This window comes from Bacillus sp. cl95 (genome assembly GCF_900115925.1).
Classification (GTDB): domain Bacteria; phylum Bacillota; class Bacilli; order Bacillales; family Cytobacillaceae; genus Neobacillus_A.
In genome coordinates, this window is sequence record NZ_FOYF01000005.1 from 173,015 (window position 1) to 230,685 (window position 57,671).

At 41.9% G+C, this 57,671-nt stretch carries 61 protein-coding genes (2 of these 61 running past the window's edge); 27 read left to right on the forward strand and 34 right to left on the reverse strand.

Annotated features, from left to right (window positions below):
• The 3 genes from BMZ31_RS14805 to BMZ31_RS14815 all read right to left on the reverse strand — a co-directional run.
• A protein-coding gene (locus BMZ31_RS14805; RefSeq protein WP_090832702.1) for a YwgA family protein crosses the window boundary here: on the reverse strand, positions 1 to 230 show its start. The gene continues 280 nt to the left of window position 1, outside the view; the window shows 230 of its 510 coding nt (coding positions 1-230); the start codon lies at positions 228 to 230; its stop codon lies beyond the left edge, outside the window.
• A 22-nt stretch (positions 231 to 252) separates the two neighbouring features.
• Complete coding sequence (locus tag BMZ31_RS14810) at positions 253 to 1,566, reverse strand: HD domain-containing protein (RefSeq protein WP_090832703.1); 1,314 nt, start codon at positions 1,564 to 1,566, stop codon at positions 253 to 255.
• Between the two features lie 145 nt (positions 1,567 to 1,711).
• Positions 1,712 to 1,936, reverse strand: coding sequence for a YuzB family protein (locus BMZ31_RS14815; RefSeq protein ID WP_090832704.1), 225 nt, complete (start codon positions 1,934 to 1,936; stop codon positions 1,712 to 1,714).
• A 340-nt stretch (positions 1,937 to 2,276) separates the two neighbouring features.
• Between BMZ31_RS14815 and BMZ31_RS14820 the strand changes: the two genes are divergently transcribed.
• A complete protein-coding gene (locus tag BMZ31_RS14820; protein WP_090832705.1) occupies positions 2,277 to 3,041 on the forward strand; it encodes an RsfA family transcriptional regulator in 765 nt (254 codons plus the stop codon).
• A 152-nt stretch (positions 3,042 to 3,193) separates the two neighbouring features.
• On the opposite strand, the gene BMZ31_RS14825 is transcribed toward BMZ31_RS14820, so the two are convergent.
• Entirely contained in the window at positions 3,194 to 4,030 is an 837-nt protein-coding gene (locus BMZ31_RS14825; protein WP_090832706.1) for an octanoyl-[GcvH]:protein N-octanoyltransferase, read from the reverse strand.
• An 86-nt stretch (positions 4,031 to 4,116) separates the two neighbouring features.
• Positions 4,117 to 5,094 carry a phosphate acetyltransferase gene (gene pta / locus BMZ31_RS14830; protein WP_090832707.1) on the reverse strand — a complete coding sequence of 326 codons (978 nt, stop codon included), beginning with the start codon at positions 5,092 to 5,094 and terminating at the stop codon, positions 4,117 to 4,119.
• Positions 5,095 to 5,378: 284 nt separating this feature from the next.
• On the opposite strand from pta, the gene hemQ reads away from it, so the two are divergent.
• Together hemQ and gerQ are read left to right on the forward strand one after the other, a co-directional pair.
• Positions 5,379 to 6,122 (forward strand): hydrogen peroxide-dependent heme synthase, encoded by a 744-nt coding sequence (hemQ, locus tag BMZ31_RS14835; RefSeq protein ID WP_090832708.1) that lies wholly within the window; start codon positions 5,379 to 5,381, stop codon positions 6,120 to 6,122.
• Between the two features lie 361 nt (positions 6,123 to 6,483).
• Positions 6,484 to 7,017 carry a spore coat protein GerQ gene (gene gerQ / locus BMZ31_RS14845; RefSeq protein WP_254778838.1) on the forward strand — a complete coding sequence of 178 codons (534 nt, stop codon included), beginning with the start codon at positions 6,484 to 6,486 and terminating at the stop codon, positions 7,015 to 7,017.
• A 43-nt stretch (positions 7,018 to 7,060) separates the two neighbouring features.
• Here the strand turns inward: gerQ and BMZ31_RS14850 are convergent, their stop codons facing one another.
• The 3 genes from BMZ31_RS14850 to BMZ31_RS14860 all read right to left on the reverse strand — a co-directional run bounded on the left by BMZ31_RS14850 (position 7,061) and on the right by BMZ31_RS14860 (position 8,581).
• Entirely contained in the window at positions 7,061 to 7,432 is a 372-nt protein-coding gene (locus tag BMZ31_RS14850; protein ID WP_090832710.1) for a DUF423 domain-containing protein, read from the reverse strand.
• A gap of 13 nt (positions 7,433 to 7,445) precedes the next feature.
• Positions 7,446 to 7,736: a YwdI family protein gene (locus BMZ31_RS14855; RefSeq protein ID WP_254778840.1), complete on the reverse strand. Its 291-nt coding sequence runs from the start codon at positions 7,734 to 7,736 to the stop codon at positions 7,446 to 7,448.
• 170 nt (positions 7,737 to 7,906) lie between these two features.
• A complete protein-coding gene (locus tag BMZ31_RS14860; protein WP_090832862.1) occupies positions 7,907 to 8,581 on the reverse strand; it encodes a uracil-DNA glycosylase in 675 nt (224 codons plus the stop codon).
• Between the two features lie 228 nt (positions 8,582 to 8,809).
• Between BMZ31_RS14860 and BMZ31_RS14865 the strand changes: the two genes are divergently transcribed.
• A complete protein-coding gene (locus BMZ31_RS14865; protein ID WP_090832712.1) occupies positions 8,810 to 9,133 on the forward strand; it encodes a YflT domain-containing protein in 324 nt (107 codons plus the stop codon).
• A gap of 213 nt (positions 9,134 to 9,346) precedes the next feature.
• Here the strand turns inward: BMZ31_RS14865 and BMZ31_RS14870 are convergent, their stop codons facing one another.
• The 5 genes from BMZ31_RS14870 to BMZ31_RS14885 are packed head-to-tail and all read right to left on the reverse strand — an operon-like array spanning position 9,347 to position 11,835.
• Positions 9,347 to 10,366: a MoeB/ThiF family adenylyltransferase gene (locus BMZ31_RS14870; protein WP_090832713.1), complete on the reverse strand. Its 1,020-nt coding sequence runs from the start codon at positions 10,364 to 10,366 to the stop codon at positions 9,347 to 9,349.
• 33 nt (positions 10,367 to 10,399) lie between these two features.
• Positions 10,400 to 10,633: a molybdopterin converting factor subunit 1 gene (gene moaD, locus BMZ31_RS14875; protein WP_090832714.1), complete on the reverse strand. Its 234-nt coding sequence runs from the start codon at positions 10,631 to 10,633 to the stop codon at positions 10,400 to 10,402.
• Positions 10,626 to 11,090 (reverse strand): molybdenum cofactor biosynthesis protein MoaE, encoded by a 465-nt coding sequence (locus BMZ31_RS14880; RefSeq protein WP_090832715.1) that lies wholly within the window; start codon positions 11,088 to 11,090, stop codon positions 10,626 to 10,628. Before BMZ31_RS14880 ends, moaD begins: the two co-directional genes overlap by 8 nt.
• The gene (locus tag BMZ31_RS20960) at positions 11,087 to 11,218 is read right to left on the reverse strand and encodes a hypothetical protein (protein WP_302846855.1); all 132 of its coding nucleotides are present in this window, start codon (positions 11,216 to 11,218) and stop codon (positions 11,087 to 11,089) included. The genes BMZ31_RS14880 and BMZ31_RS20960 overlap by 4 nt, the downstream gene beginning before the upstream one ends.
• Complete coding sequence (locus BMZ31_RS14885; RefSeq protein WP_254778842.1) at positions 11,215 to 11,835, reverse strand: molybdenum cofactor guanylyltransferase; 621 nt, start codon at positions 11,833 to 11,835, stop codon at positions 11,215 to 11,217. The genes BMZ31_RS20960 and BMZ31_RS14885 overlap by 4 nt, the downstream gene beginning before the upstream one ends.
• Before the next feature lie 194 nt (positions 11,836 to 12,029).
• On the opposite strand from BMZ31_RS14885, the gene pdxK reads away from it, so the two are divergent.
• The 3 genes from pdxK to bshB2 are packed head-to-tail and all read left to right on the forward strand — an operon-like array spanning position 12,030 to position 13,914.
• Positions 12,030 to 12,845: a pyridoxine/pyridoxal/pyridoxamine kinase gene (gene pdxK / locus BMZ31_RS14890; protein WP_090832716.1), complete on the forward strand. Its 816-nt coding sequence runs from the start codon at positions 12,030 to 12,032 to the stop codon at positions 12,843 to 12,845.
• Positions 12,846 to 12,884: 39 nt separating this feature from the next.
• On the forward strand, positions 12,885 to 13,232 hold the full coding sequence (locus BMZ31_RS14895) for a YojF family protein (protein WP_090832864.1): 348 nt from the start codon (positions 12,885 to 12,887) through the stop codon (positions 13,230 to 13,232).
• Between the two features lie 16 nt (positions 13,233 to 13,248).
• A complete protein-coding gene (bshB2, locus tag BMZ31_RS14900) occupies positions 13,249 to 13,914 on the forward strand; it encodes a bacillithiol biosynthesis deacetylase BshB2 (RefSeq protein ID WP_090832717.1) in 666 nt (221 codons plus the stop codon).
• Positions 13,915 to 14,114: 200 nt separating this feature from the next.
• On the opposite strand, the gene BMZ31_RS14905 is transcribed toward bshB2, so the two are convergent.
• Positions 14,115 to 14,555, reverse strand: a complete 441-nt coding sequence (locus BMZ31_RS14905; protein ID WP_090832718.1) for an SRPBCC family protein — start codon at positions 14,553 to 14,555, stop codon at positions 14,115 to 14,117.
• A 180-nt stretch (positions 14,556 to 14,735) separates the two neighbouring features.
• Here BMZ31_RS14905 and BMZ31_RS14910 point away from each other — a divergent pair, with 180 nt between their 5' ends.
• From BMZ31_RS14910 to BMZ31_RS14925, 4 genes are all read left to right on the forward strand, one after another.
• Complete coding sequence (locus BMZ31_RS14910) at positions 14,736 to 15,461, forward strand: ABC transporter ATP-binding protein (protein WP_090832719.1); 726 nt, start codon at positions 14,736 to 14,738, stop codon at positions 15,459 to 15,461.
• A complete protein-coding gene (locus tag BMZ31_RS14915; RefSeq protein WP_090832720.1) occupies positions 15,458 to 16,486 on the forward strand; it encodes an ABC transporter permease in 1,029 nt (342 codons plus the stop codon). The genes BMZ31_RS14910 and BMZ31_RS14915 overlap by 4 nt, the downstream gene beginning before the upstream one ends.
• A gap of 51 nt (positions 16,487 to 16,537) precedes the next feature.
• Positions 16,538 to 17,191 (forward strand): TetR/AcrR family transcriptional regulator, encoded by a 654-nt coding sequence (locus tag BMZ31_RS14920; RefSeq protein WP_090832721.1) that lies wholly within the window; start codon positions 16,538 to 16,540, stop codon positions 17,189 to 17,191.
• Positions 17,192 to 17,337: 146 nt separating this feature from the next.
• The gene (locus tag BMZ31_RS14925; protein WP_254778844.1) at positions 17,338 to 18,147 is read left to right on the forward strand and encodes an alpha/beta fold hydrolase; all 810 of its coding nucleotides are present in this window, start codon (positions 17,338 to 17,340) and stop codon (positions 18,145 to 18,147) included.
• 52 nt (positions 18,148 to 18,199) lie between these two features.
• On the opposite strand, the gene BMZ31_RS14930 is transcribed toward BMZ31_RS14925, so the two are convergent.
• From BMZ31_RS14930 to BMZ31_RS15000, 14 genes are all read right to left on the reverse strand, one after another.
• Positions 18,200 to 19,276: a PQQ-dependent sugar dehydrogenase gene (locus BMZ31_RS14930; protein ID WP_090832722.1), complete on the reverse strand. Its 1,077-nt coding sequence runs from the start codon at positions 19,274 to 19,276 to the stop codon at positions 18,200 to 18,202.
• A 175-nt stretch (positions 19,277 to 19,451) separates the two neighbouring features.
• Positions 19,452 to 20,321, reverse strand: a complete 870-nt coding sequence (locus BMZ31_RS14935) for an HAD family hydrolase (protein WP_090832723.1) — start codon at positions 20,319 to 20,321, stop codon at positions 19,452 to 19,454.
• 205 nt (positions 20,322 to 20,526) lie between these two features.
• Positions 20,527 to 21,195 carry a DNA alkylation repair protein gene (locus tag BMZ31_RS14940; RefSeq protein ID WP_090832866.1) on the reverse strand — a complete coding sequence of 223 codons (669 nt, stop codon included), beginning with the start codon at positions 21,193 to 21,195 and terminating at the stop codon, positions 20,527 to 20,529.
• Between the two features lie 242 nt (positions 21,196 to 21,437).
• Positions 21,438 to 21,884, reverse strand: a complete 447-nt coding sequence (locus tag BMZ31_RS14945; protein ID WP_254778874.1) for a transporter — start codon at positions 21,882 to 21,884, stop codon at positions 21,438 to 21,440.
• Between the two features lie 111 nt (positions 21,885 to 21,995).
• Positions 21,996 to 23,111: a PRK06851 family protein gene (locus BMZ31_RS14950; RefSeq protein ID WP_090832724.1), complete on the reverse strand. Its 1,116-nt coding sequence runs from the start codon at positions 23,109 to 23,111 to the stop codon at positions 21,996 to 21,998.
• A 475-nt stretch (positions 23,112 to 23,586) separates the two neighbouring features.
• Positions 23,587 to 24,066: a Cys-tRNA(Pro) deacylase gene (ybaK, locus tag BMZ31_RS14955; RefSeq protein ID WP_090832725.1), complete on the reverse strand. Its 480-nt coding sequence runs from the start codon at positions 24,064 to 24,066 to the stop codon at positions 23,587 to 23,589.
• Between the two features lie 173 nt (positions 24,067 to 24,239).
• The gene (locus BMZ31_RS14960) at positions 24,240 to 25,901 is read right to left on the reverse strand and encodes a glycoside hydrolase family 13 protein (RefSeq protein ID WP_090832868.1); all 1,662 of its coding nucleotides are present in this window, start codon (positions 25,899 to 25,901) and stop codon (positions 24,240 to 24,242) included.
• A 137-nt stretch (positions 25,902 to 26,038) separates the two neighbouring features.
• Complete coding sequence (locus tag BMZ31_RS14965) at positions 26,039 to 26,497, reverse strand: hypothetical protein (RefSeq protein WP_090832726.1); 459 nt, start codon at positions 26,495 to 26,497, stop codon at positions 26,039 to 26,041.
• 471 nt (positions 26,498 to 26,968) lie between these two features.
• Positions 26,969 to 27,676 (reverse strand): ABC transporter ATP-binding protein, encoded by a 708-nt coding sequence (locus BMZ31_RS14975; RefSeq protein WP_090832728.1) that lies wholly within the window; start codon positions 27,674 to 27,676, stop codon positions 26,969 to 26,971.
• Positions 27,676 to 28,455: an ABC transporter ATP-binding protein gene (locus BMZ31_RS14980; RefSeq protein ID WP_090832729.1), complete on the reverse strand. Its 780-nt coding sequence runs from the start codon at positions 28,453 to 28,455 to the stop codon at positions 27,676 to 27,678. Before BMZ31_RS14980 ends, BMZ31_RS14975 begins: the two co-directional genes overlap by 1 nt.
• On the reverse strand, positions 28,430 to 29,401 hold the full coding sequence (locus BMZ31_RS14985) for a branched-chain amino acid ABC transporter permease (RefSeq protein ID WP_090832730.1): 972 nt from the start codon (positions 29,399 to 29,401) through the stop codon (positions 28,430 to 28,432). Before BMZ31_RS14985 ends, BMZ31_RS14980 begins: the two co-directional genes overlap by 26 nt.
• 14 nt (positions 29,402 to 29,415) lie before the next feature.
• A complete protein-coding gene (locus tag BMZ31_RS14990; RefSeq protein WP_090832731.1) occupies positions 29,416 to 30,294 on the reverse strand; it encodes a branched-chain amino acid ABC transporter permease in 879 nt (292 codons plus the stop codon).
• Positions 30,295 to 30,413: 119 nt separating this feature from the next.
• A complete protein-coding gene (locus BMZ31_RS14995; protein ID WP_090832732.1) occupies positions 30,414 to 31,580 on the reverse strand; it encodes an ABC transporter substrate-binding protein in 1,167 nt (388 codons plus the stop codon).
• 374 nt (positions 31,581 to 31,954) lie between these two features.
• The gene (locus BMZ31_RS15000) at positions 31,955 to 33,160 is read right to left on the reverse strand and encodes an MFS transporter (protein WP_090832733.1); all 1,206 of its coding nucleotides are present in this window, start codon (positions 33,158 to 33,160) and stop codon (positions 31,955 to 31,957) included.
• Positions 33,161 to 33,506: 346 nt separating this feature from the next.
• On the opposite strand from BMZ31_RS15000, the gene ilvE reads away from it, so the two are divergent.
• The 10 genes from ilvE (at position 33,507) to ilvA (ending at position 45,983) form a co-directional block, all read left to right on the forward strand.
• Positions 33,507 to 34,415, forward strand: a complete 909-nt coding sequence (gene ilvE / locus BMZ31_RS15005; protein WP_090832734.1) for a branched-chain-amino-acid transaminase — start codon at positions 33,507 to 33,509, stop codon at positions 34,413 to 34,415.
• Positions 34,416 to 34,424: 9 nt separating this feature from the next.
• Positions 34,425 to 36,092 (forward strand): dihydroxy-acid dehydratase, encoded by a 1,668-nt coding sequence (gene ilvD / locus BMZ31_RS15010; protein WP_090832735.1) that lies wholly within the window; start codon positions 34,425 to 34,427, stop codon positions 36,090 to 36,092.
• Positions 36,093 to 36,766: 674 nt separating this feature from the next.
• A complete protein-coding gene (gene ilvB, locus BMZ31_RS15015) occupies positions 36,767 to 38,491 on the forward strand; it encodes an acetolactate synthase large subunit (RefSeq protein WP_090832736.1) in 1,725 nt (574 codons plus the stop codon).
• Positions 38,488 to 39,009, forward strand: a complete 522-nt coding sequence (gene ilvN, locus BMZ31_RS15020) for an acetolactate synthase small subunit (RefSeq protein WP_090832737.1) — start codon at positions 38,488 to 38,490, stop codon at positions 39,007 to 39,009. The genes ilvB and ilvN overlap by 4 nt, the downstream gene beginning before the upstream one ends.
• A gap of 26 nt (positions 39,010 to 39,035) precedes the next feature.
• Positions 39,036 to 40,067, forward strand: a complete 1,032-nt coding sequence (gene ilvC / locus BMZ31_RS15025) for a ketol-acid reductoisomerase (protein ID WP_090832738.1) — start codon at positions 39,036 to 39,038, stop codon at positions 40,065 to 40,067.
• Positions 40,054 to 41,598 (forward strand): 2-isopropylmalate synthase, encoded by a 1,545-nt coding sequence (locus BMZ31_RS15030; RefSeq protein WP_090832739.1) that lies wholly within the window; start codon positions 40,054 to 40,056, stop codon positions 41,596 to 41,598. The genes ilvC and BMZ31_RS15030 overlap by 14 nt, the downstream gene beginning before the upstream one ends.
• Positions 41,599 to 41,803: 205 nt before the next feature.
• Positions 41,804 to 42,910 carry a 3-isopropylmalate dehydrogenase gene (leuB, locus tag BMZ31_RS15035; protein ID WP_090832740.1) on the forward strand — a complete coding sequence of 369 codons (1,107 nt, stop codon included), beginning with the start codon at positions 41,804 to 41,806 and terminating at the stop codon, positions 42,908 to 42,910.
• Between the two features lie 42 nt (positions 42,911 to 42,952).
• Positions 42,953 to 44,377, forward strand: coding sequence for a 3-isopropylmalate dehydratase large subunit (gene leuC / locus BMZ31_RS15040; RefSeq protein ID WP_090832741.1), 1,425 nt, complete (start codon positions 42,953 to 42,955; stop codon positions 44,375 to 44,377).
• A 15-nt stretch (positions 44,378 to 44,392) separates the two neighbouring features.
• Complete coding sequence (leuD, locus tag BMZ31_RS15045) at positions 44,393 to 44,986, forward strand: 3-isopropylmalate dehydratase small subunit (protein ID WP_090832742.1); 594 nt, start codon at positions 44,393 to 44,395, stop codon at positions 44,984 to 44,986.
• 43 nt (positions 44,987 to 45,029) lie between these two features.
• A complete protein-coding gene (gene ilvA / locus BMZ31_RS15050) occupies positions 45,030 to 45,983 on the forward strand; it encodes a threonine ammonia-lyase (RefSeq protein ID WP_090832743.1) in 954 nt (317 codons plus the stop codon).
• A gap of 51 nt (positions 45,984 to 46,034) precedes the next feature.
• Here ilvA and BMZ31_RS15055 read toward each other — a convergent pair whose 3' ends face one another.
• Genes BMZ31_RS15055 through BMZ31_RS15065 form a run of 3 tightly spaced genes read right to left on the reverse strand, consistent with a single transcriptional unit; the run spans position 46,035 to position 48,013 of the window.
• Positions 46,035 to 46,442 (reverse strand): DUF1761 domain-containing protein, encoded by a 408-nt coding sequence (locus BMZ31_RS15055; protein ID WP_090832744.1) that lies wholly within the window; start codon positions 46,440 to 46,442, stop codon positions 46,035 to 46,037.
• 24 nt (positions 46,443 to 46,466) lie between these two features.
• Complete coding sequence (locus BMZ31_RS15060; protein WP_254778846.1) at positions 46,467 to 47,402, reverse strand: AraC family transcriptional regulator; 936 nt, start codon at positions 47,400 to 47,402, stop codon at positions 46,467 to 46,469.
• Between the two features lie 47 nt (positions 47,403 to 47,449).
• The gene (locus BMZ31_RS15065) at positions 47,450 to 48,013 is read right to left on the reverse strand and encodes a DUF1836 domain-containing protein (RefSeq protein ID WP_090832746.1); all 564 of its coding nucleotides are present in this window, start codon (positions 48,011 to 48,013) and stop codon (positions 47,450 to 47,452) included.
• Between the two features lie 138 nt (positions 48,014 to 48,151).
• On the opposite strand from BMZ31_RS15065, the gene BMZ31_RS15070 reads away from it, so the two are divergent.
• On the forward strand, positions 48,152 to 48,799 hold the full coding sequence (locus tag BMZ31_RS15070; RefSeq protein ID WP_090832747.1) for a PAQR family membrane homeostasis protein TrhA: 648 nt from the start codon (positions 48,152 to 48,154) through the stop codon (positions 48,797 to 48,799).
• A gap of 57 nt (positions 48,800 to 48,856) precedes the next feature.
• Here the strand turns inward: BMZ31_RS15070 and BMZ31_RS15075 are convergent, their stop codons facing one another.
• A complete protein-coding gene (locus BMZ31_RS15075; RefSeq protein WP_090832748.1) occupies positions 48,857 to 49,942 on the reverse strand; it encodes an MBL fold metallo-hydrolase in 1,086 nt (361 codons plus the stop codon).
• A gap of 147 nt (positions 49,943 to 50,089) precedes the next feature.
• On the opposite strand from BMZ31_RS15075, the gene BMZ31_RS15080 reads away from it, so the two are divergent.
• Entirely contained in the window at positions 50,090 to 50,842 is a 753-nt protein-coding gene (locus BMZ31_RS15080) for a YqcI/YcgG family protein (protein WP_254778848.1), read from the forward strand.
• 48 nt (positions 50,843 to 50,890) lie between these two features.
• Here BMZ31_RS15080 and BMZ31_RS15085 read toward each other — a convergent pair whose 3' ends face one another.
• Entirely contained in the window at positions 50,891 to 51,526 is a 636-nt protein-coding gene (locus tag BMZ31_RS15085) for a spore coat protein (protein WP_090832870.1), read from the reverse strand.
• Positions 51,527 to 51,725: 199 nt separating this feature from the next.
• On the opposite strand from BMZ31_RS15085, the gene BMZ31_RS15090 reads away from it, so the two are divergent.
• The 3 genes from BMZ31_RS15090 (at position 51,726) to BMZ31_RS15100 (ending at position 56,431) form a co-directional block, all read left to right on the forward strand.
• Positions 51,726 to 52,313 (forward strand): DUF1989 domain-containing protein, encoded by a 588-nt coding sequence (locus tag BMZ31_RS15090; protein WP_090832871.1) that lies wholly within the window; start codon positions 51,726 to 51,728, stop codon positions 52,311 to 52,313.
• A 641-nt stretch (positions 52,314 to 52,954) separates the two neighbouring features.
• Positions 52,955 to 54,592 carry a M4 family metallopeptidase gene (locus BMZ31_RS15095; protein WP_090832749.1) on the forward strand — a complete coding sequence of 546 codons (1,638 nt, stop codon included), beginning with the start codon at positions 52,955 to 52,957 and terminating at the stop codon, positions 54,590 to 54,592.
• 345 nt (positions 54,593 to 54,937) lie between these two features.
• Positions 54,938 to 56,431, forward strand: coding sequence for a peptide MFS transporter (locus tag BMZ31_RS15100; RefSeq protein WP_090832750.1), 1,494 nt, complete (start codon positions 54,938 to 54,940; stop codon positions 56,429 to 56,431).
• Between the two features lie 52 nt (positions 56,432 to 56,483).
• On the opposite strand, the gene BMZ31_RS15105 is transcribed toward BMZ31_RS15100, so the two are convergent.
• Complete coding sequence (locus BMZ31_RS15105; protein WP_175478134.1) at positions 56,484 to 56,936, reverse strand: VOC family protein; 453 nt, start codon at positions 56,934 to 56,936, stop codon at positions 56,484 to 56,486.
• Between the two features lie 419 nt (positions 56,937 to 57,355).
• Here BMZ31_RS15105 and BMZ31_RS15110 point away from each other — a divergent pair, with 419 nt between their 5' ends.
• A protein-coding gene (locus tag BMZ31_RS15110) for a YebC/PmpR family DNA-binding transcriptional regulator (RefSeq protein ID WP_090832751.1) crosses the window boundary here: on the forward strand, positions 57,356 to 57,671 show its beginning. Its footprint extends 404 nt past the window's final position; only the first 316 of its 720 coding nucleotides appear in the window; it begins with the start codon at positions 57,356 to 57,358; its stop codon lies beyond the right edge, outside the window.

The following is a 57,671-nucleotide window of genomic DNA, read 5'->3' on the forward strand; positions in this document are numbered from 1 at the left end:
TATCCGCCCTTATTTTCTTTCACTTCATTTAAGAACCCCATATTGCAAAGTTCTTCCACTCGTAATGTCAATTCCTCGGAATAAGGTCCGTAAAAGTGGAACTGAAATCGCTCTTGAAATGGGAAGGCAATTTTTTTAGCGATGTAAATCATCTTTTGCAGTTTCTTCCGCCCAGTGATTTCTCCAGAAACCATGACAGCCTGCATCAATTTAGCATGATCTTTTAACAAAACTCGTCATCTCCTGCTCCGTTTAAACTTCGTTCACTTGAAATTCCAAAAGGGTACGAATCTGCTTCTTCACCGTCTTCTTTGAACTTTCATCCAGAAGGAGGTCTGCCGGGAAGTACAGTTTATGGTCCGTTCTTCTTTTACCAGAAATAGCTTCGACTATTTGCGATTCCCTCGATAGTTCACGAAGGTCGCCATTTTTCATCATCAAATGAATAGGCAAACGCTCTTCTTCTTCTCCTGGACGGTAAAAATCGTACGGGAGGTCGGAGGATGAATCGACCACTAAGTAGTATTCTGGATCTAAGCCGGCTTTTTTGAACAATGTATTTAGCTCCGAGAGTTTCTTATATTCCTTCGCAGGATCAAACTCGGTAAATTTGAATAAGTTACGATTAATAAAACGACGGCAAAGATCACTTAAGATGCTATCTTCTTCTTCCTGCCACATTTGAAAATAGTATTGTATGACTGCTTCATCCAACTTCAAGTAATCTTCAAGTGTAGGGTGACCAGCAAAGAAACTATTAAAATGAACAGGTTCATATTTAAAAATATAGTTTTGTTCCTGCAATTGTTTTGCCCGATGGAGAATCTTCGTCAAGATGACTTCCGCTCCACGTGACACAGGATGGAAATAAACTTGCCAATACATTTGGTAACGGCTCATAATATAGTCTTCTACCGCATGCATGCCGCTTTTCTTTATGACTACCTGCTCTTCGCGAGGTCTCATGACGCGCAAAATGCGCTCCATATCAAAATGTCCGTAGCTCACACCCGTATAGTAGGCATCGCGTTGCAAATAGTCCATTCTGTCCGCGTCGATTTGACTCGAAATCAAACTGATGACGAGCTTATTTTCATACGTTTTGCCGATTACCTCCGCTACTTTCTTCGGAAAATCTGCGCCGACTTTTAAGAGAATCTGATTTACTTCGGTATCTCCCAAAATAATCGCTCTTGTATAGTCTTCATGATCGAGGTCAAATACTTTTTCAAAACTGTGGGAAAACGGGCCATGCCCTAAATCGTGAAGAAGTGCCGCACATAAAGATAGTAGGCGCTCATCGTTGTTCCATTCAGGACGACCGGCAAAAACATCATCAATGATCCGGCGTATAATCTCGTAAACTCCGAGAGAATGGTTGAATCGGCTGTGCTCTGCCCCATGAAACGTTAAATAGGTTGTTCCAAGCTGCTTTATTCTACGCAAACGTTGAAACTCTTTCGTCCCAATCAAATCCCATATTACCCTATCACGAACGTGAATATAACGGTGTACAGGGTCTTTAAAAACCTTTTCCTCTCCTAGCTTTTCCGCCGAATATGCCATCGTATGGTTTACCCTCTTCCTGCTTTGCTTATATCTATTATATCCCCTATCAGAAGGAGATTCACTCACATTTCTGCATATTTCTACTTTTTTTTACAATAATTAGTGATAAAAAAACCACCCAAGATTTTTCGTCAAAGGTGATCTATTTCTTTAGCTTTTTATTAATTTTTTCCATTAATTCCTCTTCAGTCAGAGCCGCTAACGGACGGTTATTTACAAACGCGAACGTCTTTTTCCGACCTGGTCCGCAATAGGACTGGCAGCCAACTTCTATGTTTGCATCACAATCTAGCTCTTTTAAACGGGGGATTAATGTCTTAAGGTTCACGGCTTGGCAATCATCGCAAACTCGGAATTCATTCGACATTCAGGACAACCCTTTCTATAACTGTCTAGCTCCAGACACGATAAGCAGGAGCCTGACGTTTTACTCTCATACCGGTCTTTTTCTTATGCAATTTTACATTTTCTTATGTTTGATTGCAAGTTGCAATCTTTAACAACAAAGGCTCTTCTTAGAAAACTCTTTAAGCGATTTTTCTGCCTTTTTTAAAAGACTACTATCCTTTTAAACATTTTTGTATAAACTTTCAGATTGTTGTCCATCCTTATATTAGAACTTTACAAATCCGCCACACTTAAACATGAAAACTATTCCTCCATTCGGCGGAAATAAAATAATCATATTTTACAAAGGAGTTGGAAGTATGAAAGTTCGTCAAGATGCTTGGACAGATGAAGATGATTTATTGCTCGCAGAAACCGTATTGAGACATGTCAGAGAAGGCAGTACCCAATTGAACGCTTTTGAAGAAGTAGGCGATAAATTGAACCGCACTTCGGCTGCATGTGGATTTCGCTGGAATGCCGTTGTCCGCCACCGTTATGAAAAAGCTTTGCAGCTAGCTAAGAAACAACGCAAGCAAAGAAATCGGATTCTTGGTAAAGATGAAGGCGGCAAGAAAAAGTTGCTTTATACACCGCCTGTACCAGCGATCGATGAAATTGAAGAATTAGAGGTTATCTCTCAATCTGCTGAACTAGACAATGTCTATCAAGTCATGACGGCAGATACAGAATTTGCCGATTTCATAGAAGTCCCAATGAACACCCAGCCAGTTGTTACACAACAAGTAGCTGCACCGATGTATCGCACTTCAAGTGGAATGACCATGGAAGCAGTTATTACCTTCTTACAGAGCATAGACAGCAACAATCTTCATCATGATGCTTTAAAAAGTGAGAATGAAAGATTAAAAAGAGAAAACGCTGAATTAAGAAAAAAATATCATGAAATGGCTTCAAAAGTTCAGGATCTTGAACAAGATACTGTCACGATCCAGGAAGACTACGAGACATTGATGAAGATCATGAACAGAGCAAGAAAACTCGTATTGTTTGAAGAAGAAGAGCGTCCTGCAACTAAATTTAAGATGGACCGTAACGGCAATTTAGAAAAAGTAGCTGAATAAGTACTAGACTTGAGGAGAAATCGATACGATAAAAAATTCCGGGCTGATTTAATTAGGCCCGGAATTTCTGCTTTGTTGAGGATTTTGAAATTTGAACAATCATCCCGCGTCGACCGGTAATGATTACACCAGCCTAAATTTTCTAAATGGAACTATTCAATAAACTTCGCATTCCGTTCTACAATCCGCTCATAATAACCTGGCAGCAAATCGAGTTCATGCTCCGTCATGGGACCCGAATACAAGAATTCACTATTCTCCTTTAACTCGCGAAGAAGTCTCAACATAACATCCGCTACTGACAATTCGACGCCTAGCAACTCTGATAGTGATGCCATGACCTCGGGCTTTACTGTCGGGTATACAAACTTGCTCGTTTCCCCTTTTAGCGATAGCTCATAGAACTGTCTGATTAAATCTGCACGCTTACTACCGCTTCCATTTACACACAGGTAAATTTGGACAGCAATTCCTTTCCTTAAGCGTCTCTGCGAGATTCCGGCAAATTTTTTGTCAGCAATGCTTAAATCATAGCTTCCAGGACAATACGAATGGACAATTTCCTTTGCCTCGATTTCAACCGGGAAATCGGCAAACATCCTTTGAATAAGTAGCCACATGGCATCGTAGCCTCTATTAATATCAATACCTTTTTCCGCTTCTGGTAAAATTAATGACAGATTTAGAACACCCTCATCGAGTACAACCGCTAGTCCTCCTGAATTCCGGACAATAGACTGATAGCCTTGTTCATGTAGGTACGTCAAGCCTTCTTCCAAGTGAGGAAGCTTCGTATCCTGAATGCCCAGTACAACGGTTTGATGATGCACCCATGTTCTTGCTGTTGCCGGTGCAAGTCCCGCTCCCACGGAAGCACATAGAGTATCATCTGCTGCAAACGACTGAAGAGCATGGAAATGAGCTCCGATTGCCGATTGATCAATGATTCTCCACTGTGGCTGTCGCAATAATTGCTGCGCCTCTGACATACTGCTTAACTCCTTTTATCTGCTTTTATCCTTATTATAGCACGCAAAGAGGCTGACACGGGTCAGCCTCTTACAAGCGCAAATTATTAACGAATCAAAGCTTGAGAAGCCGTGATTAAAGACAACTTGTACACATCTTCTTCATTGCATCCGCGTGATAAATCATTCACCGGACGGTTCAAACCTTGAAGGATTGGTCCAACCGCTTCAAAATTCCCTAGGCGCTGAGCAATTTTGTATCCGATATTTCCTGCTTCAAGGCTTGGGAACACAAATACGTTTGCATCGCCTTGAAGTGGTGAATCAGGAGCTTTTTGTGCAGCCACTGAAGGAACGAATGCAGCGTCGAATTGGAACTCGCCATCGATGATCAGTAATGGATCACGATTTTTTGCTTCTACTAATGCATTCGCAACTTTATCCGTTTCAGGAGATTTTGCTGAACCTTTTGTAGAGAAGCTTAACATGGCAACGCGTGGCTCTAAATCGAACATTTTTGCCGTTTTAGCACTCTCGATTGCAATCTCGGCTAAATCTTGGCTATCCGGGGAAATATTGATTGCACAATCAGCAAACACATACTTCTCATCTTCACGAACCATGATGAACACGCCAGAAGTTTTGCGTACGCCTTCTTTTGTCTTAATGATTTGTAATGCCGGACGAACGGTATCAGCCGTTGAATGAATGGCTCCACTTACTAGTCCATCTGCTTTATTTACGTAAACAAGCATCGTGCCGAAATAGTTTTCATCAAGTAAAATGCGACGTGCATCTTCCTCGGTTGCTTTGCCTTTACGTCTTTCGATGAACGCTGCGACAAGCTCATCCATCATGACATAGTTTTTTGGATCGTAAATTTCAGCGGCTGCCAAAGATACTCCAAGATCATCTGCCTTCGCTTGAATTTGTTCAATATCACCGATGAGGATGGGCGTTACGAGTTTCTCTTCTGCTAAGCGTCCTGCCGCCTTTAATATACGCTCGTCCATTCCTTCTGGAAAAACAATTTTTAAATTGTGGCCGGAAATTTTTTGCTTCAAACCTGTAAATAAATCGCTCACAATCGTATCCTCCTTTAACTTCTATTCATTTAGCATACTTTACCTATTTAAAATTTCAAGGACAAGGATCACAGATAGCGTTTACATTAAAATGTTTTTGTTTTCTAAAATTTAACACTTTTCTCACAAGGTTTTTTGCGACTCTATTAATATCTACATATTGTTTGAAAATATCCCAATTCTTCTTTTTCTAAACGAATGTTGGGTTTTAATACACTGCCTAATGGCGAAACTATGGTATATTGGAAAATGTAAATAATGAATATTGTCTAGGAGTGATTTAGATGAGTGAAGCAGCACAAACGCTTGATGGCTGGTATTGCTTGCATGATTTCCGTACGGTAGATTGGACAACTTGGAAAATGCTCTCTAACGAAGAGCGTCAAGAAGCCATTGAAGAGTTCTTAGGTCTAGTAGAAAAGTGGAATACAACACAGGCACAAAAAGAAGGCAGCCATGCTCTATATACAATTGTTGGTCAAAAAGCAGACTTCATGATGATGATCCTGCGTCCAACAATGGAAGAATTAAATGAAATTGAAAACGAATTCAATAAATCGAAATTGGCTGAGTTCACAGTACCTGCTCATTCATATGTTTCTGTAGTAGAATTGAGCAATTATCTTCCTGCAGGTCAGGATCCAATGCAGAGCCCTGAAATTTTGGCACGTCTTTATCCGACTCTTCCAAAATCAAAGCATGTTTGTTTCTATCCAATGGACAAGCGTCGCCAAGGTAATGACAACTGGTACATGCTTCCGATGGAAGAGCGCCGCGGCATGATGCGCAGCCATGGTATGATCGGACGTCAATATGCTGGTAAAGTAAAACAAATCATTACTGGTTCAGTTGGTTTTGACGATTACGAGTGGGGCGTAACATTGTTCTCAGACGATGTTCTTCAATTTAAGAAGCTCGTATACGAGATGCGTTTTGACGAAGTAAGTGCACGCTTCGGCGAATTTGGTGCATTCTTCGTTGGAAACTTCCTAAGCGAAGACCGCGTTCACCAATTCTTGAACATATAAAGAAAAGCGGAGGCGCCATGGTCAGCCCCGACAGGCATAAGACGAATCGTGCAGGAAATCCTCGAAAAAGCTAACGCTTTTTCTTCGTGCGATGTAGCGCTTCCGAAGCATTCCTTGTCCTGATTTCTGAAGCGATTTGGCTTATGACCAAAGTTGTTTCGGCTTTAGGAAACAACCCCGAGGGGCTTGGTGCTGTAGCTAGACAATAAGAGAGCTCCCAATCCATTTGGGAGCTTTTTCATGTTCTCAATTTTCCCTCCATCAAGTTCTATTCTAGAATCCCCCATCATAATTATGAGATAGCGAGTCTTAGTGCTAGTGAAGTTGTTCCTTTTCATAATGAGCTTTTGGAGGGAAAAAAATGAATCCATACATGAATTTTAATCCTTATCAGCAAGGCGCTGGTGCCGGACAACAACAACCACAATTTGGCGGACAGCAGCAATTTGATCCGCAAGCTCAGTTCGGTGGGCAACCGCAATTCGGTATGCAACCTCAATTTGGAGCTCAGCCTCAATTCGGTGCGCAAGGCAATTTCCCACAACAACAAGGTGGAGAAATTCCTATGCCACAAAGTACTCCATTTGTAGGACCACAAGCTCAAGGTCAGCTACCAACAGAAGAGTCTTACATCGAGAATATCTTGCGCTTAAACAAAGGTAAGCTGGCAACGGTGTTCATGACATTCGAAAACAATAAGGAATGGAATGCCTTACAGGTAAAGGGAATCATCGAAGCCGCTGGTCGAGATCACCTTGTCATCAGCGATCCACAAACAGGTAAACGTTACTTGTTCCCAATGGTTTACTTGGATTACGTTACGTTCGACGAAGAAATCGAATACGAATATCCTTTCGGAAATTATCCAGGACTAAGCAGTTATCCGCAAAGATAGCAAATGAGCACAGGCCAATGGCCTGTGCTCATTTGTGTTACTTTTATAAATATCTTACGGCTGCAATGATCAAAAGCACCCATGCTGTTAAAAATGCGACTCCACCAAGTGGGGTAATAGCACCTAAAATGCTAATCTTCGTAACACTTAATACGTACAAGCTTCCAGAGAACAGAATAATACCTACGAACATCAACCAACCTGACCAACTTAACAAAGTATTTGCAGGCAATTTCCCCAAAAGGACAGCTACGATAAGCAGACCTGTTGCATGGAACATTTGATATGTAACACCTGTTTTCCAAATTTCCAGATATTTCGGTTCAAGTTTGCCCTCAAGTCCGTGAGCTCCGAATGCACCTAGAGCCACTGCCAAAAAGGCATTAAGTGCGCCTAAAATAATAAATGTCTTCACTTAGCTTCTCTCCTTAAAAATCGAATAAAGAATCCCCGTTCGCTTCTTCCTGTAAATCAAGTTTTTTTGGCTCACCTAGTCCTAATCCTTGATAGGGCTGAGCAGGCATTAAAGGTGCGACCATTTGTCTAGCCGGTATTGGCTGAGAATATACGGATGTTTCTTCGATACTGTTCGCTTCTTCATCCAAAATGAGTTCACATAGAGCCTTCATGGCGTACACTTTTTCGCGCAGTCGCCCCTGATCCGTACTCCCTTTGGCTTGTACCAATTCATTTTCTATTTTTGACAATAATTTTTTCACCGAAATATCCAAGGCATTTCACCCCTAAATCGAATTACTCTTTAACTTTCTAATGCTCGTTTCTATTGTACAAGAAGACGTGCGGAAAGACTAAGGTATCGACCAAATATTTTTCACACCTTCATATTCTACAATATTTTCCTGTTCCACGTGAAACAACACGAAAGATGTCACACCTTCGGAAAATTCCAGTCTATTTCATCTCTGCCCATTTCCCTTAAGTATTGATTAGTCTGTGAAAACGGTCTGCTTCCAAAAAAACCTCGACTTGCAGATAAAGGACTCGGATGCACCCCAAGAATGATGCGGTGTCGACTTTGATCAATGATCTCTAACTTTTTCTGTGCAGGCCTTCCCCATAAAATAAATACCACCGGAGTCTCACGTTCATTCAACAATGAAATGACGCGATCAGTGAACTTTTCCCAGCCCATTCCTTTATGAGAATTCGCTTGTCCCTCTCTTACAGTCAGTACGGTGTTCAGCAAGAGTACACCTTCTTCTGCCCACTTTTCCAGATTTCCGTGTTTAGGAATTTCAATCCCCGTATCGGTATGCAGTTCTTTATAAATGTTTCTTAATGATGGCGGTATTTTTATGTCCCTTTTTACCGAAAAGCTTAACCCATGCGCTTGCCCCTCACCATGGTATGGATCCTGACCAATGATAACAGCCTTTACTTTTTCATAATCAGTGAGGTTCAAAGCATGGAAGATATCCTCTTTTGCAGGAAAGATAGTTTTAGTCTTATATTCTTCTTCTAAAAACGTTTCTAATTTCTTAAAATAATCCTTTTCTGCTTCTTCTTTTAAAAGGGAATACCATGTATTTTTCAGTTGATCGATAAGCAAAGAACTCCCTCCCTTCTCTCATTCCTTTTCATTTACCCATCCTATCATTTCTAAAATGCTGATACTATCTGGAATTTTTTTCTGAGTCGATATAGGTTTATTAGATGGATGAGAGGCTATATAAATAGCATACGGTCGTCCACTAACATTCAACCATGATTGACAACACAGCTGTGGATGACCTATTCACTTACTTTGATATTTCTTGAGGAGGAAACCATTATGACTAAAGTACATGTTATCGAAAATGGAGTACAAGCTACCGAAAAAATTAATATGTTGCAATCAGAAGGCTTCACGAAAGAGGATATCTATCTGTTTGCTCACGATAAAAACCGTTCTGAAAATCTGACAGACGCAACAGACACTGCGGATGTAGGCTTATCTGAACAAGGCCTTGTTTCGGCAGTAGGAAATATGTTCAAGAGCCGCGGCGATGAGTTGCGTTCTAAATTTGAATCTGTCGGCTTAAGCAAAGCGGACGCAGAGAAGTACGAGAAGGAATTGGATGAAGGCCGTCTCGTATTGGTCGCTTGTAAAAAATAAGAAAAGCGGAAGTGCCTGTTTAGCGCCGGATGGACTGGATTCCCTCCACTCGAGATAAAGGAAACACAAAGAGCAAAGCGATTCGATGTTGACTTATCGTAAGGAGGAGGGCGAAGTACACTAGGCGCTGGGCACTGCAGCTAGACAATAAGAAATGATCATATGAGACAAACAGGGCAGACTCACCGATGTTGAGTCTGCCCTGTTTTATGTCTATCCGAGAATCCGTTGATAAACGGATTTGGCATGTGTCATATCCTTTGTACCATGGATGAGCGCGCGCCCATCTTGAAAGATGACCATGCGTTCCCCTTTTAATTCGACTGATAGAAGGTATGGATTGCCCTTCACTTCATAACCGAGTCCGGAAAGCTGTTGCGCGAGCTTTTCGAGAGACACTTCCCCATTAACAGAGGGCCGAATTTGAACCGTATCACGCCCGCATAAAACCGTTGTCTTCGTCATATTCTCCATATCCAAATATGGATAAGTTCTCTCTTCCCCACACGACAGACAGCCTGCATTTTTGGCTTTTGTCATTTTCATATTGCTATATTCATTGCGCCAAAGATCGAAGCTTACAAATGTCGTCCTGACCGCATCCCAATCTTCGACGAGAATTTTTAATGCTTCAGCAGTTTGATGAGCAATCACCATTTGGACGGCGGGTGCAATAATGCCCCCTGTATCACAAGTCATCCCTTGCAGTGGAATCGCCCGAAGGAGACAGTTCATGCATGGCGTTTTCCCTGGCAATACGACGAAGCTCATGCCATAACTCCCGACGCATGCTCCATAAATCCAAGGAATCTCGTATTTTTGAGAAATGTCATTCAGAAGCATCCGCGTTTCAAAGTTATCCGTCGAATCGAGAATCAAATCGACTTTCGGTGCGAATTCTTGAAGCATTTCAAGGTTGGCATCACCAATAATCGCATTGATCTCAACATCTGAGTTGATCTCCTCAAGACGGCTCTTCGCGGCAGCCGCTTTCGGAAGCTTGGCAGTTGCATCAGCTTCTGTATAGAGCTGTTGCCTCTGCAGATTGCTCGATTCTACATAATCGCGATCGACAATCGTTATTTTTCCGATTCCTGCTCTTACCATGATTTCAGCATTACCGGAACCAAGGGCACCTGCCCCAATGATTAAAACATGCTTATGTTGGAGCTTTTCTTGACCTGCTTTTCCGATGCCAGAAAACAGGATCTGCCTTGAATAGCGGTCATTCACACCGATACCCTCCTTTCAAGCAGACATAAATCATCAACCACCACTAACAGGCGGGATAAATGCGATCACATCGCCATCCTTAATCATTTCCTCATTCATTGAAAACTCTTCATTGATTGCTGTCATAACCGTTTCCATTTTATCTAGACGATATGCAGCTATCAGTTCAGCCTTTAGCTCGGCAACTGTTTTCCCTGCCGCATCCATTTCCAAAGATTCGCGACCAAGTTGATCGCGGAGATATGCGAAAAATAATACTTTATTCATTCAAGTCACCTTCTTCTGGTTTTCCAGAGGGATACGAAACAGTCTCCAACTGGTTGCCGATCCATTCCACGCCATCTTCCCAATGTTCTTTTTTCCAGATCGGTACGATTTCCTTAATTCGCTCGATTGCATAGCGGTTGGCTTCATAAGCATCGGCACGATGAGGTGTTGAAACAGCAATGACAACGGCAACATCCGTAATATCGAGCTTTCCTACCCGGTGCGTAATCGCAACTTCTGCACCCTCCCAACGTTCTTGAATTTCTCGGCCAATTTGCTCAAGCTTTTTAACTGCCATTGCTTCATATGCCTCATATATTAAGTAAAGCGTCTTTTTGCCATGTGTCAGTTCGCGAACCGTTCCAATAAATGTAGTGATAGCTCCTGCTTCTCGTTGAACCACTTTATCGATCACAGATTGTACATCTATTTTTTCTTTCGAAATCTCAAAATTCATGTTGCCTCACCTCTCCATTCCTTAGCGTGAAATCGACGAACGCGCCATTCACTAATCATAAGAGAATCATACTCTTCATTAGCGATTCGTTCAAATTCAAGACCCGCTTTCATGTATCCGAAAATCATTCTTCATTTTCGGCCATGGTATGACTTATCCATTTTTTCGCTTCTTCATATTCTTCAGGACGATTCATGTTAAAAAAAATCCTCTCAATCTCTTCATCTGAAAGGAAGGGGAAATCTTTTTCGTTAACATAATGAACATCCGCATCTTTTAAAAACTGTCTTATTTTTAGTTTACCTGTCCTTAAGGCGACTTCCATTCTATCGATCAATCGCTTCGTGTAAACCGCAAATAGCGGGTGCATATTTCCTTGGATGATCGGCACTACTGCCTCGCGATTTCCAAGCTGACTTAACAAAAAATCCACTACTCTATTAGAAATGAAAGGCATATCACAGGCTACTACGATACTCGCTTCTTCCTTTGCCGCCAACAGGCCTGCATGCATTCCAGCCAGAGGTCCCAAACTCGGGAAGACATCGGAAACAGTTTTCATATGTAAAGATTGATAGTCCTCCATTTGGTTGGTGACTAGTATATATTCTGTTATCATGTTTGATTTTTTCAATTCATGCGAGATTCTTTCGATACTTGTCATTTCAGACAATGGTAAAAAAGCTTTATTCGATCCCATTCGACTAGATTTACCGCCCGATAGAATAATCGCTCCTGCTTTCACTTAGTAAGCACCTTCTTTTTATATAGGTGGAAATGATTTACCTGCTGTCTATCATTGTAGTATAAGCCTAACTTCCCTCACAAGCTTGAATTTATGGCAGTTTAGCAGCCCGATACGGGGCAAGACGTTTCACTTTATGAGGTTGTTATTGATATAATGAGGAAAATCATTCTATTTTTAGGAGGATACATAAAATGACTATGAAGAAAGTATTAACGATTGCAGGTTCGGATACAAGTGGTGGCGCAGGCATCCAAGCTGACTTGAAGACGTTTCAAGAATTAGGTGTGTACGGAATGACTGCACTTACTACAATCGTAACAATGGACCCGAAAAACCATTGGCATCATCAGGTTTTCCCGCAAGCGATTGAAACATTGCAAGCTCAATTGGACACGATTCTTTCAGTTGGGATCGACGCAATGAAAACAGGTATGCTTGGTACAGTCGAAATTATCGAACTTGCAGCGAAAACGATTGATGAAAACAAGCTTGATAAGGTTGTCATTGATCCTGTCATGGTTTGTAAAGGTGAAGATGAAGTATTGCATCCGGAAACAACTGAAGCCCTTCGTGACCTTCTAGTTCCAAGAGCTACTGTCGTGACTCCTAACTTATTTGAAGCTGGGCAATTGGCAAAAACAGGTCCAATCAAAACGATCGACGACATGAAAAATGCTGCTGTTAAAATCCATGAACTTGGCGCAAAATATGTTCTTATCAAGGGTGGAAGCAAGCTAAATCATGACAAGGCTATTGACCTTTTATATGATGGACAGGAATTCCGATTCTACGAGTCAGAGTTGGTTGACACAACTTATACACATGGCGCTGGCTGTACATACTCGTCAGCTGTCACTGCTGAACTTGCAAAAGGCAAATCCGTTTTAGAAGCGGTTGAAGTAGCAAAAGACTTCATTACGGCAGCTATTTCTCATGGCTTTAAGCTAAACGAATACGTTGGACCGACCATGCACGGTGCATACCGAAAATTTGGAAATCAGAAATAAATCAATCTAAGCGTTATTTGAAGGGAGGCAATCTCTATGATGCAAACCGCTGATGTGACGAGGATTCAAGAATATATCAATCGCTATGTTAATAAAGATGTTTACGTACATTTGGAAACGACAAACGGCGCTTATGCTTCCCACTTTGATCAGTCTTTCTTTTCATCTGGAGCTTATATTCGCAATGCGCTCGTCCAATATGAGACGGGGAAAATCACTGGTGATGGTCCGTATAGGGTCGGCTTGAAAATTAATTTGGGATGGATTTATGCTGAAGGCATTACACACTTTGAAATCGATGACCGTGATCGCTTGCTAATGGCAGGCCATGATTTCAAAGGGAAACTTGCTGTCGCTCTTGAAATTAGCCCGACACCGTTCGAATAGGAAAGGAGTTTTACGAATGGAAAAAGAACAATCTGTACTCGTGATCTTTCCTCATCCAGACGATGAAGCGTTTGGTGTATCTGGGACGATCGCGTTACATACACAAGCGGGAACTCCTGTTACGTATGCCTGTTTGACACTCGGACAAATGGGGCGCAACATGGGGAATCCACCTTTTGCTAACCGCGAAACGCTTCCTGACATCCGCAGGGCTGAATTGCTCGAAGCTGTGAAGGTATTAGGCATTCAAGATTTACGAATGGTCGGGCTTCGTGATAAAACAATCGAATTTGAAGAAGATGAAAAGATGACGAAGCTAATGCTTTCTTTCATTGAAGAAGTGAAGCCATCTTTGATCATCACATTCTATCCTGGCTACTCCGTTCATCCTGACCATGAAGCAACCGGAGCAGCAGTCGTCAGAGCAGTAGAAAGCTTGCCTGAAAATGAACGCCCGAAATTACACTGCGTTGCTTTTTCAAATAATTGCGTTGAAGAACTCGGTGAACCTGATATCGTACATGACGTGACCGAAGTGTCTGATATCAAGATGGATGCCATTAAGGCTCATCGCTCCCAAACGGAATTGATGGTTGCCGACATGTCCGAAAAAATAAAAGTCCAGGACCCACAAACATTGGCCTGGATACGTAATGAACGTTTTTGGATCTATAAATTTTAAGTAAAAACCCGGTTGCGCAACCGGGTTTTTATGTTGTTTGAGTGGAGCGGTTTATGTACTTTTTGTGACACTTGATGAATGTTGTGCAAAATTGGATAGATCTTCTGCTGAATTAGACAGATGTATGTGCAAACTTGATTAATCATCTCGAAATTTGGACAGATCGCACCGTTAAGCGTAATATTCCCATCCAAATTTAGCTACTTTTTACCTTCCATTTCTTCTTTTAGGTACTTCAGTTGGAAGCCGTCCTCTTTTTTGATCATGTCCACGATGAATTTCTTCGTTAACTTCATCCAAAGACCTTTCGTTTGGACTTCTGCTTCAAATTGGACCTGTGTGCCTTCCTCAATTTCCTGAAAATCGTATCTATAAATGGTGCCAAGTCCATTTATTTCACTTTTTGTAGCATAAGAGTGATCTTCATGATAATCAATCAACTCAATTTCATTCTGCATCTCCCTGCCACGAATCATTCTTGTTTCCATAAACTTCGTTCCCGGCTGAAGTGGACCTTCCGTGATTTTTTCCATTTTTACGACATTCGGCATAATCTCAGAGACGTTCTCCATGCCGATCATATATGCGAAAACTTCCTTTACAGGTCGCTCAATGATTACACTTGATTTAAAATCTGCCAAAACACTCTCTCCTTTTTGAACCTATTTACTATTATTATAGTCGAAACTTAAATGGGCGACTAAAAATATGTCGAGAAGTTTTCTACAAAATTGAGTGATTACTCACTTTACAAAACATTCAAATCGGAATATATTATTGGTGAGTGATTACTCACTTCTGAAAGTAAAGGAGAGATTCACATGACTACCAATCATATCGTTTCCATTAAAAACGTCAGTAAATCCTTTAATAAAAACATTGTATTAAAGAGTATCAATTTGGAGATTTCTGCAGGTGAGATCTTTGGATTACTTGGACCATCTGGAGCTGGAAAAACCACTTTGGTCAAACAATTGGTCGGTTTGGATGTTCCATCGGAAGGTTCAAATGAAATTTTTCAAAAGAAGATGCCCTCCTTGGATTTGATTGAGAGAGTTGGATACATGGCGCAATCTGATGCCCTTTACGAGGAGCTAACAGCAAAAGAAAATCTCGAGTTTTTCGCTTCTCTTTACGGATTGAAAGGGGCAATTCGTCAAAAGCGAATCAGTGAAGTACTTGAATTTGTTCTCCTTTCTGAGCATTTGAACAAACTCGTCTCTAATTATTCCGGCGGGATGAAGCGCAGACTTTCTTTAGCCACCGCCCTGCTTCATGAACCCGAGCTGCTTATTTTAGATGAACCAACTGTCGGAATCGATCCTGTCCTTCGTAAAAGTATTTGGGATGGATTTCAGGACTTAAAGAGAAAAGGAACGACGATTATTATTACCACCCACGTTATGGACGAAGCGGAAAAGTGTGATCGCCTTGGGATGATTCGCGATGGAGAACTAATTGCCATTGGTACACCAGAGCAATTAAGGGAATCTACAAATACTGCTTCAATCGAAGATGCGTTCCTTGTATACGGAGGTGCAAAATGAGAGTTCAAGCATTAGTTATTAGAATCCTCAGGCAGTTTTTACGTGATAAAAGAACAATGGCTCTTATGATTTTCGCCCCCATCCTCGTTTTGACGATGATGAATCTTGTTTTTAACGGAAAAAGCTATGCTCCCAAAATTGGACTTATAGATGTTCCAGTAGCCATCGAGACTCAGCTCGAAAAGACAGATGCTAAAATCTCAACTTATGAAACTGAAAATCAGGCAAAAAATCATTTGAAGGATGGTACTCTTGATGGATACGTAATGTTTGCAGACGGGAAACCTGCCATCTATCTTGAGGGAAGTGACCCAAGCGTCAATCGTGAAGTGATGGAAACTCTTCAGGAATCATTGAAAGCAATGGTACCGAAAACGCCTTTAACAGATATTGAAGTCAGTTATCTACACGGTTCCAGTGATATGAGTTCTTTTGACAATTTTGGTCCGGTATTACTCGGATACTTTGTTTTCTTTTTTGTATTTTTGATTGCCGGCGTCTCTTTTTTACGTGAAAGAACGAGCGGTACACTTGAACGATTATTATCAAGCCCGCTTCGCAGATGGGAAATTGTCGTTGGTTATGTCCTTGGATTCGGGATATTCACCATGATTCAGGCTGGAATCATTGCCTGGTACACGATTTATGTACTTGATATGATGATGAAAGGCTCCTTTTTCCTTGTCCTGCTGATTACATTACTGCTATCTTTCTCAGCATTGACGCTAGGTATTTTCCTTTCAGCGTTTGCGAATAATGAAATGCAAATGATACAGTTCATTCCGCTAGTTATCGTGCCGCAGTTCTTTTTCTCCGGCATGTTCAACCTTGATACCATTTCCGATTGGTTAAGCTGGATTGGACCGCTTACCCCGCTATATTATGCAGCTGATGCCTTACGAGATGTGATGCTACGAGGTTATGGCTGGAGTGAAATATATGGTGACCTTCTGTTACTATTCAGTTTATCTATCGTATTCATGATTTTGAACATCATCGCTTTAAAAAGGTATCGTAAAATTTAGTAATGAGCTGAAAAATCTTAGAAACAGGAATTTTATCAAAAGGAGTCAAAAATGTTCGATCAGGAATTCATGCTGCAGCAATTGTTTGCAGAAGACGAAAACTTAACCGAGAGACAGAAACGAATATTGGCGGCTGCAATTGAATCTTTTTCAGAAAAGGGATTCGCCGCGACAAGCACGAGTGAAATAGCGAAAAAAGCAGGTGTCGCAGAAGGCACGATTTTTAAGCATTTCAAGACTAAAAAGGACTTGTTGATGTCCATTGTAGCGCCGATGATGGCAAGATTGATTGCTCCATTTATCATCAGGGATTTAAATAAAGTACTTGATCAGCAATTCGAGAATGTGGAAGATTTCTTAAGGGCAATGATTCTAAACAGGCAGGAATTCCTCGTCAATAACATCCAGATCATCCGGATATTGTTGCAGGAAATTCCGTTTCAGCCGGAGCTTCGTGAACAGTTTAAGGAACATGTCGCAAAGCAAGTATTTGAACGCTTTGAAATTTTGATTGAGCACTACCAGAAAAAAGGACAGCTGATCGAGATGCCAACCTTCAGTGCGGTTCGATTAGCAGCATCGTCCATTTTTGGTTTCTTGATCGCCCGCTATTTGATTGCACCGGAAATGGAATGGGACGATGAGGCAGAAGTCGAGCGTACAATACATTTTATTATGCATGGTCTTGCATCTCCAAAAAATTAGACGCCTCGTGCGTCTTTTTTTATGCGTGAAAACATTACCATACTAGCATGTCCGCATATTTTGACCTATTTCGCCCTTTTTCTAGTATAATATGTTTTAATTGCGAATTTTTGATATTTCCACGCGCTATTTAAGGGGGAAATTTGTTGGAAACATTACACCATAAGGTCATTGCTCATTCATCTTCAAAAGAATGGGTCGTTTTTATACACGGGATGGGCGGCAGCTCTTCCATTTGGTTCAAGCAAATCAGGGATTTCCGAAAGCATTTCAATTTGCTGCTGATCGACTTGCCTGGGCATGGCGGCAGTAAACTCGGCTTAAAGGACTTATCTGAACGTTCTTTTTCCATCATTGCTGATAAGGTGCTGGACGTTTTAGATACAAGTCGCATACAGGCTGCCCATTTCGTCGGCATTTCTTTAGGAACAAAGGTCATTCAAGTTCTTCAAGATTCATCGCCAGAGCGTGTCAAATCCATGGTGCTTGGCGGCGCTATTGAAAGGATTCATACACCCCTGCTTTTATTGGCTAAGACTTTGGAAGGCTTGAGGCACTTCATTCCATATATGTGGTTATATAAGTTTGTTGCTTGGATTCTCATGCCAAAAGCGCATCATACAGAAGCACGCAAAGCTTTTATCCGCGAAGCGATTAAACTAGGGCAGAAAGAATTCTTCTGCTGGTATCGTATCCTTCATCTCGAAATCAACCGCTTCTTCTCTAAAAATAGAACTTCCACGGAAACTCCGGCTATGTACATTATGGGCAGTGAAGATTATATGTTTCTACCGATTGTAAAAAAACGCTATACGTTATATAAGAATGCTTGCTTGCACATCTTGGCTCGCTGCGGACATGTCTGCAATATGGAAAAAGAGGAAGAGTTCAATCAGCTCTCGATTGATTTCATTCACTCCAATAGTTCTGTAACGCCAAAAGAGAAGCAAGCATAGTTAAAGTAGAAAGAGCACACCTAAAAAAAAGTGTGCTCTTTCTGCATTTCGCTTATGGTAAATCTTTTAGCGATATTCGATACAGTTTATCGTCGTTTTCATCAGGATTTCCGCGACCATCTGTATTATTGCTAACAAAATAAAGACTGTCACCTTCAATCCACACATCTCTTATCCGACCATACCCACTCACGACGACCTTGGATGTTTTCTTCGCAAGGTCGAACTGACGAACTGCATTTCCTCTTAATGTTGCCACATAAAGCTTGTTGTCCCTGTAAGCCATACCTGAAGGAGCCCACGTCTCATCTCCAGAATGGTAGAGCGGATTTTGCAGCCCTTCTCCTTTTTCGTCGCCTTGAATTTGTGGCCAGCCATAGTTGGCTCCCGCTTTTATGGTATTGATTTCATCGTGAGCGGATTGACCATGTTCACTTTCATATAAGTTGCCCTTATCGTCCCAAACGAGCCCTTGAGGATTGCGATGTCCATAGCTGTAGACGGGAGAAGCAGCGAAAGGATTATCATTTGGAATCGAACCATCCAAGTTTAAGCGCAAGATTTTTCCGGCGAGCGATTGTAGATTCTGGGCGTTTTCCGGAACGGTTGCATCCCCAGTGGTAATGTAAAGCTTATTGTCTGGGCCCAATTTTATGCGACCACCGTGATGATAGGCTCCGCTTGGAATCCTATCCAGAAGGATGTCAGTTTCCAGGTAGCCTCCACCTGTTTCTTTTTGTAAAAGAACGAGGCGGTTGTATTGGTTTCCATTGTCTTCGTACGTATAGTAAGCGTATGCTTTCTGATTATTACTGAAATCAGGATGCAGGATGAAACCAAGGAAACCAGCTTCTGCTGCGGTTGAAAGCGTCTTCGAAAACTTAACATCTTGGCGAACGAGCTTTCCATTCGACAGTTCAACTAAGCTCCCGGTACGTTCGCTAATATAAATCGTATCATCATCTTTTTCAATCGACCAAGGCACACTCAATTTCATGGCAACAGCCTCCGCCTGCGGGGATAAAACAGCCGTTTCCGCTTCCTGTTCAACCTTTGGCTCACGGCCTTCCTTTGAACAACCCGTTACCAATGCCACACTCAACATCAACAAGGCAAATTTTCTATTCATCTCTCATCCCCATCCACTGTTATTGAAGGCTGTTTTCGGATTGATTGTTGCTTTTACGAAAAATGCAGCAACACGTATAGATTTATCTTTCGTGCTATTTTCCTTTATATAAAATTCTAAACGATAAATTCCTTCTGGATTCAATTCAATAACAACAAAGTTTAGGAAAAGAGACTTATTGAACCTTTTCAGCTAAAACTTCACGGATGGCCAATGCCACCCCATGCTCTAGATTCGAAGCTGTGACATGCGCACATTGCGCTTTAATAATTTCAGAGGCATTTCCCATCGCCACCGCTCTGCCAGCTCTTTTAAACATTGATAGGTCATTATAATTATCGCCAAGAGCCATCGTTTCGCTCATATCGATGCCTTTACTGCGCGCATAAACTTCGAGTGCAATTCCTTTTTGCGCGTTAATGCTTGTTATCTCCAGGTTTTCATGTCCAGACGAACTGATCGCTAGCTCTTCCAGCGTCTCAAGCTCATCGCGAACCGCAGCCAATTTCGCTGTTTCGAAATCAAAGGCTAGAAACTTATAGATTACCGTTGTTGGGTCGGCAAAGAGTTTTTCATAATCGTCTACTACATGAGCGAGCCCATGCTCGAACCTTTTTCCTGCCGCCTTTACGACTTCATTAATATCAAGGTTCGGGTTCGCACTCAAAATAATATCGACGAGGGTGGCAATACTCTTTTCCTTATCATTTGTATAGGCACCTTTATCTGTATACACTTCAAAATAAATGTCATGCTCGATCAATTTCATGGCTGCAACCTTCGCATCAAGCTCGGAAATGGCATTGGCAGCAGTCAGGATTCCCTCCGCTGTACGTATCTCTGCACCATTCACACAAATCATCGGGCAGCTTAAGCCTGCCTCTTCTAAAACATAGCGTGCTTCCTGATAGTTTCTCCCTGTGGCAATGACGACTTCCACCCCTCGAGACTGAGCTTCAAGTATGGCTTGCTTATTTTCTTCACTAATTTGTTGTGTAGCATTTAACAATGTTCCATCCATATCGGTCGCAATTAATTTAATCATGTGTTTCTCCTTCTCGGTTGTGTTTTATTTAGGCTCTTTTCGTAAAATTTGTTTCTTTCACAAACAAAAGTAAAAATCAGCTTCTGGATTTTTACGATTCTTATTCGAAAATAGGTTCAAGAACTTCCCTAAAAGAGCCCGGCGAAAACAGCCTTTATTTATGTGCTATTCTATCATGACCATTTCTCATTTATCGGCATTTTGCTCAGTCAATATACTTGCTGCCTTCCCTCACGCTCAAAGGCGCAAGCTGGTGATTTTTTATGAAAGTGCCTACAGACTGCGGATTCGTTTTGGAATATTCCCTTAGCACCCAACCAATCGCTTTTTGGATAAAAAACTCCTTACTTTCATTGTTTTTTAAAATAATTCTATAAAGTCGCTCTTCATCCGTCTTCCCTTTGAACTTCAATTGAAATAAAATTGCTGTCCTGCGCAGCCACATATCCTCATGTTCCGCCCAAGGTTCGATCGTCGACTCAATGACATCCGGATATTTTTCGGCTATCTTTCCGACTGGTTTAGCAGCCAACGCATCGACGGTATCCCACCAAGATTTCGTGATAATGAGTTTCTCCATGAGTAAAAGATCGTCTGCTGTGAGCTTCTTGAGCGACTTTTCTATGTAAGCGAGAGCCGTATATTGATATTCTCTTTCTTCTTTCTCCCACAGTTGCTGAATGAAAGAAGGCTGAAACGGCTCCTTTAATATTCCGGTCTCTTGAAAAAATTGCTTCTCCAACTCTTTTCGAGTCGGTGATTTAATACCTAGAAAATCAAAATGATTCTTCATGTAATTCTGCATCGGTATCGCCAGCTCGGGGTTACGGTTTTCTTCAAACAAACTTGTCAATTTTGAAATATATGTATTCATAAGTTTCGCTCCTATCGTCTTCATACCACCTATTTTAGTGCTTTGAGCACTTAATTTCCAATAATGCACAGTTTTGCAATAACAATATGAAGTTACGAACCTCATAAAAATGTTTAACGGCGGTTGTGGGAAATTATCGGCGGTTATACAACATTTAACGAGTTTTCGACCATACTCGACAAATCCAAGTCATGAAAAGAGTACCGAAGTATCATCCTCGGTACTCTTTTTAACTTCATCTATTAGTTACAACGGAAGGAACGAATTCTATGGAGGTCGGTTCCGTAGTACACCCAGCGGAAGTTTCTCCAACGGTAGCCAGCGATTGAAGTTCTGCCCACGAATGTCGGATAGAACCAGAAACGGCGCCCATTATTGAGCCAAATGAATGTGTAACGGAACAAACATCTGCGAATTCCACCTGGGTCTACAGCAAAGGTTGAAGGACCTTCTTGCGGCTCATAGCCTGGAGGTGGTGAGGATGGAGGACCGCTTTGGCCACCTCCGCCACCACCCGGGAATCCTCCGCCACCACCTGGGAATCCTCCTGGGCCACCACCCGGGAATCCTCCTGGGCCACCACCCGGGAATCCTCCTGGGCCGCCGCCTGGGAATCCTCCTGGGCCGCCGCCTGGGAATCCTCCTGGGCCGCCGCCCGGGAATCCTGGCGGAAATGGCTGTTGTCTCAACTCATCTTCAAGTTGTGCGTAATAATCATAGTTAATATAAGGCTGGTAATATCTTTCATCCAACTTGCATACCCCTCTCTGAAACTTTTCTCTCTAATGTATGCATATCGTCTAAATTGGTGATAATGAGCCTTTTAACTCAGAAATCTCGCTGATTTGTTCCGCGATCTTATCACGAATACCATCCACCACTGAAAAGTCCATGTTTTCAACGTAAATGGCCTCAAGCTCCTCACGTAGCGTTTTTGCTTTTGCCAAATAGGAAGTTGCTTCCTTCATTTTTTCACGATAACGAGCCCCAACCTCTGCAATTCGATCAGCAAAAATCTCGTCTGTTCCAGGAGCAATGACGGTTTCATACATATCTATGATTTCATCACCATCACGGCTCGGAAAATATTCATGTGGAGCGGTACTGTCAAAAACAGCAATACCCAGTTCTCTAAAAATCAGCATGTCTAAGCTGTTAGGATCAAATCCACAATGATAAACTTCCACATCGATGCCTTTCGATTCCGCACTCGTTGCGAGTTTCTTTAGCATTGTCGACTTACCGGACCCAGGACGTCCTTTAATGAAATAACGCTTCGGCACGTCTTCTGTTAAATTCGGTATGAAATCTACTGCACCAATCGGCGTAGCCGCTCCTAAGAAACGGTGCCTCACAAGTGACGGCTTGTTTAGTTTCATTTTCCCAAAAAATGTATCAATCAGTCTGCCCGTCAGATAATCGGCTTTATCAAAATCCATACTGCCGATATAAATCGTTTCCCAATCGTCATGGATTTTCAGTGCACTGTTGAACGTAGCGTAAGCGGTTTGGAAGGCTTCGCTAATTTGCTTATTCAAGCTTACGATTTTATCCTTTTTTAGTGATAGCTTCTGTGAATCCCATGCTTCGCCTAGGTTGATGTATTCTTCCACGGCCCCTGGTGCATTAGGCTCGATCACGTGTGGAGCAGTCCCGTCCACGATTCCTACTTTCAATTTAGGGATGATGACGCCATCCACCGAATTGCTATCAGAAGAGCAATATAAAAATTCAATATCATGACCTTTTTTAGCCAGGTCATTACCAATTTTCTTCATTAACGACGACTTACCTGTACCAGGTCCACCCTTTAAGATAAACAATCGGTCCAATCCTTCTAGATTCGAATCGAATAAACTGTGGAAACCATAGGCTGTATTTCCGCCTGCGAAATAATTTCTAATTATCCCTGCCACTCTTAAACACCCCTTTTCTAAAAATGAAAATTCACATGGTAAGATTTGCGATAAGAGGAGTTACGCTCTTAATTTCAAGCGCCCGCTCGACCATTTGGTAAAGCTACTATAGCGTCTTATGACTTCAGGAGATGGAATGGGCACTTAGGATTTACAAGTAACTTAGCAAAATATCATTTTACCCATTATCTTATGCAGGACCCGAATATGGGTGAATGCCCAGTGCCAGTACTTTTTATTTCTATAAAAAAAAATACCCCCATAAGAGGGTATTTTTTCGTTTTAAATTTTTTATGTCCCAGATATCAATACGAAATAGCTGTTTATCGATACGAAATCTTGATATATCGATACGTTTTCCTCGGATATCGATATGATTTCTTCACATATCGATATGTCGACTATTTTCGACACTACTATTACCTTAATGGGTATCTCAATTTTTCTAAACTGCATTCAACTTGAGCGGATAATCCTAATCCTTTATCAAGTCTTCCATGTTCGCTTTCACCACATCAACGAAAGTCCCAACTGCCAATTCAATTTGAATCCCGATTTTCCCTCCACTTACGACAATTGATTCCAGATTTTCAACACTCGCATCGAGGAAAGTTGGAAATTCCTTTTTCATTCCTACCGGAGAGCAGCCGCCGCGTATGTAGCCTGTCCATTTTTGAATATCCTTTACCGGAATCATTTCAATTTTCTTCTCACCGGATACTTTTGCGGCTTTTTTCAAATCAAGTTCAGCTGCCACGGGTATCACGAAAACAAAAATACCTTTACTGCTCCCTTGTGCCACAAGTGTCTTATAAACTTGGACAGGATCCTTCCCTACTTTTTCAGCGACAGAAACGCCATCGATTTTTCCATCCTTATTGTCGTAGGCCATTACATCGTATTTCACTTTCTTCGCGTCTAAAATTCGCATTGCGTTTGTTTTTGCAGCTGCCATAAGACTCACCCCATAATAGAAAAGCGCAAACGCCCTGCTTAGCCCCGACATGCATAAGACGAATCACGCAGGAAATCCTGATTTCTGGAGTGATTTGGCTTATGACCCCGAGGGGCTGGGCGTTGGAGCTAGACATAAAAAGGGTTCCGATAATCAGAACCCTTTTTTCTTCATTATAATCGATACACTCTTGTTTCATAAGGCTTTAATGTGATTTCCGAAGTCTCCTCGTGATCTTCGACCGGAAGATTGTTCAACAATAAATTCTCAGAGCGAAGTTTGATATCTGCACTATTGAAAGTAGCCTGTTCCGCATCTAAATTCGAGATGACAACAGCGCGCTCGCCATCAAGCTTTCTTGTATAAGCGTACACTCTTTCGTCTTCTTCCATCAGCAAATCGTATGTGCCATATGTGAACACTTCATTTGCTTTCTTCAGCTGTATCATTTTTTTATAGAAGCTAAGAATGGAGTTTTCGTCGTTTAACTGTGCTGAAACATTGATTTCAGTATAGTTAGGATTCACTTTCATCCACGGATTTCCAGAGGTGAAACCTCCGTTGTGGTCTGAGTTCCATTGCATCGGAGTTCTGCTATTGTCACGAGATGATGACCAGATAATCTGCATGATTTCTTCATGAGAAACTCCTTGTTCTGTTTTCAAACGGTACATGTTCTTCACAGCCACATCATCGTAATCGTCAATGGACTCGAATTGAACATTCGTCATGCCAATTTCCTGACCTTGATAGATAAATGGCGTTCCATGCATTAAGAAGTACATGGCAGCCATTGAAGTGGCGCTTTCTCTCCAGTATTGATCATCATTACCCCAAGTAGAAACAACCCTTGGCTTATCGTGATTTTCAATGAATAGAGCATTCCAACCATCTTTTTCAAGACCTTTTTGCCAGCGAGTCAGCGCTTTTTTCAAGCCGACTACATCGAGCTTTTTCTTTTTTTCAGCATCCCAAAGATCGAGATGCTCAAATTGGAAGACCATGTTCATTTTGCCTTTTTCTTCGCCAACCCAAAGGTCCGCTTCGTCGACACTTACACCGTTCGCTTCACCGACAGTCATAACATCGTAGTTACCATAAGTGCGGTCCTTAAACTCTTGTAAAAATTCTTGGATTCCCTCTTGGTTCATATGCATATCAAACGAGGATACATACTGCTCGTTTTTTGGATTCGGCATATCCGGGAATCCAGGACGTTTCTTGATATGGCTGATTGCATCAATTCGGAAACCGTCGATTCCCTTATCAAGCCACCAATTAACCATGTCATAAATAGCATTGCGTGCCTCAGGGTTTTCCCAGTTGATGTCAGGTTGTTTTGTAGAAAAAACATGCAGATAATACTGGTCTGTTTTTTCATCATATTGCCATGCAGAACCACCAAAGATGCTTTCCCAATTGTTTGGCTCCTTGCCATCTTTGCCGTCTCGCCAAATATACCAATCACGCTTTGGATTTTCTTTAGATGAGCGTGATTCAATAAACCACTGATGTTCATCACTTGTATGATTCGGTACGAGGTCGATGATCAGTTTCATACCACGTTTGTGAACTTCGGACATTAATGCTTCAAAATCTGCCATTGTCCCGAAGTCTTCCATGATATCTTGATAGTCAGAAATATCATATCCGTTGTCATCATTTGGAGACTTGTACATCGGACAAATCCAGATTACATCTATTCCCAAATCCTTAATATAGTCTAAGCGCTGAATAATACCTTGCAAATCGCCAATTCCATCGCCATTTGAATCTTGAAAACTGCGTGGATAAATTTGATATCCAACTGCTTCTTTCCACCATATTTTTTTCATGTCGAGCTCCTTACCATGTTTATAGATTGGTGCAACCGCTTGCACTTTCACATAAGATTTAGTTTAACGCTTACACTCCTATTTTTCAATGATTGTCTTTTTGAGGCATAAAAAAACAGCGTTTCATCGACGCTGAGTTACGCAATATCTGATTGGATTTCAGTTCGGTAAGATTGAAGCGAGTAAAAAATAATCTTACCTATAAAAGCCTGGTCCATCTCCGGTATTAATTTTCTGGCATATTCCCATGCATTTTCTTCAATGCGGAGTGCGACCTTTCTACGACCTGTTTCTGTTAGGCATTCGTCCATTAAATCTGCCAAAAATTCCAATTCTTTATCTTCGGCATGGCCAATTTCATGAGCAAGAACGACCTTTAAATAATCCATAAAGAATTCAAGTGAAGAAAACATGTGAACACACTGGTCTTTTATTTCTTCTATATAGAGAGTAATGGTGTGTGTGCGCATGCTGTACTTGCCGCCTGCAAGACGATTGCCTGGGAAAAATGATTTTAGCTCGATTTGAACATCACTTCCAGAACGATCCAACAACTGATTGACAAGCAAACTGATTTCAGCTCGTTGATTGTGCATTTTTCTATAATCCCCCTTATATATCGGAGAAATTATATGATAAGCATTTAGAAAAAAGAATATACTAAATACCCATTTTATTTACATTTAAACACAATGGCATATAATTGAGCCTTTTATCATATACCGAGAGTGGCTTTCCTTAGGTAAAGCTTCCTACAATAGGTAAAATAAGATTTTTCCCTCCTTGTAATAATAAAAATTCAGTTTGAAAATTTCTTGATGAAATAGACCAAAATGTATGTGGATTCACAATTCATTTGGATATACAAGTAAATAAATGGAAGTTAAAAACCATTTATATTTCAATCTTGCAAAAACAGATAGGAATCTTGCAAAAGGAGCCTCTTATCTTGCGAAAAATAAGCTGAATCTTGCGAAAGACGCCTCATATCTTGCGAAACCACTTTTTCGCTCACCAAAAACGCAAAAAAAAGATTCCAGCCGCCACGGCCTGGAATCTTTCCTCATTTAATGTCCGCCAAGGTAAGCCATTTTGACTTGGTCACTAGCGTTTAATTCTGAAGGTGTACCGGAAAGTACGATGTTACCCGTCTCGATTACATACGCACGGTCGGCAATGGATAGTGCCATGTTCGCATTTTGTTCAACGAGTAAGATGGTTGTTCCAGACTGATTGATTTCCTCAATGATGCGAAAAATCGTTTTTACTAGTAGCGGCGCGAGCCCCATTGAAGGCTCATCTAGCAATAACAACCTTGGGCGCGCCATAAGAGCACGGCCCATGGCAAGCATTTGCTGCTCACCGCCGGAAAGCGTTCCAGCGTGTTGTTTGCGACGCTCAAGAAGGCGAGGAAACAGATCGTAGATTTTTTCAAAATCTTCGCGAATGCCCGCCTTATCTTTTCGCAAATAGGCGCCAAGCTCAAGGTTTTCCTCAACCGTCATGTTGGCAAAGACGCGTCGGCCTTCAGGAACGTGGGAGATTCCGCGTTTCACAATCGACTGGGCCACTTTGCCAGCAATCGACTGTCCTTCGAAAATGATTTCACCTTGCTTAGGCTTTTCCAATCCTGAAATCGTCTTAAGCAATGTGCTTTTTCCCGCTCCATTTGCCCCAATTAACGTAACGATTTCGCCTTCGTTAATTTCCATCGAAACGCCCTTCAATGCTTGAATGACGCCATAATACACGTTAATTCCTTCTACTTTTAACATCAGGACACCTCCTCGCCGAGATAAGCTTCGATTACTTTCGGGTTGTTGCGGATTTGTTCCGGTGTCCCTTCGGCAATTAATTGACCATGATCGAGTACATAAATTCTTTCGCAAACACCCATGACAAGCAGCATATCGTGCTCAATCAGGAGTACAGTCAAAGAGAATCTTTGACGAATGAACGAAATCAAATTCATTAACTCTTCCGTTTCCTGAGGATTCATCCCAGCCGCAGGCTCATCAAGCAGCAATAGCTTCGGGTTGGCTGCGAGCGCACGTGCGATTTCGAGCCTGCGCTGCTGTCCGTAAGGTAAATTCTTGGCTTTTTCATGCATGAATTTTTCAAGCTTGAATATTTTCAGAAACTCAATCGCTTTTTCTTCCATTTCCTTTTCACCGCTGAAATGAGAAGGAAGGCGTAAGATCGAGCTCAGCATGGAATGTTTGGCCAGTGAATGATAGGCAACCTTAACGTTATCAAGAACGGATAACTCACCGAACAGTCGAATGTTTTGGAATGTACGGCTGATCCCTTTTCTCGTAATCTTGTATGGCGCAAGACCATTCAATTTCTGTCCGTCCAGCGTGATGCTGCCTTCTGTTGGAATATAAACGCCTGTCAAAAGGTTGAAGAATGTTGTCTTACCGGCGCCGTTCGGGCCAATGAGCCCAACTAATTCGCCTTGCTTCAATTCAAGATTAACATCTGAAACTGCTTTTAAGCCGCCGAACCGGATTCCTGCATTATCTACTTTAAGCAACGTGGTTTTTGCTGTCATCGTGCACTCCTCCTTTGACGGCTTTCTTATTTTTAAAGAATGATGTAAGTTCTTTCGTACCCATCAATCCTTGTGGACGGTACAACATCATGATAACGAGAACAAGACTGTAAATGATCATCCTTGTTTCAGGATATTCCTGCAAGAAGGTTGAGACGACTGTCAGCAAGATGGCTGCAATGACAGCACCTGACATACTGCCCAGTCCGCCAAGTACAACAAATATTAAGATATCAAATGATTTCAAGAAGCCAAAGTTTGTTGGCTGGATAATGTAGAAGTTGTGTGCATACAATCCGCCGGCGATACCTGCGAAAAAGGAACCGATAACGAATGCGGCTACTTTATAGTAGGTTGTGTTAATACCCATCGCATCTGATGCGATTTCATTTTCACGGATGGAAATACAAGCTCGTCCATGCGTGGAGTTAGTAAAGTTCACAATAACAATCAACGTGACCGCCAGACACCCAAAAACCCAAGGCCATGTTGTGAGATTATTGACTTGCATTCCGCTTGCCCCACCAACATAGTCTAAATTCAAAAATACGATTCTAACAATCTCGCCAAATCCTAATGTAGCAATCGCCAAGTAGTCTCCTTTTAAACGAAGACTTGGGATACCAATAATCAGTCCTGCAATGGCTGCCACGACACCGCCTGTTATTAAAGCAAGTGGAAAAGGTAGTTCCAAATTCGTTGTGATCACAGCCGAGGCATAGGCACCTACTGCGAGGAAACCAGCATGACCGATGGAGAATTGCCCGGTTATCCCTATGATAAGATGAAGGCTAACCGCTAAAATGATATTAATGGCGATAACAAAAATGGTATTTGTATAAAAGGGGTTTAGCCCGCCTGTTATCAAAACCTGCACTACTGCAAATACAGCTAGTCCGACTAACATGGATAGCCAAAATCCTCTTGCCTGTTTGAATGAAGCCATTGCTTTCCCCTCCTTTATACTTTTTCTCTCATATTTTTACCAAACAGTCCTGATGGACGGAAGATAAGGATTAAGATCAATACAACGAACGCTACACCGTCACGCCATAATGAGTATCCGACCGCACTTACGAGGGACTCAATCACTCCCAGTACAAGTCCACCTACCATCGCACCTGGGATAATACCGATTCCGCCAAGAACAGCTGCTACGAATGCTTTTAATCCAGGGATGATTCCCATCAATGGTTCAATTTTTGTATAATAAACCCCGAAAATGACTCCTGCCGCACCTGCAAGTGCTGATCCAATAGCAAAAGTCGCTGAGATTGTATTATCCACATTAATCCCCATCAGACGGGCTGCGTCCATATCATGCGACACCGCACGCATCGCTTTTCCGATTTTCGTCTTATGTACGATGAATTGAAGTACAATCATCAAGAAAACAGACGTTCCAAGAATTAGAAGTGACTGACTGCTGATTTTTAAACCTAAAAGTTCAATACTTTTCGACGGCAACACATCACCAGGATATGCTTCAGGCTGTGCCCCGCGCACATATATCGTTCCATATTCGATAAAGAGTGAAACACCAATCGCCGTGATCAAGGCAGCAATACGTGTTGCATTCCTTAAAGGCTTATAAGCAATTCTTTCAATTAAGACACCAAAGATGGCACAGACGGCCATGGATAAAATTAAAGCCGGGAAAAATCCTATTTCTAAGATAGTAATAGAATAGAAGCCTACAAATGCCCCGACCATAAAAACATCGCCATGTGCGAAGTTGATGAGCTTTACGATTCCGTAAACCATCGTATAACCAAGTGCGATTAACGCATAAATACTGCCAAGTGAGATTCCATTCACCAACTGTTGTATGATTTCCATTTTTACACGCTCCCAAAGTTGCTGCGATTTGAATCTTGCAATGGAAAAGGGACTGATCCCTACTTACGAGTCAGCCCCTTTTAGTTTTCAAAAATAACAAAGGTTGTTTAATATCCCTATTATGGATTTACCTTTGTTTTAAATTGCTGTTGTCCGCCTTTGTATTCTAAAATAACAGCGGATTTAATAGGATCGTGGTTTTTATCTAACTTCAATTCACCAGAAACTAAAGCAAGGCTCTCTGTTTTTGCTAGGGCCTCTTTAATCTTTTTAGGATCATCACTGCCTGCACGCTTAATTGCATCAGCAAGGAAGTATGCTGAATCGTAACCAAGAGCCGCGAACGCATCTGGAGACTTGTCATTGTATTTCGCTTTGAAAGCTTTTACGAACTCTTGAACTTTTTTATCTTCGTCACCAGCAGAGTAGTGATTTGTGATAAATGTGTTGTTAAGAGGGTCTGCACCTGCGATTTCAGTTAGCTTAGGAGAATCCCAGCCATCTCCACCCATGAATGGAACGTCAAGGCCAAGTTCACGTGCTTGCTTAATGATTAAACCAACTTCTTCGTAGTAACCAGGAAGGAAAATGAATTCAGGGTTGGAAGCTTTAATGTTTGTAAGGATTGCACGGAAGTCTGTATCCTTCGCAACATAAGCTTCTTCAGCAACAAGTTCTCCACCGTTTTTCTTGAATGACTTTTTAAATGCATCAGCTAAGCCTTTTGCATAGTCACTTGAGCTATCGATGATTACTGCTGCCTTCTTAACTTTTAGATCATTAGAAGCAAAGTTTGCCGCTACCGTTCCTTGGAAAGGATCGATGAAGCATGTACGGAATACATAATCATTTACCTTGCCGTCTTTTACTGTTACAGCAGGGTTTGTACCTGTTGGAGTTAATAATGGAACATTATGCTTTTGTGCAATTTGCACTTGTGCCAATGTGTTTGTACTTGTTGCAGATCCGACGATCGCAACAACCTTATCTTGGCTTACAAGTTTCAGTGCGCCGCTTGTTGCTTCTGCTGCATCTGATTTATTATCTACTTTTACAAGTTCAAGCTTTTTACCATTGATTCCTTTTTTGTTGATTTCTTCAAGAGCCAACTCAAGACCTTCTGATACGGATTGTCCATAAGAAGCAACTCCACCGGATAACTCTAGGTTTGCGCCGATTTTGATTGTATCGCCGCCACCCCCTGTACTTTTTGCATTACAGCCTGCGAGTACTCCCGCTGATAACATCAGCGACATGAAAATACCTGCCATTCTTTTTTTCTTCATCTCTGATCCCCCGTTTGTAAAATATTGTTTTTTCACAAAACAGTCTCTCTGTCTAAACAAAGAAGAATTACAAGTTCGAAATAGTTATCCGACTGTTTTTAATAAAGATAATATTCTGAAAATATTGTACAAAATTCTATTCTTTAAGTCTAGTACTATAATAATAATTATCTTAAATTTTTTTTAGCATAAAAGAAGGAATTTAGTCATTGCAAGGAATATAGCGAGAATCTCATAATCCTTCGCTGTTCGAAATTACTATTATTAATACATCAATAGTAATAACTATTCATCAATTATTTTAAAAATATAGAAAAGAGGCTTCTACTATAGAAGCCTCTTACATGTTTATACATACTTTTGCAGAAAAGCATTTAAGATAGTTCTTTGTTCTTCGTTTCCGTTCCTAAGAAGAAGACACTGGCCGCTCCAATGAGAATCGCGATGCAGAAAATGGTAAAAATCTCTCCCATTTCGTAGTTTGCTTTGACCAGATAACCAACGAGCAGAGGTCCGAATATGCCCCCAATTCGACCAAAGGAAGCTGCCATTCCTGCTCCTGTTCCCCTGACAATCGTAGGATATTGTTCTGGCGTATAGGCATAAAGCGCACCCCATGCCCCCAGATTGAAAAAGGATAAGAATGCTCCTGCCGTGATTAGCCCTTCCAGTGAATCAGCTGTCCCAAAGAAGTATGCACTTACAGCCGTCCCGATTAAATAAGTAATAAGGACAAATTTCCGGCCCATTTTTTCAATAAAATACGAAGCTGTAAAATAACCTGGCAACTGTGCAAGCGTCATGATAAGCACATATTGAAAGCTCTTGATCAAACTGAAACCCTTCATAACCATCACACTTGGAAGCCATAAGAACATTCCATAATATGAGAAAACGACACAAAACCACAAAATCCAAAGCATTGTCGTTTGCTTGCGATAATCCTTCGACCAAACAAGACGAATATTTTCCATAGCAGAGGTTTTCTCTGCTTTCTTAACCGATAAGAACTGTGGCGAATCCGGTAATTTTAATCGCAAATATAGCGCATAAAATGCCGGAAGCGCACTTAACAACATCGCAGTCTGCCAGCCATATTTAGGAATAATGAAGAATGAAATGACAGCCGCCAACAACCAGCCGCCTGCCCAAAAACTCTCCAGCAACACGACTACGCGACCTCTTTTTTCAGCAGGAACACTTTCGGATACAAGTGTAGATGCGACAGGCAATTCACCGCCAAGCCCCATGCCAATTAAGAAACGCAGGATAAGGAAAACCGTTAGAGTTGTGGCAAAAGCTGATGCTCCGCTCCCAATTGAAAATAGTAATAAAGTAATGATAAAGACTGATTTTCGCCCGACACGATCTGCCATAATCCCAAAAAGAAGGGCACCTACAGCCATTCCTATCGAGTTCACACTACCAATCCATCCTAGCTGCTCAGTTGATAAATTCCATTCAACACTTAAAGCCGCGATGACGAACGAAAGCATGCCGACGTCCATTGCGTCGAACATCCATCCTAATCCGGCAATTCCAAGCAGTTTTCGATTGGATATCTCTTTGTTTTTGCTCATTTTAAATCCTCCTGATATTCCAATTCATACCGTAAACCAATCTCATTCTAACACGTGTCTTTACACTAGTCATCCAAGATATTTTTTAAATGATTACAATATTTTGTAAGCGCTTCATAAAAATTTACAATTATTTTCTTCTTTGTCCATTGTTCCTTTTATAACAACAATGTAAACGCTCTCTTTTTATCTAATTGTTCTGAATTATCAGATTTTATTATCATAGACCTGTTGATTCTGTATATGAATGGTTGTATGATTAGCGGCAACATCAAAAGATAGATTCTTCCAGATTAAATCTAAAAGCTAATTTTCTCTCAATCAACGAAGAAAGGAGTGGTTGTATTTGAACAGTCAATGGATTTTCTTAGGCGGTCAATTTGTTAAAAAAGAAGACGCAGTCGTTTCTGTTTACGATCATGGATTTTTGTATGGCGACGGGGTGTTCGAAGGGATTCGCGTTTACAGCGGAAATGTCTTCAAACTTGATGAACATTTAAATCGTTTATACGAATCTGCACAATCTATCATGCTTAATATTCCCTACCAAAAGGAGGAACTGGTTCAGATTATTGTAGAGACAATCAGGAAGAATCAGCTTGATTGCGCTTATATCAGAGTCGTTGTATCCCGTGGCATGGGCAATCTTGGTCTTGATCCGAAATCCTGTTCGCAACCACGCGTCATTGTCATTGCGGAGGAACTAGCTCTTTTCCCAAAAGAATTATACGAGCGTGGCTTACGGGTCGGATCGGTCGCAAGCAGGCGAAACCGTCCAGATGTCCTCAGCCCCCAGATTAAGTCACTTAACTATTTAAATAACATTCTCGTAAAACTTGAAGCCAACCAGGCCGGAGTGGATGAAGCATTGATGCTCAATGACCAAGGCTACGTCACAGAAGGGTCTGCCGATAATATTTTCATCGTCAAAAACAAAAAGATCTATACGCCACCTGTCTATTTAGGTGCTTTAGAAGGAATCACGCGCAACGCCATCATTGAACTTGCCGCACAAACTGGTTACGAATTAGTTGAAAAACCGTTCACAAGGCATGACGTGTATGTAGCAGATGAAGTGTTCTTGACCGGAACTGCTGTTGAAGTCATCGCAGTCATTGATGTTGACGGTCGTGTGATCAACGATGGCAAACCAGGACCTGTGACAAATCACCTACTAGCAGAATTCAGACAACTTGTAAAAACTGATGGCGTACAATGCTATCCGCCCGCACCTAATCATGCGGTTGTAAGCTGAGGTGATGGCATGCGCAGCGATATGATCAAAAAGGGGGTCGACCGTGCCCCCCACCGTAGCCTCCTTTATGCTACCGGTGTAAAAACGAGAGATTTAGAGAAACCATTTATCGGTGTCTGTAATTCTTATATTGATATCATCCCAGGACACCGTCACCTCAATGTGTTTGCTGAAGTTGTAAAAGAAGCCATCCGTGAAGCCGGCGGGATTCCATTCGAATTTAATACAATCGGTGTGGATGACGGTATTGCCATGGGACATATTGGCATGCGTTATTCCCTGCCAAGCCGCGAAATCATTGCAGATAGTGCTGAAACGGTCATAAATGCCCATTGGTTTGACGGGGTCTTCTATATTCCGAATTGCGACAAGATTACACCAGGTATGCTGATGGCCGCTGCTAGAACGAATGTCCCTTCTGTTTTCGTTTCGGGCGGACCTATGGAAGCCGGTGTCTCTTCTACTGGTAAAAAATTATCGCTTGTTTCCGTTTTTGAAGGAGTTGGCGCGTATCATAAGGGATCGATGTCAGCGGAAGAGCTACTCGATATAGAATCACAAGCATGCCCGACTTGCGGCTCGTGTTCGGGAATGTTTACGGCGAATTCAATGAATTGCTTGATGGAGATGCTTGGCATGACGGTGCCGGATAACGGGACCATCGTCGCCACTTCAAATAACCGTCACAAGCTGATTCGACAAGCTGCAAAGCATCTGATGGACCTTATCAAACAAGACATCAAACCGCGTGATATTTTAACAAAAGAAGCATTTGACAATGCTTTTGCACTCGATATGGCGATGGGCGGATCCACCAACACCGTTCTACATACCCTCGCTATCGCCCATGAAGCGGGAATCGAATACGATTTACACGAAATCAACCGTATTGCTGAAAAAGTTCCTTACCTTTCAAAAATCAGCCCTGCCTCTGATTACTCTATGGAAGATGTCCATCATGCAGGGGGTGTGAGCGCCATTATTCATGAGCTTTGCCAAATTGATGGACTGATTCATAAAGATTGCCTCACGATTACAGGAAAAACCATCTATGAAAATGTAAAAGATGCCTATATTGTTGATGACCAGGTAATCAGAACAAAAGGAAATCCCTACAGTCCGGTTGGGGGACTTTCGATCTTATTCGGAAATATAGCGCCTGATGGAGGAGTCATTAAAGTAGGCGCTGTTGACCCTTCTATTAAGAAGTTTCTCGGCGAAGCGATTGTTTTTGACTCGCAAGAAGAAGCACAGGCGGGTATCGACAATGGCATTGTCCAAAGCGGCCATGTCGTCGTCATTCGTTATGAAGGGCCAAAGGGCGGTCCCGGTATGCCGGAAATGCTAGCGCCAACTTCAGCCATCGCCGGTAGGGGGCTTGATAAAGAAGTCGCCTTAATTACGGATGGAAGATTCTCAGGAGCGAGTCGCGGGATTTCCATCGGCCATATCTCTCCAGAAGCGGCAGAAGGCGGACCAATCGCATTCGTTCAAAACGGTGATCCCATATTAATAGATTTACAAACTCGTTCAATTGATTTGTTAGTTGATGAGAGTGTCCTCTTAGAAAGGCAAGCACAATGGATAAAGCCTGAACCTAAAATCAAGACGGGTTATCTTGCAAAATATGCAAAACTCGTAACCTCTGCCAATACGGGTGGGGTCATGAAATTCTAAAAGTCGATAATGGAAAAACGACGACGGGACTAAAAGCATAAGCATACGTATTCCCAGAGATCCGGGGTTGCTGGAAGCCCGGAAATACAGCTTATTCTGACATCCTCCCTGAGTACTGAGCTGAACGGAGATCCCTATTAAGCTTAGTCGGGTATTCTTACCCGTTATCAAAACGAAACCGTCATTATTTGAATGGCGGCTTCATAAGGCAGTTTTTGCAAGAAAACTGTAAAACCGGGTGGTACCGTGAAAAGCAGAGCCTTTTCTCCCCGTTTAATCTGTATGGTCTATGCAGTTTATTCGGAGAGGATTGGCTTTTTTTCATTCGACAATATCAGAATTTTTAGATAAGAGGTTGATTTCCACTCCAGGATGCTCGCTTTCCGCGGTACGAATTATGAAAAAGCCCTAATGCCGGCTTTTTCATGTGCAAATTCGTCTTGGGCGGGCGGTGAGCCTCCTCGGCGCACGGCGCCTGTGGGGTCTCACCTGTCCCGCTACTCCCGCAGGACGTTGAATGGCTTCCTTGAATGGACCCACGCACGAAGAAAATGCGATAGCATTTTCGAGGAGTCTCGCACCTTCCGCTCCAATCAACTTCATTAAGTAACACAGTTTACAAAAATGTCCTATTTTTTTAAATACTACCTAATTTTAAAGGAGGTCACTACAAGTTGAAAGCAGAAGCGAAACAACTCACGGATGTGCTGACTAAGCCACGGACTGGGGCCGATTTGCTCATCGAATGCTTGGTTGATGAGGGTGTTGATACGCTATTTGGATATCCGGGCGGTGCCGTCCTCCCTATTTATGACGCCATCTATCGGGCGAAAGAATTACTCCAACATATCCTCTTCCGCCATGAACAAGGTTCCATTCATGCCGCCGAAGGTTATGCAAGGGTTTCTGGTAAACCTGGTGTTGTCATTGCCACGTCAGGTCCAGGTGCAACAAATCTCGTTACAGGAATTGCCGACGCGATGATCGATTCTTTACCACTTGTCATCTTTACAGGTCAGGTTGCCCGCAGTGTTATCGGCACCGATGCCTTTCAAGAAGCTGATATTATCGGCATTACTACTCCGATTACGAAACATAATTTTCAAGTGCGATCTGTTAGTGAACTGCCCAGAATCGTTAGGCAGGCCTTTCATATTGCTACATCAGGCCGACCTGGACCCGTTGTCGTCGATATCCCAAAGGACATTTCCGCCGAAGTGGTAAGCGAAGAAACATTCGCAACCGATTTTCATCTTCCTGGTTATCAACCGACCACCAAGCCTAACCCGCTGCAAGTTAAGAAACTTGCCGACTCGCTTGCTAAAGCGAAGAAACCCGTCATTCTTGCAGGTGCAGGAGTGCTGCACGGAAAAGCCTCCTCCCTATTAAAACAATTTGCAGAAAGACATAGGCTTCCAGTTGCAACTACTCTATTAGGTTTAGGTAGCTTCCCTGGCTCCCATGACCTAGCGCTCGGTATGGCAGGAATGCATGGGACCTATGCCGCCAACATGGCTTTATTCGAATGTGATTTACTGATCAACGTTGGAGCTAGATTTGATGATCGATTGACTGGAAACCTTGAACATTTCGCCAAAAATGCCCGAGTAGCGCACATCGATATCGATCCCGCTGAAATCGGCAAGAATGTCAGCACCCAGATTCCCATCGTTTCCGATTCAAAAGAAGCATTACTTGAATTATTGATACATGCAGAGGAATCTCCACAACATGGCGACTGGCTACAAAAACTGCAATCAAATAAAGAGAATTACCCACTTTGGTACAAAGATTACGATCAAGAAGTCTGTCCGCAATGGCTGATGGAAATGCTCCACGAAGTAACGAACGGAAATGCCATCGTTACAACCGATGTCGGACAGCATCAGATGTGGGCTGCTCAATATTATGCATTTGATCAACCTGACCGCTGGATTACCTCGGGCGGACTAGGAACGATGGGATTTGGTTTCCCTGCGGCAATTGGAGCTCAACTGGCCGCTCCGAATGAAACGGTTGTAGCAGTCGTTGGTGACGCCGGTTTCCAAATGACGTTGCAGGAATTATCCGTCCTTCAGGAAAGAGGGTTGCCAATCAAAGTACTCATCGTCAATAACGGTGCACTAGGAATGGTAAGGCAATGGCAAGAAGAATTTTACGAAAAGCGCTATTCGGAATCGTTGCTACAAGTACAACCCGACTTTGTAAAACTTGCAGAAAGCTACAACTTAAGAGGAATGAAAATTCAAAACCAGAACGAACTGCGAACCTTACTGCCTGAAATTTTTGCGTATAACGGACCTGTAGTCATCGATTGCCGCGTTCCACAAGATGAAAAAGTCTTCCCGATGATTGCGCCTGGAAAAGGTCTCCATGAAATGATTGGGGTGAAACCATGAAAAGAATCATTACCGCAGTTGTAGAAAATCGAAGTGGCGTTCTCAACCGCTTAACCGGATTGTTGCAAAGGCGTCAGTTCAATATCGAAAGTATTTCTGTCGGCCCAACTGAAACGCAGGGAATCTCAAAAATGACGCTCGTTGTGGAAGTGGAGGATAGTCAAAAGCTCGAGCAGCTTACAAAACAATTAAACAAGCAAATTGACGTCCTTAAAGTCTCTGATATTACTGAAAAAGCCATTGTCGCCCGTGAACTGGCGCTCATCAAAGTTGGAAGCAGTGGTCATTTCCGCAGTGAAATCAACGGGATCATAGAACCCTTTCGCGCTTCTGTCATCGACGTCAGCAAGGAGAGCATCGCGATTCAGGTTACAGGCAAGCCAGAAAAAGTAGAAGCACTGATTGAACTTCTCCGCCCCTATGGGATTAAGGAAATCGCTCGCACCGGATTAACGGCTTTCCTTCGCGGCCAACAGCCGCAAGTCGCAGAGCTTGCTCCATTTTCACTATCAAAATAAATCCAAATTAGAAGGGATGATGCTCCATGGCAAAGGTTTTATACGACAACGATATTTTTGAAGAGGTCTTAAAAGAAAAGAAGGTTGCGGTCATTGGCTATGGTTCGCAAGGTCATGCACATGCTCTCAACTTAAAAGAAAACGGCTATGACGTTGTTGTTGGAGTTAGAGTCGGAAAGTCGTGGAACCAGGCCGTAAGTGATGGATTACAAGTCGCAACTGTGGCTGACGCTGTCAAGGAAGCGGATGTGGTCATGGTGCTTCTTCCCGATGAGCAACAACCACGTGTTTATGAAGAAAGCATCAAGCCACATTTAGAGGCAGGCAATGCGCTAGTATTTGCCCACGGTTTTAACATCCACTTCAATCAAGTTGTTCCTCCCCAGGATGTCGATGTCTTCCTGGTCGCTCCAAAAGGTCCTGGCCATCTTGTTCGAAGGACATTTACAGAAGGTGCAGGTGTTCCTGCATTATTCGGTGTCTATCAAGATTACACAGGTCAAGCAAAACAACTTGCGCTTGCCTATGCAAAAGGGATTGGTGCAGGCAGGGCTGGCGTGTTGGAAACAACGTTTAAAGAAGAAACTGAAACGGATCTATTTGGAGAACAGGCCGTTCTGTGCGGCGGTTTGACGAGTCTCGTAAAAGCTGGATTTGAAACACTTACCGAAGCAGGATACCAACCTGAAGTTGCCTACTTTGAATGCCTGCATGAATTGAAATTGATCGTCGACCTTATGTACGAAGGCGGACTCGAAAACATGCGTTATTCGATTTCAGATACAGCCCAATGGGGAGATTTTGTTTCCGGACCACGCGTCGTCAACGATGAAACGAAAGCGCGTATGAAAGAAGTCCTCCATGATATCCAAACAGGCGTGTTCGCTAAAGGCTGGATTTTAGAAAATCAAGTGAACCGTCCACAATTTACAGCCGTCAATGAAAAAGAAAAAAATCATCCTATTGAAAAGGTGGGTCGTGAGCTCAGGGAATTAATGCCGTTTATCAAGAAACAGCAAAATCCCAAAAAGGAAGTGGTTGCCCATGGTTCACGTTAACATTTTTGATACAACGCTTCGTGATGGTGAACAATCTCCTGGTGTGAACTTGAACCAGCTTGAAAAGCTTGAGATTGCCAGACAAATAGAAAGATTTGGCGTCGATGTCATGGAGGCCGGGTTCCCGGCTTCCTCACAAGGAGACTTTGAATCTGTTAGGGCCATTGCCCGTACGATTAAAAATGTCTCTATAACTGGTCTTGCCCGGGCCTCCCAATCAGATATCGATATCAGTTGGGAGGCACTTAAGGATGCTGCCGACCCACGTTTGCACATCTTTCTGGCTACCTCGCCGATTCACATGACTTATAAGTTAAAAAAGACACCTGCACAAGTAGCGGAGCAAGCGGCCGAAATGGTGGCTTATGCCCGCAGAAAATTTTCACAAGTCGAGTGGTCTGCAGAGGATGCTTCCCGTTCCGACCTAGATTTTCTTGTTTCTATCATCGAAAAAGTCATTTCAGCTGGAGCAACCGTCATCAATCTCCCAGATACCGTTGGCTACGCCACCCCTGACGAGTACGGGAAAATGTTCCGCTATGTAAAAGAAAATGTCCGTAATATCGATCAAGTCATCTTATCGGCGCACTGCCACGACGACTTGGGCCTGGCGGTCGCCAATTCGATTGCGGCGGTAGAAAATGGCGCCACGCAGATTGAGGGTACAATTAACGGCATCGGCGAGCGCGCAGGCAATGCCGCTTTAGAGGAATTAGCCGTCCTCTTTCATATTCGCCAAGATCAATTTCCGCATTCAACGAATCTAGTTTTACAAGAAATTAAACGAACGAGCGACTTAGTCAGTAAATTCACCGGCATGTCCGTTCCTCCTAATAAAGCAGTTGTAGGCCGTAATGCTTTTGCCCACGAATCGGGCATCCATCAGGATGGAGTGCTGAAACACGCCTCTACTTACGAGATTATCAATCCTGAACTTGTGGGCATCAGAGCAAATGAGCTTGTGCTTGGCAAACATTCTGGCCGTCACGCTTTTACCGATAAGTTAAAGAAACTTGGCTATTCCCTTTCCGAAGAGAAGTTGATGGAAGCCTTCAAGGCCTTCAAGCAACTTACCGACCGCAAGAAAAACGTTACCGATGAAGACTTATTCACAATTCTGACCGATATTCAAACTACTATGACAACGGTGAAAAAATACGAACTCAAGGCATTCCAAGTTCAATACGGCTCATCTAATTTGCCGACTGCCACTGTTGCGTTAACAACACCGGAAGGCATTCACGTCGAGACTGCCCGCACGGGAAAAGGAAGTGTGGAGTCGATTTACAACACCTTAGAAGCGCTGGTAGATGAGGAAATCCATCTTACCCACTTCCAACTCAATTCAATCGGGCAAGGACGCGACGCCCTCGCCGATGCTCATATCCGCATGACCGTGAATGGAACAGCTGTCAGCGGGCGAGCTTCAGCTCAGGATGTGCTTGAAGCCTCAGCTAAAGCATTCCTCAATGCCGTCAATCGCGTTTTTTATCAGCAACAGCTATTTCAAAAAGAAACGGCGCAATTGTGATTCTCTAGAGGAGTTTTCTGAGGTCATTTGTGAAAAAGGTTTGACAGTCACAAATAGAATTGATGTTCACACAAATAAAGTTGCAATTTACACAAATAAACCATCACGTTACACAAATAGAGACGAAAAGATAAACCGCATCAAACGCACATCTGCACAAAATATTTAATTCTACACCAAACACCTAACTAAAGGAGGACTATTGATGAAAAAGCATATCGTTTTACTGCCAGGAGACGGGATTGGGAAGGAAGTCGTGGAAGCGGCTAAAGATGTGCTGACAGCAGTCGCTGAGGAATGCCATCATTTTTTCTCCTTTGAAACGCATGCCGTTGGCGGGGCTGCCATCGACGAGCACGGCACCCCCCTTCCATCCACGACTGTAGCTGCCTGTCAGAAGGCTGATGCCGTTTTACTCGGAGCGGTTGGCGGTCCTAAATGGGATCAACTCCCTTCTCACCTTCGTCCAGAAAAAGGCTTGCTCGGCATCCGAAAAGCGCTCGACTTATTTGCAAATTTAAGACCTGTCAAAGGGTTCAAGAATTTACTCCACGCCTCCCCATTAAAAGAAGAGATTGTGCAGGGCAGCGACCTTCTTATTGTAAGGGAACTTACTGGCGGGCTTTATTTTGGAACGCCGAGCCAACGCCATCAAGACGGCCAGTCCGTCATAGATACTTTATTCTATACAAGAAAAGAAATTGAAAGAATCGTAGATACTGCCTTTCAATATGCCCGACAGCGACGCAAACACCTTACCTCAGTTGATAAAGCCAATGTTCTGGAGTCTAGCAAGCTTTGGCGCGAGGTCGTTGAGGAAAAGAAGGCTCTTTATCCGGATGTGACAGTGGAGCATGTCCTTGTAGACGCAGCAGCAATGAAGTTGATTACGAACCCGACCCATTTCGATGTCATCGTCACGGAGAATCTGTTCGGCGACATCTTAAGCGACGAAGCCTCCGTCTTAACCGGTTCGCTCGGCATGCTGCCCTCAGCAAGCTTAAGGCATGACGGGGTCGGATTATACGAGCCTGTCCATGGTTCAGCTCCTGATATTGCTGGTAAAGGAGTGGCCAATCCAATCGCCGCCATCCTATCCGCTGCTATGATGCTAAGACACTCGTTCAACATGGAAGAAGAAGCGAATTTAGTAGAAAATGCCGTTCAGTCTGTGCTTGATAACGGCTATGCAACAGCAGATCTGCAGCTGCCAAAAAGCCGGCAAGTTGGAACTTCCCAAATGACGGATCTCATTATCGACCATATCAAATCCACAACTGCCTCAAACTGCATCTTAAGCTGTTACGCCTAAAATAAGCGAACCTACCTAACTCTAAAAAGGGGGAGATTGAGATTGCCCAAACCTAAGACTCTATTAGAAAAAATTTGGGAGCAACACGTTGTGCATCAGGAAGAAGGAAAACCAGACCTGCTCTATATTGATTTGCATCTTGTTCACGAAGTCACCTCCCCTCAAGCTTTTGAGGGGTTAAGGATGAACGGCCGACAAGTCAGAAGACCTGAACTCACTTTTGCGACGATGGATCATAATATCCCAACGAAATTCCGAGAGATCATCCAGGATCCTGTCTCCAAAACACAAATTGAAACGCTAAGAGGTAACTGTCAGCAATTCGGCATTAAACTTGCCGACCTTCACCAACCCGAGAATGGAATCGTGCATGTCATCGGGCCTGAGCTCGGGCTTACACAGCCTGGCAAAACGATCGTATGTGGCGACAGTCATACTTCTACGCACGGAGCTTTTGGTGCCTTAGCGTTTGGGATTGGAACGAGCGAGGTTGAACATGTTCTTGCTACGCAAACACTGTGGCAAACCCGTCCAAAAACGCTCCATGTAAAAATGAATGGACAACTCGGACCTGGCGTAACGGCAAAAGACTTAATCCTTGCCATCATTGCCGAACACGGGGTTCGCTTTGGGACTGGATATGTCATTGAATTTACAGGCGAGGCCATCCGCTCTTGCTCCATGGATGAACGGATGACCATTTGCAATATGTCGATTGAAGCAGGGGCTAAAGCAGGCTTGATTGCACCCGATGAAACGACGTTTGCTTACTTAAAAGGCAAAAAGTATGTGCCTCAGGGTGAAAGCTTTGAAGAAGCGGTGATCCAATGGAAAAATCTCGTGACAGATGAAGGAGCTGTTTACGATCACGTCATCGAGGTCGATGCGGAGCGAGTTATTCCTCAGGTTACTTGGGGAACACATCCTGGTATGTGTATTCCCATCACCGGTCATGTCCCTGATCCGGCCAACGAGCCCAATCCATCGGTTCGTGAAGAAATGGAACGCGCCATCACTTATATGGGTCTGACAGCCGGACAGCCGATTTCATCTGTAAAAATAGAACATGTTTTTATCGGCTCTTGCACAAATTCGCGACTTAGTGATTTGCGGAAGGCAGCAGCCACCATTCAAGGAAAAAACGTACATCCTGCCGTCAGAGCGCTTGTCGTTCCAGGGTCTTACCAGGTGAAACAAGCAGCGGAAGCCGAGGGGTTGGATCAAATTTTCAAGAACGCCGGATTCGAATGGCGTGAAGCAGGCTGCAGCATGTGCCTCGCCATGAATGATGACATCGTTCCAGCTGGCGAACGCTGCGCTTCCACTTCCAACCGAAATTTCGAAGGCCGCCAAGGTAACGGAGCCAGAACCCATCTTGTCAGTCCTGAAATGGCAGCAGCAGCCGCGATTGCCGGTCATTTTATCGATGTCCGTAAAATATCACAAAAACAGCCACTTTATTCTTAGAAGGAGGATTCGAACATGGAACCGCTCCGCAAGCATGATGGTCTCGTCTATCCCTTAAACCGCAGCAATGTGGATACCGATCAAATCATTCCGAAACAGTTTTTAAAAAGAATTGAGCGCTCAGGCTTCGGTCAATTCCTTTTTTATCATTGGCGATTTGATGATAACGGAGCATTGCGTAATGACTTTTCTTTGAACAGTCCTGTTTTTTCAGGTGCGTCGATCCTTATTGCCGGGGAAAACTTCGGCTGTGGATCATCGCGGGAACACGCCCCATGGTCGCTTGCCGACTATGGATTCCGCGTAATCATTGCCCCAAGCTTTGCCGATATTTTTTATCAAAATTGCTTTAAAAACGGCCTTTTGCCAATCTGTCTCCAAGAAGAAACACAATTGCTGATGTGCAGGGCTGAATCAGGACAGTATCACCTTTCCATCAACCTCGAGGAGCAAACCATTACGGATGGTGAAGGTCTAAGAATAAAGTTCGATATTCCTCCCTACCCAAGGGAAATGCTTCTAAATGGCTTAGATGAAATTGGGGTAACGATGACTTATGAACAAAAAATTTCACAGTTTGAACAACAGCGAATGACTAGAGGAGCGTGACACTTTTGGGAATTGTTTAACCGCAGAAAAAATCCATGATGCCATGGAAAAACTGGCTTCAATCGCTTACCGTACACCATTGACTACTTCTTCGACCATTGATCGTTTCACCGGCAAGCAGGTTTATTTTAAAATGGAAAACATGCAAAAAACGGGGGCATTCAAAATTAGGGGTGCAAGTTATAAGCTAGCCCTTCTTTCAGGACAGGAAACGGAAAAAGGTATCATTGCCGCCTCTGCTGGCAACCATGCTCAAGGTGTCGCCCTTGCAGCCTCCAAACGCGGAATTCCAGTAAAGATTTTCATGCCAGAAAATACCCCACTTGCCAAGATTGCCGCAACACGAAATTACGGAGCTGCAGTCGTTCTTTCTGGTAATAATTACGATGAAGCCTATGAAGCCGCCCTAACCGAACAAAAAACAACAAAGAGCACCTTTGTCCATCCCTTTGATGATTATGATGTGATGGCAGGTCAGTCCACGATTGCGGTGGAAATGCTAGAACAACAGCCGCTTATCGATACGTTGATTGTCCCCGTAGGTGGTGGCGGGCTAATTGGTGGAATTGCCGTGGCAGCCAAACTGGTGAAGCCGAATATTAGGGTAATTGGGGTACAGGCAAAAGGTGCTTGCTCGATGTTCAATCACTTTTATCAAACTTCTGTTGGGAAACAAACCGAGGTCAACACCATCGCCGAAGGGATTGCCGTCAGGAAGCCAGGAACACTGACATCGAGTATCATCCATCAATACGTCGATGAGATGCTTACCGTCAGTGACCACGAAATTGCTGCCGCAATGGTTTATATGCTCGAGCGTAAAAAGATGCTGCTTGAAGGGGCTGGCGCTGCTGCTTTTGCTGCCTTGCTCACACACGGTCGAAACATCCTTAGCCAACATTGTGGTGTGATCGTAAGTGGAGGCAATCTTGATATCTCTAAGATTGCTCAAATCCAGCATCTAGCCAGACAAAATTTCCTCTCCTATTTGGCGTAAAGTAGAAGTCAAACAAAGGCCCCCATTTTTGGGGGCCTTGCAAAACAACCTTTATTGCCACAATCCGTGAAGGATACCTAACACAGTAAAAATGATCAAATGATCACCAATCGCGATGAAAAATACTTTCTTATTTGTTAAACCAAAGAGGGTATTTTTTAAATACGCCAAAGATACAAAAAGACCAATTAATAGTCCAACTGTTAAACCAGAAAGCACTCCATCCGCTCCTGTTAAGTGAACCACTACCGCCATAAGAAGCGAACTTAACATCGCTACAAGTGCAGATCCAACGTAGCTAAGCGTGTTGTTTGTGCCTTCATTGAATTCGACTTTGTTTAGCTCTACCCACTTATTTCCGAACAAGATCGGTGAAAAATATATTGCTCCAAACCCCATATAAATGATTCCACCCACAAGTACAGCTAAGTAATTTAGTTCATTCAATTGAAAATCCACCTGACATTCTCCTTTTACTTTCTATTATTTTGGTTCAATTTCTAAAGCAATTGCCGAAATAAAACATTCAAGATCCATCGTATCTTGCTTTGTTTCGATTTTCACAAATTCAATAGGGTTGCCTAGATATCTGTATCCGCTGCGAGGCAGCCAAAAACTGTACAACTCGGAATAGGATTCAATAAGTAAACTTCTTTCCTTATATTCAACCGGATTTTCAAACTCATACAACACATACTTGCCACCTTTGAAGAAGGTTACATCGGCATGATCTTCATTCACCAGTTCGGCTGGAATGCTCACACAGCAGTCATATCTACATTTTTCCGGAGGTGTCAAATAAGGGTTGTTCTGTGGAATTCCGATGAAGGATGTTTGATCCGTCAAGAAATCTCTTGCATTTGCCCATCGATAAATACTTTCCCAACTATTGTTGATTTCCTGTGAATAAGCTCCAAAGCGTTTCGTAAATACCATATGCCTTTCTTCTAACATCACCGTTTTGATCCTGGTCAGATCTAACCACTGAAACTCAGTATAAGGTTTGTTCATATCTAATTCTTCCAATTTACTGCTATCAACTTTAGATTTCTTGCTATGTAGATAAGGGCGAGGGAAAATTTCTAAATATGCACCCTCTCTCCAAGCTTTTGGGCTATGGTGATAATACTCTGTAAAGGCTGAAGTGAAGTAGGATAACGAGGAAAATCCACAGTTCATCGCTACTTCTGTAATCGGTGTATGTGGTTCATAAATGAGTGAATGGGCCGCTTTCTCCATCCTGATTCTTTTCACATAATCCGCTGGTGTCTCTCCCATCATTTCGTTAAACAATCTGTGAAAATGAAAGTCTGAGTATGAAGATATTTTTGCCAGTTCTTTCAATGAAAGTTTCTCATCTAGATTCTGATCTATATGTTGGAGCACTTTCATAATTCGCTTTCGTTGATCTTGTTCCATGATAATGAGACATTCCCCTTTAATCGTACTCTTGGTATACCGTCTGTTTATTTCTTGCCTAATTCATCAATAAGTCTTTCCGCCACTTTCCGGTACGAATTGCTGATATTAACAAGTGATGTAATTAATAAGAGTTGCTCCATATACTTCGATTCATTTTTGCTACTCATTTCTTCCTTTACTTCCGTTACTCTCAAGTCCAGTTCATCTTTAAATCGTTTCTCATTGTTTCCAACAATTTGGAGATAGCTTTCATAAAAAGCTTCTAGATTGGCGTTACCTCCTTCAGCACGATCGTTTAGTTCCCCTAAGGCTGTTTTGATATCGTTAATGGATAGTGAACCTTTCAATTGATAAATCAAAGCAATCAATAATATATGTTCCTTGGAGTATTTCTTCTTTTTGATTGGAAAGAACAATTTCCCTTTTGCATAATTATTGATCATTGTCTTGGTCATGACCTTTTCTTCATCACTTCGCTTCGATTCTGCAAATTTATTTTCAAACAATTGAATGACTTGATCCATGTATAAATCTATATTCGGAATATCTTCTATCGTAATCTGTTTATCAAGATTTAGATTACGTAATATCTTGTTCAAATTCTCCACTTTCGTCACACCCGCTCTATTTTATAACATTTATTATACCTTACAAAGAGTGTTATATAAATATTGACTACATAATATAATAGTAATATCATTATAAGTAGTTATTAAAACTACATAACAACACAAGGAGGTTGTAAAATGAACACATATATTCGCGAACCCATTAATGGACTAACACATTTAGCCGGAGCTTTTCTTTCATTTATAGGATTGCTTGCCATGGTCATAAAAGCTTCACTCACAACAGGAACAGGCATCGCCATCACGGCTGTCACTATTTTTGGAATCAGTATGATTCTCCTTTACAGTGCATCTGCTACTTACCATATGGTAATAGCAAAGGACCATGTCATTTCCTTTCTAAGACGGATAGACCATTCGATGATTTATATTTTGATAGCCGGTTCTTACACACCTTTTTGTTTAATTAGCTTAAATGGTGTTACAGGATGGACGATGTTTACGATTATCACGGTGGTTGCAGTATGTGGCGTTACTTTTAAAATGGTTTGGTTTAACTGTCCCCGTTGGCTTTCAACACTTCTTTACATCGCAATGGGCTGGATGGTGATTGCGGTCGTTTCCCCACTTTCAGCAAGTTTGAGTGGAGCTGGAGTTTTCTTATTAGTTTTTGGCGGAATCCTTTATACGATAGGCGGAGTGATTTATGCGCTCAAGCCAGCATTCCTCGAGTCTAAATACATGGGATTTCACGAGATCTTTCATATTTTCATCTTACTTGGAAGCCTGGCACATTTCCTGAGCGTTTATCTCTATGTTCTATAAGAAGTTAAAGAAAGGGTGACCTCATTTTATTTTTGAGGACACCCTTTTCTAATAATATTACTTCCACCACATAGTAGAAGGATATGTTTGATTTCCAATGTTGATTATTTCTCCAATCCTAGGAGTAGAAACAGAAACGCCTCTTTGCTCAGCTGCCTTCTTTACCCTTTCAACCGGATCCGTCCAATCGTGGAGAGCAAGCGTGAATGCCCCCCAATGGATGGGAATGAGCCATTTCCCCTTTACATCAAGATGGGCCTGTACTGTTTCTTCCGGCATCATATGAATGGTCGACCATCGTTCATCGTACTGGCCACATTCCATTAATGCGATGTCAAAAGGTCCATATTTTTCGCCAATCTCCTTAAAATGCGGTCCATAACCACTATCTCCACTGAAATAAATCTTCGCTTGCTTCCCCGAGATCACCCATGAACACCATAAGGTTGAATTGCGACCCGTAAGACCTCTCCCTGAAAAGTGCCTCGCAGGCGTACAAACCAGATGCAATCCCACAAACTCCAATTCATTCCACCAATTATGTTCTTGAATTCTTTCCGGTTCGACTCCCCATCTTTGGAGATGGCTACCGACCCCAAGCGGCACAATAAATCTTCCTACTTTATCCTTTAATTTCTTTATGGATCCATAATCCAAATGATCGTAATGATCATGTGAAAATAAAACTGCATCAATCCATGGAAGTTCTTCGATTTCCACTGGAAGTACTCCGCTATAGCGCTTACCTCCGACAATAGGGACGGGGGAAGGCACGCTTCCGAACATCGGGTCGAGCAACAACGTTTTCCCATCCAACTCCAGCATGAAAGCTGAGTGCCCGAACCACATGACTTTTGCATGTTTGTCCGATTTCCAGTTCGGCCTTTCCGTTTTCAGTAGATCTTTCGGCTTACGATTGGGACTGGTTTTCACAAAGTCCTTCATGATTTTCATGTTTTCCGTGAAACTCATATTCATGTCCGTATCTATCTGATTCAAGAACCTCCCTTTAGAATAATTCGAAGCGTTTTCGTACTCTAGTCGCTTTGCCTGAGTAACCTTCCCTCCGAACGCTGGATAAAATTTGAGAAACAAAATGATGACCACAAAACCACTTAATAAAATAACTAGCAATATGCCCATAAACGAGATCCCTCAATGTTTTTATTTTTATTATACAGTCAATATACCTTTCCTCACAAAGTGGGGCCTCGCGCCTTACATGGACAGTCACACAATAATGAAAAATTAATATTTTAATACGTATAACCTTGGAAGGAGTTTGTGTGTGTGACTGAATTGTATAGATCCACTTGGCTAAGTGAAAATAAACCTGTTTTACCAGCATGGCAAAGTCGGGCCTACGATCATTTCACTGAAATGCTATCTAACAAAGAAATTCAATACCCATGCATTCCGGCACAATTAAGTTTCTCTTCCGATCAACTCCGCTTTGGTTTTGTGGGAGATCCGACACAAAGGCAGAGCTCAAAGGAGTTAGCTGGGCTCCTAAAGAAGTATGGAGCTATTTCCCGTGAAACCGGCAAATTCGCTTCATTTGTCGTCTTTTTTGACACATCGGAAAAGATAAAAGAGGATTTTAATGTGGAGAATTATAGACAGTTGTTTTGGTCCATTTTAAATATATTAAGCGAAGAAGATTCCGTTCAGTGGCCTGAACATATTTCCCAAAACCCATCAGATCCAAGGTGGGAATTTTGTTTTGATGGCGAACCCTATTTCTGTTTTTGCGCAACCCCTGCTCATCACCTTCGAAAAAGCCGGCACTTCCCTTGTTTCCTCATCACCTTTCAGCCCCGTTGGGTATTTGAAGAAATCAATGACGGCACTCCACTTGGGCGGAATCTTAAAAAAGCAATTCGAAGTCGCTTAGAAGCTTACGACGAAACGGGCATCCATCCATCATTAAAATGGTACGGGCAAAGCGATAATTTAGAATGGAAACAGTATTTTCTACCAGATGATAACAGCATTCCATCAAAATGCCCTTTCTCACAAATGAGAAAACTTTTTATAAAGTGACCAATCCAAGACAGGCAGACCGCTTATGAAGCGCCTGCCTGTCTTCCTTCAGTTTTTATAAAATTGTCCAGGATTCGGCATTTGTGGTTGACCTGTAAATGGGACGAAGCTACTGGTCATTTGATTCATATCCTGATAGGACAATTGTGGAACTTGATAATATTGCTGCTTATTTTGATAAAGGAAGATTTCGTAGGCCATTTCGATATAGTTTGGCACTGAATCTGCCATAACCCTTCTTACGACAGGGTTTGTGACTTCGAGAGCTGTCATCGCTAAAAGGGATGCCGTCGACTTGATCAACCCGAGCATATGCCCTGAAATGCCCTGATCTTTTATTTCTTCAATCGACGTGTTTGGTTTTTTCGGTTGGCTTGGTTTCATGCCATATGCAACGTTATTATTTTGTCTCATCATATAGCGTTTTGTATGATGTGAAGGATTTGTACCCGTCGTAAAGCATTCGCAAGTGATGTTGTATTGATCAAGAATGAAGTAATACTGGCGGTCTAGTATATCGAGCAGTTCCTGGTCTTTGATAAAAACACGAAAAAGCATGAATTGATCTAAGACGTTGATCATGCCGGCCAATACTTCATGTAAATCGAAAACTTCATGCCCCCCATGGTTCAGCTGATCTGTCATTCGATTTGGAGGTGTCATGTTCATATTTGGCTGTCCCATTCTTGGTTGTGCAGGTTGAAATTGATTTTGCAATGGACTTTGCCTCCTCTGAGTTTTTCTTGGTACTGATTTATTATTAACCAATAAAGAGTGATTATTGTTGCACTTCTCTTGGCAAATAAATGCATTTTCAAAAGGCGATAATCCAGTAGGGAATTGGGAAAAATCTTCTTATGACATAATGGTCGAGGAGTGCGATATGGAATCATTTATCATTCAATCAAAGACAGGTTTAGCGCTTACTGTTTCCATGGGACAGCGCATAAAGATTATTGATGTGGAAGGTCAACAAATTGCAGATCTTGTTGCTTATAATGCAAGTGATTTGCATGAGAAACTTGATTCAGTTGCAACAAGAGATATTCTGCAATCGGTACATATTGAAAAAAAACAGTCGGTTTACTCGAATCTATATAAACCAATGCTCACTCTGATTGAAGATACGGTTGGCAAACATGATTTAGTTTCACCTGCTTGCAGACCAGAAATGTATGCCGTCCTTTACAACAAATACGATAAAGTTGAGAGTTGCTTCAATAACTTAAATCAAGCTTTAGATATGTTTGGTGTGCCTGCCCCGTCGCAACATAATCCATTTAATATTTTCATGAACACCTCCGTGAATAAAAACGGCGAAATGGAGTATCAAACCTCTTTATCCAAATCGGGCGATTACGTTGAATTGAGGGCTGAAATGGATCTCATTATCGCTATTTCTGCATGCCCAAACGAAGAGAGTGCCGGAAATGGTTTTCATTCCACTAGTATCATGGTGGAAATTTACTAGTTTGGAACGACTACGACTTTGGATGCACTCATTCATACCCACCCCAGTAATATACACATCGATTTTTGTCGACTCGTCGATATATGCCCCATTCATGTCCATATCCTATGATTTCGTATCGATATATGAATTATTCATATCGATATAACCCTTTTCCGCGTCGATATCCTGCCGTACCACAAAAAAAACTCATATACCCCCATGTTCCGTAAATGAATTCCCTTCCGAGAGCGACTTAGAAAACATAAATTTTCTACCTTATTGAATTTATGTGACCACGCTCTCTTTTTTTCTTAAATTCGCACAGATTTTATCCTAGATTCGGTGAAAACACTGAGTCTTTTTCCCGCGCGATTGCTCTACTAAAATACCGCCTTCCAACTAAATTTCCATTCGTTGTTGTTTTCAGCTGAAAGCACCCCCTATCTTCAATCTCATTTTCTCTTCGCTTTAAGCCTATTTTATAAGCTTCTCAAGATCCCAAGTCTCTTTTTCATCTTCCTTTTTTTGACTTATTTTTTTCCCAACTTTTTACCGTTCTATTTGAAGTGTTAATAGTATTAATTTTCAAAATAATCTGTTATAAATATGGTAGCTTCATAGTTTTAGGAAAAAAGTACCCAATAAGAGGAGGAATTTTATTGAAAAAGAATGTCGTTTCCCTTGGTCTTTCGGTTGGCCTTATTTTCAGCGGAATGGTTGGTGCGAGTGCGTTCGCAGCGTCGTCAGATTCTAGTACAAAGAATTTTAACAAAGTAACTGGTACACCGGATTTTGTTGCCGGTAAATTAACAAACCCTTCTGCTAAAGCCGCAAAAGACATCGTTCTTGATTATCTCGAGAACAACAAGCAATCTTATAAACTTGGCAGCAAGTCTGCTAGCGAATCTTTCATTGTAACATTACAGGAAGCTGACCAACTCGGCGGTTCAGTCGTTCGCTTACAACAAGTTTATAATGGTGTGCCTGTTTGGGGTTCAACCCAAGTGGCAAGGGTTGATAACAATGGCGTTCTTCAAGCCGTTAGTGGTGCAGTGGCACCAGAACTTGATAAAAAAGGATTGAAAAGTATTACAAAGAAAAAGTCACTTCAACAAGCGATTCAACTTTCAGAAGCTGATCTAGGCTTTAAGCCTGTATATGAAAAGGCGCCAATATCAGAACTAGTTGTCCTTCCAGTTGGATCTACAGCTATTTATGCCTATCATGTAAACTTAAACTTCCTTGATCCATCACCAGGTAACTATCATTATTTCATTAATGCGCAAACTGGTGAGGTCGTTAACAAGTTTAACGCTATCGACACAGCCGCTGCAAAACCAGCAATTACAGGAACGAACACCGTCGGTACTGGTTTAGGCGTCTTAGGTGATACAAAATCTATCAATACAACATTATCTAGCGGTTATTATTACTTACAAGATAACACTCGTGGATCTGGTATCTTTACTTACGACGGAAAAAATCGAAACCAACTTCCAGGAACATTATGGCAAGATGCTGATAATAACTTAAGTGCCACATATGATAAAGCTGCCGTTGATGCTCATTACTATGCAGGCGTAACCTATGATTACTATAAGAGTGTCTTCAACCGCAATTCTTACGATAATAATGGAGCGGCCCTAAAATCTACTGTCCATTACTCAAGAAACTACAACAATGCTTTCTGGAACGGTTCTCAAATGGTTTACGGTGATGGTGACGGTACGACATTTATCGCACTATCAGGTGGACTTGATGTTATCGGCCACGAATTGACGCATGCCGTTACGGAAAAAAGCTCTAACCTTGTATATCAAAATGAATCAGGTGCTTTAAATGAAGCGATTTCCGATATTTTCGGAACATTGGTAGAGTTTCATGACAACCGTAATCCTGATTTTGAAATCGGTGAGGATATCTATACACCAAACAAAGCAAATGATGCACTTCGTTCGATGAGCGACCCGACAAAGTTCGGTGATCCTGATCACTATTCAAAACGCTACACAGGAACAAGTGATAACGGTGGAGTTCATACAAACAGTGGTATCATCAATAAAGCTGCCTACCTCATCAGTCAAGGTGGAACTCATTATGGAGTTTCCGTGTCTGGTATCGGCAACGCTAAATTGGGTGCAATTTTCTACCGTGCTAACACTACTTACTTTACGTCATCTACTAACTTCAGCCAGGCACGTGCTGGCCTAGTCCAAGCTGCAAAAGATTTATATGGTGCGACTTCTGCTGAAGTAACGACAGTTACTAATGCATTTAGCGCTGTAGGTGTAAACTAAAGATTAGCGGAATTCCCCGCAAGGAGAGTTAGTCTATCTTTTAAGATTCCCAGATGAGAGCACATTGCTCTCATCTTTTTTTTGCAAGATAACATACTTTTTATGATTTTGGGTAACTTAAGTCTATGAGCCGACAAATACTAACTGTCCCGTTCTTATGGACAGTATTTTTTATGGGAAATACGTGGAATTATTTTTCCAAAATACTTATTTTTCTAAAAATAATGAAAATAAAATGTAAAAAATATTCCGTTTAATAAAGAAAATTAGGCTTTTTCCAATAAGTTGCTTTGACATTATGAAACTATTCAAATATTATATTCAATAGAACAAGGAGGTATGAATATGTCATCAATAAATAAACAGAAAATTGTGGATAGTGTTCCTCAAAAAGGTTTCTTTGGACACCCTAAAGGTTTATTCACACTTTTCTTCACAGAATTTTGGGAGCGCTTCTCTTACTATGGAATGAGAGCTATCCTCGTATTCTATATGTACTATGAAGTATCTAAAGGCGGATTGGGTATCGATGAATCCCTTGCCCTTTCTATCATGTCCATTTACGGATCACTTGTTTACATGTCAGGTATCATCGGTGGCTGGTTAGCTGACCGAGTTTTTGGATCATCCAATGGCGTATTGTATGGTGGAATTCTCATCATGCTTGGACACATTGCATTGGCATTCCCAGGAAATATTACTATGTTCTTCGTTTCTATGGTGTTGATCGTTCTTGGTACAGGCTTACTTAAACCAAACGTATCTTCTGTTGTTGGTGAAATGTACAGCGAAAAAGATGATCGACGTGACGCTGGTTTTACTATTTTCTATATGAGTATTAATATGGGTGCATTCTTGTCTCCATTAATCGTAGGAACAGTTGCAGATAAATATAATTTCCACTTTGGTTTCGGTATCGCAGCTGTCGGTATGGCCTTAGGATTATTAATTTTTGTTGCAACAAGAAAGAAGAATCTTGGTCTTGCTGGAACAACAGTTGCAAATCCACTGCCACCAGCTGAAAAGAAAAAGGTATTCACTTTTGTTGGATTAGGTGTAGTGGCTATCGCTGCAATTTGTGCTGTTCTAATTCCAATGGGACTTTTAACATTCGAAAGCTTCATTAATATCGTTACATTCCTTGGACTTTTGATTCCAACTTTGTATTTTATCGTTATGTACCGCAGCCCTAAAACGACTGCTGTTGAACGTTCAAGAATTCTTGCGTATATCCCATTATTTATCGCTGCTGTTATGTTCTGGGCAATCCAAGAGCAAGGTTCAACAATCCTTGCAAGCTATGCTGATAAGCGTACGCAATTAGATTTTGCAGGTATTCATATCTCTCCTGCATGGTTCCAATCTCTAAACCCTTTATTCATCATCATTTTTGCACCAATGTTTGCATGGTTATGGGTTAAACTTGGTCACCGTCAACCAACGATTCCACAAAAGTTCTCACTAAGCTTGTTATTCTCAGGTTTGTCATTCCTTGTCATCCTATTACCAGGCTACTTTGGTGGAACAGATTCATTGGTTAATCCTTTATGGTTAGTTCTAAGTTACTTAGTTTGCGTATTCGGTGAATTGTTGCTATCTCCTGTTGGATTATCAGCAACTACAAAATTAGCTCCAGCTGCTTTCTCAGCGCAAACAATGAGCTTATGGTTCTTAGCAAGTGCTGCTGCACAAGCGCTTAATGCTCAAATGGTTCGATTCTACACACCTGATACTGAAACACTTTACTTCGGTACAATTGGTGGAGCATCTATCGTACTAGGTATCATCCTATTGATGATTTCTCCAAAAATCCAAGAATATATGAAAGGTGTAAGATAATCATCTTTCACCTAAAGAAACCTCCGACATTTTGCCGGAGGTTTTTTGTTGTTTATTTACTGAACCACTCTTCCAATGTCATCATGGGAAAATCTTTTTCTACATCTAACTTTAAAGGTGTAATGAATTCAAGTGAGTTACCATCCGGGTCTGAAAAGTAAATGGCAGCGTGAGCACTAGGCATATTCGGTAAGACCAATGGTTGTTTTGCAGCAGTAAAACCAAAGTCCGTTTTTATTTCTATCCCTTTATCATTCAACCATTCTTTTACCTTTAACATATCTTCGATTTCCACTCGAAAGGCCACATGTCTTAAAGAAGGGTGATAAGGAACACTGACAAGTTCCGTTTCCCATAACCCTAACCAACTTTGCCCCTTTTCGATCCAAAAAAAGGCTACTTTATCATTTTTATAAGCCATTTCTAACTCTAAGTTTTTATAAAACTGTACAGATGTTTCCAGGTCCTTCACAGGCAAATGAGCTTCATACAAACCTTTTATCAAAATAGGCATCCCCTTTATTTCAAATTCATATTCTTATTTTACAATTTTCAAAAAGGACCCTCTTCCATCTCAAAGATGATTTCTACTACAACTTATGATGTAGTAAAAATCTTCAATGTAGAAACTCCATTTGAATATCTAAAAGCTCTCTTTGGTAGATCTCCTCATTTATTTCATTGGCATACTTACATCCGAACGATTTTCATTCGACAGAGGAATGGTCTGAAATATAGCTAAAATATAAATGACTACTTAAACCATACTTATCGGGACTAAAACTATTTAAATGTTCATTGTTTTTTAATGATTAAACTCGAAAGTAATTGGGCATTTGAGTTATAATAGGAAGGCATGCACTTGTCAAAGTGCGAGAGTTCTTGTATTTATCACAGATTCAATACCGAAAGCGAGTGTTCATAATGGGTCGTAAGTGGAACAATATTAAAGAAAAGAAAGCGTCAAAAGATGCAAACACTAGTCGTATTTATGCTAAATTCGGACGTGAAATCTATGTTGCAGCAAGACAAGGTGAACCAAATCCTGAATCTAATCAGGCTTTAAAGGTCGTACTTGAGCGCGCGAAAACATACAGTGTTCCAAAGCACATCATCGAAAAAGCGATTGAAAAAGCAAAAGGCGGTTCTGAAGAAAGCTATGATGAGCTACGTTACGAAGGATTTGGTCCAAACGGATCAATGGTCATCGTCGATGCTTTGACTAATAACGTTAACCGTA

Excerpts from the sequence above, each read along its gene's own strand:
- BMZ31_RS14810 (WP_090832703.1), bottom strand. The coding sequence starts at position 1,566 with ATGGCATATTCGGCGGAAAAGCTAGGAGAGGAAAAGGTTTTTAAAGAC.
- BMZ31_RS14815 (WP_090832704.1), bottom strand. The coding sequence starts at position 1,936 with ATGTCGAATGAATTCCGAGTTTGCGATGATTGCCAAGCCGTGAACCTT.
- BMZ31_RS14820 (WP_090832705.1), top strand. The coding sequence starts at position 2,277 with ATGAAAGTTCGTCAAGATGCTTGGACAGATGAAGATGATTTATTGCTC.
- BMZ31_RS14825 (WP_090832706.1), bottom strand. The coding sequence starts at position 4,030 with ATGTCAGAGGCGCAGCAATTATTGCGACAGCCACAGTGGAGAATCATT.
- hemQ (WP_090832708.1), top strand. The coding sequence starts at position 5,379 with ATGAGTGAAGCAGCACAAACGCTTGATGGCTGGTATTGCTTGCATGAT.
- gerQ (WP_254778838.1), top strand. The coding sequence starts at position 6,484 with ATGAATCCATACATGAATTTTAATCCTTATCAGCAAGGCGCTGGTGCC.
- BMZ31_RS14865 (WP_090832712.1), top strand. The coding sequence starts at position 8,810 with ATGACTAAAGTACATGTTATCGAAAATGGAGTACAAGCTACCGAAAAA.
- moaD (WP_090832714.1), bottom strand. The coding sequence starts at position 10,633 with ATGAATAAAGTATTATTTTTCGCATATCTCCGCGATCAACTTGGTCGC.
- BMZ31_RS14880 (WP_090832715.1), bottom strand. The coding sequence starts at position 11,090 with ATGAATTTTGAGATTTCGAAAGAAAAAATAGATGTACAATCTGTGATC.
- BMZ31_RS20960 (WP_302846855.1), bottom strand. The coding sequence starts at position 11,218 with ATGATTTTCGGATACATGAAAGCGGGTCTTGAATTTGAACGAATCGCT.
- pdxK (WP_090832716.1), top strand. The coding sequence starts at position 12,030 with ATGACTATGAAGAAAGTATTAACGATTGCAGGTTCGGATACAAGTGGT.
- BMZ31_RS14895 (WP_090832864.1), top strand. The coding sequence starts at position 12,885 with ATGCAAACCGCTGATGTGACGAGGATTCAAGAATATATCAATCGCTAT.
- bshB2 (WP_090832717.1), top strand. The coding sequence starts at position 13,249 with ATGGAAAAAGAACAATCTGTACTCGTGATCTTTCCTCATCCAGACGAT.
- BMZ31_RS14910 (WP_090832719.1), top strand. The coding sequence starts at position 14,736 with ATGACTACCAATCATATCGTTTCCATTAAAAACGTCAGTAAATCCTTT.
- BMZ31_RS14915 (WP_090832720.1), top strand. The coding sequence starts at position 15,458 with ATGAGAGTTCAAGCATTAGTTATTAGAATCCTCAGGCAGTTTTTACGT.
- BMZ31_RS14920 (WP_090832721.1), top strand. The coding sequence starts at position 16,538 with ATGTTCGATCAGGAATTCATGCTGCAGCAATTGTTTGCAGAAGACGAA.
- BMZ31_RS14930 (WP_090832722.1), bottom strand. The coding sequence starts at position 19,276 with ATGAATAGAAAATTTGCCTTGTTGATGTTGAGTGTGGCATTGGTAACG.
- BMZ31_RS14935 (WP_090832723.1), bottom strand. The coding sequence starts at position 20,321 with ATGATTAAATTAATTGCGACCGATATGGATGGAACATTGTTAAATGCT.
- BMZ31_RS14940 (WP_090832866.1), bottom strand. The coding sequence starts at position 21,195 with ATGAATACATATATTTCAAAATTGACAAGTTTGTTTGAAGAAAACCGT.
- ybaK (WP_090832725.1), bottom strand. The coding sequence starts at position 24,066 with ATGGCAGCTGCAAAAACAAACGCAATGCGAATTTTAGACGCGAAGAAA.
- BMZ31_RS14960 (WP_090832868.1), bottom strand. The coding sequence starts at position 25,901 with ATGAAAAAAATATGGTGGAAAGAAGCAGTTGGATATCAAATTTATCCA.
- BMZ31_RS14965 (WP_090832726.1), bottom strand. The coding sequence starts at position 26,497 with ATGCACAATCAACGAGCTGAAATCAGTTTGCTTGTCAATCAGTTGTTG.
- BMZ31_RS14975 (WP_090832728.1), bottom strand. The coding sequence starts at position 27,676 with ATGTTAAAAGTAGAAGGAATTAACGTGTATTATGGCGTCATTCAAGCA.
- BMZ31_RS14980 (WP_090832729.1), bottom strand. The coding sequence starts at position 28,455 with ATGACAGCAAAAACCACGTTGCTTAAAGTAGATAATGCAGGAATCCGG.
- BMZ31_RS14985 (WP_090832730.1), bottom strand. The coding sequence starts at position 29,401 with ATGGCTTCATTCAAACAGGCAAGAGGATTTTGGCTATCCATGTTAGTC.
- BMZ31_RS14990 (WP_090832731.1), bottom strand. The coding sequence starts at position 30,294 with ATGGAAATCATACAACAGTTGGTGAATGGAATCTCACTTGGCAGTATT.
- BMZ31_RS14995 (WP_090832732.1), bottom strand. The coding sequence starts at position 31,580 with ATGAAGAAAAAAAGAATGGCAGGTATTTTCATGTCGCTGATGTTATCA.
- BMZ31_RS15000 (WP_090832733.1), bottom strand. The coding sequence starts at position 33,160 with ATGAGCAAAAACAAAGAGATATCCAATCGAAAACTGCTTGGAATTGCC.
- ilvD (WP_090832735.1), top strand. The coding sequence starts at position 34,425 with ATGCGCAGCGATATGATCAAAAAGGGGGTCGACCGTGCCCCCCACCGT.
- ilvN (WP_090832737.1), top strand. The coding sequence starts at position 38,488 with ATGAAAAGAATCATTACCGCAGTTGTAGAAAATCGAAGTGGCGTTCTC.
- ilvC (WP_090832738.1), top strand. The coding sequence starts at position 39,036 with ATGGCAAAGGTTTTATACGACAACGATATTTTTGAAGAGGTCTTAAAA.
- BMZ31_RS15030 (WP_090832739.1), top strand. The coding sequence starts at position 40,054 with ATGGTTCACGTTAACATTTTTGATACAACGCTTCGTGATGGTGAACAA.
- leuB (WP_090832740.1), top strand. The coding sequence starts at position 41,804 with ATGAAAAAGCATATCGTTTTACTGCCAGGAGACGGGATTGGGAAGGAA.
- leuD (WP_090832742.1), top strand. The coding sequence starts at position 44,393 with ATGGAACCGCTCCGCAAGCATGATGGTCTCGTCTATCCCTTAAACCGC.
- ilvA (WP_090832743.1), top strand. The coding sequence starts at position 45,030 with ATGGAAAAACTGGCTTCAATCGCTTACCGTACACCATTGACTACTTCT.
- BMZ31_RS15060 (WP_254778846.1), bottom strand. The coding sequence starts at position 47,402 with ATGGAACAAGATCAACGAAAGCGAATTATGAAAGTGCTCCAACATATA.
- BMZ31_RS15070 (WP_090832747.1), top strand. The coding sequence starts at position 48,152 with ATGAACACATATATTCGCGAACCCATTAATGGACTAACACATTTAGCC.
- BMZ31_RS15075 (WP_090832748.1), bottom strand. The coding sequence starts at position 49,942 with ATGGGCATATTGCTAGTTATTTTATTAAGTGGTTTTGTGGTCATCATT.
- BMZ31_RS15085 (WP_090832870.1), bottom strand. The coding sequence starts at position 51,526 with ATGGGACAGCCAAATATGAACATGACACCTCCAAATCGAATGACAGAT.
- BMZ31_RS15090 (WP_090832871.1), top strand. The coding sequence starts at position 51,726 with ATGGAATCATTTATCATTCAATCAAAGACAGGTTTAGCGCTTACTGTT.
- BMZ31_RS15100 (WP_090832750.1), top strand. The coding sequence starts at position 54,938 with ATGTCATCAATAAATAAACAGAAAATTGTGGATAGTGTTCCTCAAAAA.